Origin of the sequence: Salinarimonas chemoclinalis (assembly GCF_041514305.1) — a bacterium.
Taxonomy (GTDB): Bacteria; Pseudomonadota; Alphaproteobacteria; order Rhizobiales; family Beijerinckiaceae; genus Salinarimonas; species Salinarimonas chemoclinalis.
On sequence record NZ_JBGMWH010000001.1, the window covers coordinates 277934 to 333220 of the forward strand.

Below are 55287 nucleotides of genomic sequence, written 5' to 3' on the forward strand. Positions count from 1 at the left end.
CTTGGCGACCTCGTCGGGCGTGCCGAGGCGGCGCATCGGGATCTGCTCGACGATCTTCTCCGTGCCGGGTGACAGGATGGCGGTGTCGATCTCGCCCGGCGAGATTGCGTTGACGCGTACCCCGAGCGGACCGAAATCGCTCGCGAGTTCGCGGGTCAGCGCCGCGAGGCCGGCCTTCGAGGTGGCGTAGGCGGCGCCGGCGAAGGGGTGGACGTTGGCGCCGGCGATCGACGTGACGTTGACGATCGAGCCGCGGGCGCGCTCGAGCTCGGCGCGCAGGCCCTGCGCCAGCAGCACCGTGGCGAACAGGTTCACCTGGAACACGTGCGCCCAGGTCTCGAAGGGCGTGGCGAGCGCGCTCAGCCGCGACCCGCCGGGGCCCTTGGGCGAGATGCCGGCGTTGTTGACGAGCGCGTGGAGAACGGCGCCCTCCAGCTCGAGCCGGCTGCGCACGTCGGTGATGGCGCGCATCGTGTCCTCGGCGCTGGAGAGGTCGACCTGGAGGTGGTCCTCCGGCCCCATCTCCCAGGGGCAGTTCTCGGGGAAGGCGTGACGCGAAGCGGTGATGACGCGCCATCCGGCGGCGGAGAAGCGCTTCACCGTCGCATGGCCGATGCCGCGGCTCGCTCCGGTCAGGAGCATGATGCGGCGGGGAGCGTTGGGAATGCGGGGTTCTTGCACGGGAGCCTCGTCCGAAAGGGGCGAGCGGGAAGCTAGCACGGAAGCGCGCGGCTGCCACGTCCGCATATGGTGTGATAGATTTGCGATCATAGCATGAATTAAAAATATATATAATACACTCGATGCGTCACGTTAATGATTTAGATGAGTTAGAATCCGTAATGGTAAGGTCGCAGAATTAACCATGCATATCCTATTTGCAGTTGACTAGCTGCAAAATGCTCCGTTATCATCCGCCCAGATGCGAATGGCACCAACGGGATGGATATACCATGACCGGAACGGCAGGAGTGACCTCGCAGGGCGGCGTCGGCCAGGGCAACGGCAGCAGCTGCCAGGACGACTTCGACCGCGCCTTCCGCAACGCCCAGGCGGGCATGTCGGCGAGCATGAACGCCGGGACGGCCGCGAACGGCAACGGCGCCTTCGGCGGCTACGGATCGAGCTGGGGCGGCCTCGATCCCGGCGGCTACGCCGGCAGTGGCATGGGTGGCTTGGGTCGCATGGGTGGCTTGGGTGGCTTGGGCTACGGCCCGGCGCCGGCGGCCGGCGGCTGCGCTCGCACCGGCGGCTCGAGCTGCGGCTGCAACGGCAACGTCTCCTCCTTCATGGGTACGACCTCCGGCGGCGCGCCGTTGTCGAGCTTCGACTTCATGTCGGGCTCCGGCACGGCGACCATGGGCGGCATGGGTGGGATGGGCACCGGCATGGGTGCGGGCTCTCCCGACACGCTGGGCGGCTACGGCGGCTTCGGCGGCGTGCCGCGCCTGTTCAACGGTTATCCCCCGGTGCCGAGCCTGTCCGGAAACGGCATCAGCGCTCAGCCCGGCATGATGAACGGCATGTCGGGCATGGCCGGGATGGGCGGCATGGGCGGCATGCACTCCATGGGTGGCATGGGCGGCATGGGTGCCATGCACGACGGGCACGGCTACTACGCGCTCGACGGGATCGGGATGGTTCATGCCAAGGACCAGCTGCGCGACGGCGCGCACCTCACCGACAACCGCTTCTTCGAGCGCGTCGCCAACGGCCAGTTCGGCGCCTTCAGCGGCGTGTCCCTCGACCAGGCGGCGAACGGCGACCTCGAGGGCCGAGTCTACATTTCCGGGCACCCGGCGGCGTTCCATCAGCTCTACGACGAGGGACGCGCGCAGGGCCTCGCCGGCGAGGCGCTCAACCAGTACATCGCCGAGGAGCTGACCAACGTCAACGACATCGACGACATCGATCAGCGCTACTACGACATCTGGGAGGCGCGCGGCTACCCGCCGCCGACCCGCGACCACGACCTGCACAACACCGGCTCGATCGCCGCGGTGCTGCGCCCGGGCCAGAGCCTCTCGCTCACCGGCGCGCACCAGTACGACACCATCGACGACGAGACCTACAACTTCACCGACGTGCAGACCGACGAGCGCGGCACCTTCGTCGAACTCTACCGCCTGTCGAACAACAACGACAGCGGCAACGGCCACCACGAGGACCTCGTCCTCGCAGCGAAGATCTACCTCGACCAGAACGAGATCGAGCGGCTCGCCAACGGTGCCGATCCGCTCGACATCGCCAACGCGCGCGTCCGGGTGGACGACGACGCCGACGACTACCGGATCTCCACGGGCGCGATTCGGATGATGGCCTACTGGGGCATGCCGATCTACTGAACGAACCGGTGGGCGCGCCCGCGACGCGAGAACTCCGCCGCATCCTGCCGACCCGAGCGGGGGACTGGCGGGGCTCCGCCCGTCGGGCCATCGCCGTGCCTTCAGCCGATCGGGGCGGAGGCCTTCGCGGTCGCGCCGATCTTCGAGGCCGCGATCACCGCCTGCGTGCGGCTCTCGACCCCGAGCTTCTGCAGGATGGCGGAGACGTGCGCCTTCACGGTCGCCTCCGAGACGCCGAGCTCGTAGGCGATCTGCTTGTTGAGGAGCCCCTCCGAGAGCATCATCAGCACGCGCACCTGCTGGGGCGTGAGCGTCGCCATGCGGCGGGCGATCTCGGCGGCCTCGTCGTCGTCGTCCGCGGCGAGGTCGACGTCCGGCGGCGTCCAGCTGTCGCCGGCGAGCACCGCCTGGACGGCCGCGCCGATCGCCGCCGTGTCGAGTGACTTCGGGATGAACCCCGAGGCGCCGAAGCCGACGGCGCGGCGGATGACCACCGGGTCCTCGTTGGCCGACACGATCACGACCGGGATGTCCGGGTGCTGGGCACGCAGGTAGATCAGGCCGGAATAGCCCTGGACGCCGGGCATCGTCAGGTCGAGCAGGACGAGGTCGACGTCGGAGGATTCGGCGAGGGTGGCAGTCAGCTCGTCGAGGCCGCCGGCCTCGATCACCCGCGCGTCCGCGAGGACGCCGGTGACGGCCTGGCGCAGCGCGCCGCGAAAGAGCGGATGGTCGTCCGCGATCACGATCGTCGTGCCAGCCTTCTCCACACGTACCTCCCGAACCCGCCCCGCGGCCCGGCCGAGCCTTGCCGAGCTCGGCCTAGCCTAGCCTGGAGCGACGGAAAGCGGAATTCCGCAGCCGGCGCAAGAGGGGGCGAACACGCAGGCGCGGTGAGATCGCGCCCGAATGCACGCCGCTCAGCCCCGCGCAGCCGGCGCCTCCCCCACCCGGCGCGGCGCGTCGGGATCGCGGCGCAGGGCGCGGGCGAGCGGCACGTCGCACAGCGGCATCGCCACGCCGTCCCAGTCCGCGCGCCCCGCGAAGAGGCCGCGGGCGACGAAGTGCGGATCGCACGCGGCTTCCTCCAGCGTGCGCACGACCGTCGCGCAGCAATCGAGCGGCTCCAGCGTCGCGCGCCAATGCGCGCCGTCGCGGGCCCGCACGATCGCGGCGACCGCCGCCTTCGTCGCGGCGGGGTCGCGGGCGTCGTCGCGCAGCTCCGGCGCGAGGCCGAGCCCCTCGCAGGCGCGCGCCCAGAACTTGTCCTCGAGCGCGCCGAGCGCGAGGTAGCCGCCGTCGGCGGTGGCGTAGAGGCCGTAGCGCGGGCTCGCACCGGTGAGGAGGCCCCCGTGCGGTCCGGGCGCGCGCCCGGTCGCCGCCAGCTGCGCCCGCGCCAGCCAAGCGAAGGTCGCCATCGCGTCCGTCATCGCGACGTCGAGGAAGGCGCCCTCGCCGCCGAGGTCGCGCAGGCGCAGCGCCAGCAGGATGTCGATCACCGCCGGCAGCGCGCCCCCCGCGATGTCGGCGACGAGCGCGGCCGGCGTCGCCGGGTGGTCCGGCGCGCCCGGCGCGAGCGAGAGGAGGCCGCCGAGCGCCTGGTAGTTGATGTCGTGCCCCGCCTCGAGCGCCCGCGGCCCCTCCTGCCCGTAGCCGGTGATGGCGCAGACGATCAGGCGCGGATTCAGCGCGCGCAGCGCCTCGCGGCCGAGCCCGAGGCGCTCCATCACGCCGGGGCGCATCTGCTCCACGAGCACGTCCGCCTCCCGCACGAGGACCTCGAGCCGGGAGCGGTCCGCGGGGTCCTTGAGGTCGAGCGGGAGGATCTCCTTGCCCGCGTTGAGCATGGCGAAGGGAACGGAGCGGCCCGCCACGAAAGGGGCGAAGCCGCGCATGTCCTCGCCGCCCGGCCGCTCGATCTTGATCACCCGCGCGCCGGCCTCCGCGAGCATCAGGGTCGCGAGCGGCCCGGGCAGGAGGGTCGAGAGATCGAGGACGGTGACGCCCTCGAGCGGCAGGCGGCGTGCGGCCATGCGATCGGCTCCTCCCGGGCCTTCAGAACAGGTCGTGGGGCAGGATGCCCGTCTCGATCAGCCAGAGGAACCCCGTCAGCGTCACGACGGAGGCGATCGTGCCCACGAGCACGCAGGCGGAGGCCCGCTCGACGCCCACGCCGTACTGCGTCGAGATGACGAAGATGTTGAGCGCCGGCGGCAGCGCCGCCATCACGATCGCGGCGAAGACCCAGGCCGGCGAGAAGTCGCCGACGATCGAGAGCAGCACCCATACGATCAGCGGGTGGACGACGAGCTTGACGAAGACGAGGATGGGCACCTCGACGGGGATCCTCCGCACGCGCCCGCCCGGCCGCGCCGGAGTGGTGCCGGTGTCGGCCTTCGGGCTGGTGGCGGGCGTCTCGGCGGGCGCCGCCGGCGCGGGCCTGAGCGCCACCGTCACCCCGAGCAGGAACAGGGCGCAGGGCGCCGCCGCGTTCGAGAGCCACAGCGTCATCTTGTCTATGGCGGTGGGCGGCGTCCAGGCGAAGTAGCTCGCGCCGACGCCGATGACCGTGGCGACGTTGAACGGATGCGTCGCGATGCGGAAGGCGACCTCGCCGGCGGTGGCGAGCATGCTCTTCTTCTCGACGCCGGCCACCGCCATCAGGAAGGGCACGAGCGAGAACAGGAGCAGCGAATCGAACACGAAGATCAGCACGACCGGCGGGCTCGCCGCCGGCCCGAGCGCGGCGAGCACGAGCGGCGGACCCATGTAGCCGATGTTCGAGTAGGAGCCCGCGACCCCCTGCATCACCGATTGCGGCATGTCGCGGGTGACGATCATGCCCACCGCGAAGGCGATCGAGAAGGCGACGTAGGTCGACAGCGTCGTGACCGCGATGAAGGGCCAGTTCGCCAGCTCCGAGATCGGCTCGCCGGCGATCAGGCGGAAGAACAGGCACGGCAACGAGACGTAGATCAGGAAGAACTGCATCCACGAAAGCCCGCTCGCCGGGCGCGGCACGAAGCGTCCGCAGGCCCAGCCGAGCGCGATCAGGCCGAAGAAGGGGGCGAGGAGGTCGAGGAGCCCGACGAGGTCGGACATGGGCGATTCCGGGGACTTGGCGCGGGCGGGGCGGAACGCCGGCTTCTCTCGCAGGGAAACGGCGTCCGGGCAACCGCGAAGGTCGCATGGCAGCCGCCCATCGGCTAATGGCCGCGCGCCCGCCCGCGGGTTATGTCGTGGGCTCTCGAGTCGAGGGAGACCCCGCATGAAGAGCCCCCGCCGCTTCTACCAGCCGCTCGCGCTCGGCGCGCCGGAGCCCTGGCGCGAGCCGCCCGTACGGCTCGAGCGGATGATCCACTTCGTGCCGCCGCACGTGGAGAAGGTCCGCGCCAAGGTGCCGGAGCTGGTCTCCAAGGTCGACGTGATCCTCGGCAACCTCGAGGACGCGATCCCCGCGGACGCCAAGGAGGCGGCGCGCGCGGGCTTCATCGCCATGGCCCGCGACACCGATTTCGGCGACACCGGGCTGTGGACGCGCGTGAATGGGCTCAACTCTCCCTGGTTCCTCGACGATCTCGTCGAGATCGTCGCGGCGGTGGGCGACAGGCTCGACGTGATCATGGTGCCCAAGGTCGAGGGGCCGTGGGACATCCACTACGTCGACCAGCTCCTCGCGCAGCTCGAGGCGCGCCACGGCGTGCGGCGGCCGATCCTCGTCCACGCGATCCTGGAGACGGCGGAGGGCGTGAAGAACGTCGACGCCATCGCCGCCGCCTCGCCGCGCATGCACGGCATGAGCCTCGGCCCCGCCGACCTCGCCGCCTCGCGCGGCATGAAGACGACGCGCGTCGGCGGCGGCCATCCCGACTACCGGGTCCTCTCCGATCCGGACGGCGACGCGCCCCGCGCCTCCGCGCAGCAGGACCTGTGGCACTACACCATCGCGCGGATGGTCGACGCCTGCGTGTCCTGCGGGCTCAAGGCCTTCTACGGCCCCTTCGGCGACTTCTCCGACCCGGACGCCTGCGAGGCGCAGTTCCGCAACGCGTATCTCCTGGGCTGCGCCGGGGCCTGGTCGCTGCATCCGAGCCAGATCGCCATCGCCGCGCGCGTCTTCGCGCCGGAGGTCGACGAGGTGCTGTTCGCGAGGAAGATCCTCGACGCCATGCCCGACGGGACCGGCGCGGTGATGATCGACGGCAAGATGCAGGACGACGCCACCTGGAAGCAGGCGAAGGTCATCGTCGACCTCGCGACGATCGTGGCGCGCAAGGACCCGGAGCGCGGCGCCGCCTACGGGCTGTGAGGCGACGCATGCCCATTTGAAAGCCCGGCGCGCGCGGCCTATCTTCCTCGTCGGAGGTGAAGATCACCAATGACGCTGCGTGTCGCCAAGTTCGCCATCGGCCAGGTCGTGCGCCACCGGATCTATCCGTTCCGGGGCATCGTCTTCGACGTGGACCCGGTCTTCGCCAACACCGAGGAATGGTGGCTCGCCATCCCCGCCGAGGTGCGCCCGCGCAAGGACCAGCCGTTCTACCACCTGCTCGCCGAGAACGCGCAGACCGAGTATGTCGCCTACGTCTCGGAGCAGAACCTCGTGCCGGACACCTCCGAGGAGCCCCTGCGCCACCCGATGATCCCCAACATGTTCGACCGGGGTGCGGATGGGAGCTACCGGGCTAAGACGGTGGCGGCGAATTGAGCCGCTGACGTCGCCTCGCGAACGCAAGACGCCGGGCGCGGGGCCCGGCGTCCCGTGTTCTCACGGCCGTGAACCGGTTGCGACGCTCACTGCGGCGCGGCCGTGTCTCCGCTCTCCTGCTCGAGGCGCTGGCGCAGCTCCTCGGAGCGGCGCTGGAGCTCTTCCTGCAGGCGGCGCTGCTGAGCCTCGAGTTCGGCCGGGTCGACCGGGTCGCCGTCCCAGCCCGCGGTGAAGCCGTCGAGCGGGACCTGGAAGGTCACGACCTGCGCGTTCTGGTTCTGGACCGAGATGTTGAGGTTCGCCCCCGCCTTCATCTGGTCGACCATCTGCTGGGTGACCTGGGCCTCGGCGAAGCAGCCGTTGGGGAAGCAGACCGCGTAGGCGCCGTTCGTCGCCGCGTTCTGGTCGGCGGCGAAGCGGATGCCGGGCTGCAGCAGCAGGCCGAGCGGCATCAGGAAGCGGGCGACGAGCTGGTCCTCCTGCCCCTCCGGCGCGTCGATGTCGTAGATCGCGACCGCGAGCACGGGCTGGCCCTGGTCGGAGATGAAGTCGCGCGTGGTGTAGCAGATCTGGGCGCCGGACCCCTGGTCCTCGCCGCACAGCTTGGTCCAGCCCGTCTGCGAGGGCTCGGGCACCACCGGCACGACGTTGGGCTGGCCCGGCTGCGGGGCGGGAGCGGTCTGGGCCGAGGCCGCGAGCGGCGCGAGCGCGCCGGCCGCCACGGCGAGGGCGATCACGGAGCCGAGGCCCCGCTTGCGCGCGATTCGTGCCGGAAACGACATCCTGAAGTCCTCTTTCACGTCCGGAGGAAGGGTCTGGCGGGCGGACGAGGCGCTCGCCCCGCCCGGGCGCGCCGCTCATCGTCGTGCATTGAGGCGAGGGCGTGGCGCGGCCCGCGTCCTTGTAGCGGCTCGCGCCGGCATATTCCAGTCGTTAACGCCGTTCTCGTCTATGCTAGCGTGAAGGCGCCGAATCGCGCCCGCCCGAAGCCGCGACGGAGGAACACGTCTCGTGCCCACACGCCCGCACCCCCTTCGCCGGCCGAGAGCGCCCTCGCCCGCGTCCGCGCTCGCGTCCCGCCTGCGCCGTGCCGCGCTCGCCGCCGGGCTCGTCGCGGCGCTCGCCGCCGCGCCCGCGGGAGCCCGGGACGCCGAGCATTCCGCAGAGGAACTCGCCCCGCGCCACGGGATCGCCATGCACGGCGAGCCGGAGCTCGGCCCCGACTTCACGCACTTCCCCTACGCCGCGCCGGACGCCCCGACGGGTGGGCGCGTGGCGATGGCCCTGCAGGGCACGTTCGACGGGCTCAACCCCACGATCGTGCTCGGCGTGGCGCCGGACCTCGCCCAGAAGTTCGTCTGGGAGAGCCTGATGCAGCGCTCGCTCGACGAGCCGTTCACGCTCTACGGCCTCGTCGCGCGTTCCGTCGTGATGCCCGAGGACCGCTCCTTCGCCGAATTCGCGCTCGACCCGCGCGCCACCTTCTCCGACGGCGAGCCGCTGACGGCCGACGACGTGAGGGTCTCCTTCGAACTGCTGCGCGAGAAGGGCAAGCCGTACTTCCGCGGCAATTTCGGCAAGGTCGCCGTCGTCGAGGTGATCGACGACCACACGATCCGCTTCGACTTCGGCGACAGCGGCGACCGGGAGCTGCCGCTCCTCGTCGCGATGATGCCGATCTTCGCCACCCACACGATCGATCCCGAGACGTTCGACCAGACCTCGCTCGTGCCGCCGATCGGCTCGGGACCCTACGCCTTCGCGCAGGTCGCGCCGGGCGAGCGGATCGTGCTGCGCCGGCGCGACGACTACTGGGGCGCGGAGCTGCCCGTGATGCGCGGCATGAACAGGCCCGACGAGATCCGCTACGAGTTCTTCCGCGACGCCAACACGATGTTCGAGGGCTTCAAGACCGGCGTCTACGACCTGCGCGTCGAGGGCGACGCCACCCGCTGGGCCACCGGCTACGACTTCCCGGCGATTCGCGACGGGCGCATCGTCAAGGAGGAGGTGCCCCAGCGCACGCCCCAGGGCATGAACGGCTTCGTCTTCAACACGCGCGAGGACCTCTTCGCAGACCGGCGCGTGCGGCAGGCCCTCGGGCACCTATACGACGTCGAGTGGGTGAACCGGAACCTGCTCTTCGGCCTGTTCCAGCGCGCCGGCTCCTATTTCGACGGCTCGGACCTCTCCGCCCGCGGGCGCCCGGCGAGCGAGGCGGAGCGCGCGCTGCTCGCGCCCTACGCCGACGCGGTCCTGCCCGAGGTCATGGACGGCACCTGGCAGCCGCCGGCGAGCGACGGCTCGGGCCGCGACCGCGGCCAGATCCGCGAGGCCATGCGGCTCCTCGCCGAGGCCGGCTGGCGGCTCGACGGCGGCGTCATGCGCAACGTCGAGACGGGCGCGCCGATGACCTTCGAGTTCCTCGCGGTCAACCGCCAGCAGGAGCGGCTCGCGCTCAACTTCGCCGACGCGCTCAAGCGCGTGGGCATCGACATGGCGATCCGGCTCGTGGACGACGCGCAATATTGGCGCCGCCTCGCGGATTTCGACTACGACATGATCCAGTGGACCTGGCCCGCCTCGCTCTCGCCGGGCAACGAGCAGGTCAACCGCTGGACGAGCGCCGCCGCCGAGCGCTCGGGCTCGCTCAACTTCGCCGGCGCCCGCGAGCCGGGTATCGACGCCATGATCGCCGCGATGCTCGCCGCCACCGAGCGCGACGACTTCGTCGACGCCGTGCGGGCGCTCGACCGGCTGCTGATCTCGGGCACCTACGTCGTGCCGCTCCACATCCAGGCGAACACCTGGCTCGCCTACGACGCGGGCCTCGAGCGGCCCGACCCGGCGCCGCTGCGCGGCCTGCCGATCGAGGTCTGGCGCCGCAGCGGAGGCTGAGCGCGGATGCGTAGCGGGGGAGGAAGCATGGCTGCGACGGCGATCCACGGTGCGCGGGAGGCGAGCGTCGCCCACGACGACACGGCGACCGCGCCGCCCCCGGGCGGGCTCGGCGCGCTCTTCGCGGAGCGCGCGGCGCAGACGCCGGGCGCGCTCGCCTTCGTCGACCAGGCGGGGCGCGAGGCCTGGTGCGGGCGCCCGCGCATCGCCTGGAGCTACGGCGCGGCGCAGCCGATGATCGAGCGCCTCGCCGCCTTCTTCGCGGGGCTCGGCCTCGCGCCGGAGGCGCCGGTGGCGGTGTGCCTGCCCGCCGGCTCCGAGACGCTGCTGACGCTGCTCGCGCTGGAGCGCGCGGGCCTGACGACCTGTCTCCTGCCGCTCGCCTGGCCCCGCGACGACCTCGCCCGCGCGGTGGAGGCCACCGGCGCCGTCGCCGTCGTGACGCAGAGCGTGGTCGGGGCGCTCAAGCCCGCCGAGACCTTCCGCGACATCGCGATGGGCTATTACGGCCTGCGCTTCGTCACGGCCTTCGGGCCTCAGCCGCCCGACGGCGTGCTCGACCTCGACCGGGTGATGATCGACGAGCGCCCGATTCTCGCCGGCGGCGGCGAGGGTGCGGGCGAGAAGGCGGCGGGGGCGAGGGAGGCGCCCGCGCCGCGCGAGCCCGGGATCGTCACCCTCGCCCGACGGGAAGAGGAGATCGAGGCCGCCTTCCGGCCGGCTTCCTCCTGGATCGCGGCGGCCCGTGCCTTCCTCGATGTGGCGCAGTACCAGCCCGGCGAGCGCATCGTACACCTCGTCGCCCCCGACGACCTGATGGGCCTCGCCACCGGCTTCCTCGCCGCGCTGCTGACGGGGGCGCCGCTCGAGCTGCACGGGCTCTTCGACGGCCCCGCTCTCGCGGCGAGCCTCGCCCGTGGGGAGCCGACGCGTCTCGTCGCGCCGGGCTGGATGGAGAGCGCGCTGGCCGCCACCGCGCTGCCGCCGAGCGTGCGGGGCCTCGTCCTCCTGCACGCGGCGCCCACGCGCTTCCGGGCGCGCGCCGCCGCCGCCGGGCCGATCGTCGACGTGCTCGCGCTGGAGCCGTGGGCGCTCCTGACCCGCGCGCGGGCCCGCGGCGGCCAGGTCGCGCTACGGCTCGACGCCCGTTCGGGCGCGGATACAGACCCGCTCGTGCGCCGCAGCGAGGAGGGCCGCCTCTCGGTGCGCGGCGCCTCCACGCGGGCGCGGCGCGTCGTGCGCGGACAGGTCGAGGCCGAGGTGCCGGAGTGGCGCGAAACGCCTTGGCGCGCGGATGTTTTCGCCGGCATCGTCATCGGCGTGTCCTGAGCGCGCGCCCGCCTCCCGACGGCGGCGCCGCCCACGCATGCGGCACGCCGCAGCGCACAATTTCAGCGCCCCACGGGAGCTTTCGGGGTGGAACGGCGGTGCGAAATGTGCGTTGATGAGGCGGCTCCGGATGACGGGGTCGCGAGACCGGCGAAGGCGATGACCCCTCTCCAACGCATCCTGATCGTCGACGACGGGGACCGCGACGCGGACGCGGCGCTCTCCGCGGAACTGGCGGAGCTCGGCTACGCCTCCGTCACCGCCTCGCTCGACGCGGCGGACGAGGTGCTCGCCGTGATCCCGACGCCCTCCGCCATCGTCCTGCAGATCCCCCGCGGCGCGGGTGCCGCCGCCCGCGCCCGCTTCCAGAGCCTGGCCGATCGGCTCTCCGCGCGCCGCGGCGAGGCCGGGCCGCCGGTCATCGTCGTGGACGCGGCGAGCCTGTCCGGGTCCGGCGCCTTCGCCCGCATCCTCGAGAGCCAGGTCGGCGTCGGCGCCTTCGCGGGCCCCGCTCGCTGAAGATCGGGGGCGCGTCGCCCGGCACCGGCACCGGCCCCCACCACCGCGCCCCACCACCGCCCCCACGCCCGTCCTCGAGGTTCGCGATCGGTCGCCTCGCGTCGGCGTGCGCCCCCTCCCAGAGCAAGAGGGCACCCCCGTGCCTTGCGCGCCCCGCCCCCCGGTGCTCGACTGGAGCCCGGAGACGGCGCGGCGATGAACCTGACGTTCCTCGAGACCTTCGTCTGGGTGGCGCATCTGCGCAGCTTCACGCTCGCGGCCGAGCGGATGCACGCCACGCAGGCGGCGGTGTCGGCGCGTATCGCGTCGCTGGAGCGCGAGCTCGGCGTCAAGCTCTTCGTGCGCGAGCCCCGCGACGTGCGGCTCACGCCCGAGGGCGAGCGGGCGCTCGCCCACGCCGAGCGCATGCTGCGCTGCTCGAAGGAGTTCTACCGCGACGTCGCGTCCGGCGACGGCCTGCGCGGCACGGCGCGGATCGGGGTCATCGACACGATCTCGCACACCTGGCTGATCGACTTCATCCGCCGCTCGCGGGCGACGTACCCGCGCATCGACCTCGAGCTCGTCGCCGACACGAGCCTTCGCCTCATCGACATGCTCGTGGCCGGCGAGATCGACCTGGGACTCATCATGGGGCCGGTCGGCGGACCGGAGATGATCGACATCGACCTGTGCACCTACGCCTCCGCCTGGGTGGCCTCGCCGACGCTCGGCCTCGACGGGCGGCCCCTCGACGTCGGCGACCTCGTCCGGCACGCGATCGTGTCCTTCCCGCGCTGCTCGCAGCCGCACCAGGCGATGATGCGCTACTTCAGCCGCTTCACGGAGGACGAGACGACCTTCTACTCGACGAACTCGCTCGCCACCATCATCCGCATGACGGTCGACGGCATCGGCGTCGCGGCGATTCCGCCGACCGTGGTGCGCCGTGAGCTGGAGCGCGGAGAGCTCGTGCGGCTCGACGTGCGCCAGCCCTTCCCGCCGCTCGGCTTCCAGGCGACCTATCGGGACGGGCCCGCCTCGCACCTGCCGGCCGCGCTCGCCGACCTCGCCCGCGAGGTCGCGCGCGAGTTCTGCGGCGGGCAGGACCCCGCACTGGCCTGGTGAGTAGCGGTTGCATAAGGAAATCCGATCGCGACGACAGAAATTTGTCTTTTGACAGACCGCGGACCCCCTCGCGAAGATGTTCTCGCAAGAATTTCAGGGGAGGTCTCGGATGAAGGTCGCCGTCGTACAGATGAATTCGCAGGGAGACAAGGGGGCGAACCTCGATGCCGCCCGACGTCTCGTGGACGAGGCCGCGCAGGACGGGCCGGATCTCGTGGTCCTGCCCGAATACTGGGCCTGTCTCGGCGACGGGCCGGCCGAGTTCCACGCCAGCGCCGAGCGCTTCCCGGGCGGCGAGGCCTATTCCACCATGGCCGAGCTCGCCCGCACGCACGGCGTGACGCTGCACGGCGGCAGCATCGTCGAGACCGACGGCGAGCGCTACTACAACACCAGCCTCGTCTTCGACCCGCAGGGCCGCGAGATCGCGCGCTACCGCAAGATCCACCTGTTCGACGTCGACGTGCCCGGCGGCGTGCGCCATCGCGAGAGCGAGACGATCTCGCCCGGGCGGGAGATCGTCACCTATTCCTGCGGCGGCCTCACGATCGGCTGCTCGATCTGCTACGACCTGCGTTTCCCCGAGCTGTTCCGCGCCCTGCGCGACCGCGGCGCCGACCTCATCGTCCTGCCAGCGGCCTTCACGCTGATGACCGGCAAGGACCATTGGGAGGTGCTGCTGCGGGCGCGCGCCATCGAGACGCAGACGCACGTGCTCGCCAGCGGCCAGGTCGGCGCCCACGCCGGCGGCCGCAAGGCCTGCTACGGCCACAGCATGATCATCGATCCCTGGGGCCACGTCGTCGCGCAGGTGGGCGACCACCCGGGCCACGCCGTCGCGCGCGTCGACGCCGAGTACCAGGCGCGCGTGCGCCAGAACGTCCCCGTCGCCACCCACCACGTGCTGTGAGTCCGTCCGTGTTCGAGATCAGAGACCTTCCCCGCCAGATCGAGCCACGGCTCGTGCGCCTGCTCGAGCAGGTGGAGACCGCCACCGTCGGGCACTTCCTGCACAGCCAGTTCGCCGACGCGGCGCTGCGCGGCGTGCTGCCGGAGACCCGCGTCGCCGGGACGGCGGTGACGCTGCGCATCCCCGGGGCGGATTCGACGCTGCTGCATCATGCCCTCGCCCTGGTCCGCCCGGGCGACTTCCTCGTCATCGACCGCGCCGGCGACACCCGCCACGCCTGCTGGGGCGGTGTCGTGACCAACGCGGCGAAGCTCGCGGGCGTCGTGGGCGCGGTGATCGACGGGCCGGCGACGGACTTCAACGAGATCCGCCGCTGCGAGATGCCGATCTGGTGCCGCGGGCCCTCGCCGATCACGACGAAGCTGCTCGGCCTCGAGGGCGCGATGAACGTGCCCGTCAGCGTCGGCGGCTGCGCCGTGGAGCCGGGGGACGCCGTGCTCGCCGACGAGAGCGGCGTGCTCTTCCTCGAGCCCGGCCAGGTCCAGGCCGTGGCCGAGCGGGCGATCGGGATGCAGGAGCGCGAACTCGGGCTCCTCGACCGCCTGCGCGCCGGCGAGAAGCTGCCGGAGATCTCCGGCGCGACGGCCAAGGTGATGGCCGCGCGCTGATCCACCCCGCCGCGGCCGAGCACAACGGGAACGCGGGCCGCGGTCCCAGCACCCAACGGGAGGACCGGACGATGAAGACCAACACCCTCGTGCTCGCCCTCGTGGCGACCACCGCCCTCGTCGCCGCCGGCGCGGCGCAGGCGGAGACCTGGCGCATGGCCCACAAGATGCCGGCCGACTCGATCGAGGGCCGCATCTTCCAGGCGGTGGCCGACCGCATCGGGGAGAAGACCGACGGCGAGATCACCGTCGAGGTCTACCCCAACGAGCAGCTCGGCAAGGACGACGCCATCCTCGAGCAGCTCCAGCTCGGCACCGTCCACATCTACCCGGAAGGCTCCGCCTACCTGCAGAAGTGGGTGCCGGAGATGAAGTTCGTCAGCGCGCCCTTCCTCTTCGAGGACCGCGAGCACTGGTCGCGCTTCATGGCGAGCGATCTCGTCGATGGCTGGCACGCGACGATCGAGGAGGAGGCGGGCATCGCCGTCATCGGCGATTCGACGAAGATGGTGCGCGGTCCCTACCGGGTGATGGTCTCGACGATGCCCGTCGAGAGCCTCGACGACGTCGCGGGCCTGAAGCTGCGGCTCCATCCCGACGAGCTGGCCGCCGCCGCCTGGCGGCACCTCGGCGCGGAGGTGCGCACGCTCGCCTGGACCGAGGTCTACGAGTCGCTCGGCCGCGGCATCGTCGAGGCGGTGAACAGCCCCGTCGCCCTCGTCGAGCCGATGCGCTTCTACGAGGTCGCGCCCCACATCACCCGCCACGACGAGTACCCGCAGGGTCTCGCCTTCATGGCGAACGCCGACGCCTGGAACGGGCTCGACGAGGAGACCCGCGCGCAGATCCTCGCGGCCTACGACGAGGTCGCGGACGAGTTCGCCGCCGAGACCGACCGCGTCGCCGAGGAATCGCTCGAGCGGATGGCCGCCGAGGACGTCTCGTATTCCGTCGTCGACACGGGGCCGTTCGTCGCGCGCATGGCCGAGCTCTACCGGCGGATGGACGCCGAGGGCGCGCTGCCGCAGGGCTTCCTCGAGGCCGTCGACGCCTCCCGCGCCGCGAACTGAGCCATGTGGCGGCTCCTCGACCGGGGCCTCTCGGCCGCCGACAGGATCTTCCTGGCGGCGGCCAACGGGCTGCTCCTCGCCATGCTGGCGATCAACCTCGCCAACATCCTCTCGCGCCTCGTTCTCGACAAGGGCATCATCTGGGTGTTTCCCTGGACGGGCGTGCTCTTCGTCTGGATGATCTTCCTCGGCTTCTTCTGCATCTATCGCCGGGGGCAGGACGTCGCGGTCGACGTCCTGGTGCGGCGGCTCCCCGGCCGGGGACGCGCGCTCGTGCGCGTGCTCGTGGACCTCCTGGCACTCGCGCTCCTCGCCACGATCCTCGCGCAGGCGCCGACGCTCATCCCGCGCCAGGTGGGCGTCATCGATCTCGTCGGCATCCAGCGCTACTGGCTGTCCGTGCCGCTGTTCGTGTCGTGCTTCCTGATCGCCTGCCAGTTCCTGCTCGACCTGCGCGAGGCCGTGCGTGCGCTCGCGGACCCGGAGCGCGCGGCGCGCGAAGCGCGGGCCGCCTCCGACACCACGACGCCCGAGCCGCGGGAGGCCCGCCCATGACCGCCGCCGCGCTCTTCGCGGGCTTCCTCGCGCTCATCGCGCTGCGCACGCCGATCACCATGGCGATCGGCATCGCCGTCGTCGGCGCGCTGATGGCGGCGGGGTTCTCCAGCACGCTCTGGATCGTGCCGATGAAGGTGCTGGAGGGGGCGGGGAACGCCTCGCTGCTGGCGATCCCCTTCTTCGTGCTCACCGGCAACCTGATGAACGCGATCGGGATCACCGAGCGCATCTTCAACCTGGCGAACGCGCTCGTCGGCCATTTCCGCGCCGGCCTCGCGCAGGTGAACGTGCTCGCCTCGGTGCTGCTCGCGGGCGGCACCGGCGCGGCGGTCGCCGACATCGCCGGGCTCGGCGCCGTCGAGATCAAGGCGATGCGCGAGCGCGGCTACAAGCCCGCCTTCGCCGCCGCGATCACCACGGTCTCGGCCATCGTGGCGCCCTTCATCCCGCCCTCCGTGCCGCTCGTCGTCTACGCCTTCCTGTCGAACACGTCGGTCGCGCGCATGTTTCTCGCCGGCATCGTGCCGGGGCTCCTCGTCGCCGTGGCGCTGATGATCTTCAACCGCATCCTCGCGACCCGCATCGACTTCCCGCAGCAGGAGAAGGCGAGCGCGGGCGAGGTCTGGCGCCAGACCCTGTCGGGCGCCTCCGCGCTGATCGCGCCCGCGATCATCATGGGCGGCATCCTCACGGGGACGACCACCGCATCGGAAGCGGGCGTGCTGGCCTCGGGCTACGTCATCCTGCTCGGCGCGATCTTCCGCACGCTGACCTGGCAGGCGCTGACGAAGGCGCTCACCGAGACGGTGCTGATCACGGCGATGATCATGATCATCATCGGTTTCGCCGGATCCATGGGTTGGCTGCTCGCCATCGAGCAGATCCCGCAGGACCTGGCGCGCGGTATCCCCGACCGGGTCTCCTCGATCGGGATGTTCCTGCTCGTCGTCTCGGTGACCGTGCTCGTACTCGGCTGCTTCATCGACGGGATCACGATCAAGCTCTTGCTCGTGCCGATCCTGCTGCCCCTCGTCGACGCCTACGGCATCGACCGGGTGCATTTCGGCATCGTGCTGCAGATGTCGCTGATCCTCGGCATCGCGACTCCGCCGCTCGGGATCGGGCTCTACGTCACCTCGCGGATCGCGCAGACGCCGATCGAGGACATCGTGCGGGCGGTGCTGCCGTTCTTCATCCCGCTGCTGATCGTGCTGGCCTGCCTCGCCGCCTTCCCGCAGCTGAGCCTGTTCCTGCCCGACTTCTTGATGGGGCCGCAATGACACGCGCGCGCCTCAGCGAGCGGCGAGGAGGCCGCGCAGCGCCTCGACGAGGATCGGCCCGGCACGCCCGGTCTCGAGCGGCCTGACGGAGAGCGCCAGGATCTCGAAGACGAGGGGCGGCGCGATCGGCACGGCCGCGACGCCGACATGCGTCGCGGCCTCCGCCGTGAACTCGTCCACGATGGACACCCGCCCCAGCGTGCGCACCAGGTTCGGCACGGCGATGAGCGAGCTCGCGGTGATCCGTTCGCGCCGTCCCGCGCCCTCCGCCGGTGCGAGATGCGCGACGAGCCGCCCGATCGGCCGGTCGAGCGGCATGCCGATGAGCCGCGGCTCGGCGGCGATCTCCTCCTGCGACACGGCCGCGCGACCCGCCCAGGCATGGCCGGCGGGGACGAGCGCCACGAGCCGCCCCTCGCCGAGGCGCGTCGCGTGCAGGTCCGGCGCATCCACCGCGCCCGCGACGATGCCGATGTCGGCGCGGCCGGCACGCAGGGCGGCGAGCTGCTGGATCGCGCCGCCGACGTCCACGTCGATCTCGAGCTCCGGCATCCGCCGCGCCACCTCGGCGATCGCGCGGGGCAGGTGGAGCTGCGCGAGCAGCCCCACGCTGGTGATCGAGTAGCGTCGGCCCTGCCCCGTGCGCACCTCCGCGATGGCGCGCTCCAGCCGGTCGAGGCCGTCCCCCAGGAAGCGACTCTCGGCGTAGATCCCTTCCGCCTCCGCCGTGGGGTAGATGCGCCCGCGCTCCAGCACGAAGAGCGGCAGGCCGACGGCGCGCTCGAAGTCGCGCAGGAGCCGGCTCACCGTCGGCTGCGACAGCCGGAGCAGCCGCGCGGCGGCGCTCACCGAACCCTGCTCGTAGACGGCGCAGAAGACCTGCAGACGTTGAACGGTGACGAAGCGCATGGGGAAACCTCGCGCTCATCCATAGAAAGTCGCTATGCGAGGTGCAAATCTTTTCTGTTTCCGAAACGGACGCCGGCTTCTTTACTGCCCTTCGAGCTGCGGCGATCGGCCGCCCGAGGGGACTGCGCGGGATGCAGGCTGGCATCGTCATCGGCTTTCTCGTGGTCGGCCTCCTGTCCGGGGCGGCGATCGCCTACGCCATCGGCGCGGCGGCGGTGCTGACCTTCGTCATCGCGGACAACACGCGCTTCCTCGCGGTCCTCCCGCAGCGGCTGTTCTCGCAGCTCGACGTCTTCGCCTTCCTGGCGATGCCGCTCTTCATCCTCGCCGGCGACCTGATGAACCGCGGCGGCCTCGCCAAGGCGCTCATCGACGTCTCGATGGCGCTGGTCGGGCGGCTGAAGGGCGGGCTCGGGCACGTCAACGTGCTCACCAGCGTGTTCTTCGCCGGCGTCTCCGGCTCCGCCGTGTCGGACGCCGCCGCGCTCGGCAACGCGCTGGTGCCCGAGATGACGCGGCGCGGCTACAAGCTCGACTACGCCGCCGCGATCACCGGAGCGTCCTCGATCATCGGGCCGATCATCCCGCCGAGCACGATCCTGATCTTCTACGGCGCCCTGATGGAGACCTCCGTCGCCGCGCTGTTCGCGGCCGGCATCGTGCCGGGGCTGCTGCTCGCCGCCGTGCTCATGGCGATGAACGCCTTCTACGCCTGGCGTGACGACCATCCCGGCGGCGCCGGCGTCGAGGTCCCCCGGCTGCTGCCCGCCTTCGCCAAGGCGCTCCCCGCGTTGACGCTCCCCGTGATCATCCTCGGCGGTACCCTGTTCGGGGTCATGACGCCCGCCGAGGCCGCCGCCGTCGCCGTCGTCGCGGCGCTCGCCGTCGGCGTCGCCTACGGCGATCTCGACGCGGCACGGGTGCTGGCGAGCCTGAAGCGCACAGGCGTGCTTCTGGGCGCGCTCTTCATCATCCTGTGCGCGATCTCGACCTTCAGCTACCTCGCCGCGCTCCAGCAATGGCCGCAGGCGATCGCGGCGGCGGTGGCGGGCTTCGGCCTCTCGCCGCTCGGCTACCTGATGCTCGTCAACGTCGTCTTCCTCGTCGCCGGCATGGCGATGGACGTGAAGGCGGCGGTCGCGCTCTTCGCGCCGATCTTCGTGCCGCCGGCGCTCGCGATGGGCGTGGACCCGGTGCATCTCGGCATCGTCATCTGCTTCAACATCACGACGGGCCTGCTGTCGCCGCCGCTCGGCGGCGTGCTGCTCATTCTCGCGACCACCGTGAAGATGAACTACTGGCGCCTCATCCGGGCGACGCTGCCCTTCCTCGCGGCGGAGCTCGGCATCCTCGCGCTGCTCACCTTCTTCCCCGCGATCACGCTGGCCCTGCCGCGTGCGCTCGGCCTCGCCTGAGGCCGGCCCGACCGACCAACGAGAACAACCACAGGAGAGCGGACATGACCCGGACAGCCTTCACCCCAGCGCTACTCGCGGCGGCCCTCCTCGTCGGGACGGCCCTCGTGCCGGACGCGGCGCGGGCGGCCGAGATCAAGATCGCCATGAACGGCGTCGACGATCCCGTCACCAACGCCGAGGCCGCCTTCGCGCGCGGCTTCGCGCAGGCGCTCGAGGGAAGCGATTTCACGGCGACGGTCTTCGCCTCCGACACGCTCGGCAGCGAGCAGGAGCGCTTCGACCAGATCGCGCAGGGGCTCGTCGAGGTGAACCTCGCGACCGTGTCCACCGCTTTCGGCATGAGCCCGATCCTGCGCGGCGTGCTCCTGCCGTTCATGTTCGAGTCGAACGACGAATTCGACGCGATCATCGCGCAGACCGACCTGCTCGACCGGATGAACGCGCCGCTCCTGCCCAACGGCGTGCGGCTGGCGGGCTTCAACTACATCGGCATGCCGATCGGCATCCACAACACCGAGGTCGCGATCACCCGGATGGCGGACCTCGAGGGCATCCGCTTCCGCGCGCTCAACGCCGAGCAGCTCGAGTACATCGAGGCGCTCGGCGCGAACGGGACGATCGTCGCCTGGTCGGAGGTGGCGAACGCGATCCAGACCGGCATCGCCGACGGCTACCTCAACCCCCCGAACTCGGCCATCCGCACCGGCCACACCGAGTTCCTGAAGCACTTCACCCAGGCGAACATCTCCCCCTCCACCCGCGCGGTGCTGATCTCCGAGGACTGGTACGCCTCCCTCTCGGACGACGAGCAGGCCACGATCGACGCCGCGATCGCGGCGGGGATCGAGGCGAACCGGGCCTGGATCGCGGAGTGGTCCGGGATCGTCACCGAGCGCCACCTGGAGGCGGGCGTCACCCTCTCCGAGCTCGCGCCGGGCGAGCGCGACGAGATGGCCGAGGCGACGCGCCCGACCTGGGACTCGATCATGACGACCGAGGACCTCCAGGCCTATCTCGACGCGCTGGCGCAGGTGCGCGGCCAGTGACGCCGCGCGGGATCGGAGCCGTGTCATGACGAGGACGCTGGGCAGGGCGGTCATCGCCGCGAGCGACGGGCTCGACCGCATGGCGCGGGCGCTGACCGTGACCTTCCTGTGCGTCCTCGTCGTCGCGGTGATGATCCAGGTCGTGGCGCGCTACGTCTTCGCCTCGCCGCCGGCGTGGACGGAGGAGCTGGCGCGCTACGCCATGATCTGGGCGGGGCTGATGGGCGCGACGATGTCGTTCAAGCGCCGCTTCGACCCCGCCATGTTCCAGAACCCGCGCCCGAGGCTCGCCGCGCTCGCCGTGGGCGCTGCCGTGATGCAGTCGCTCGTCGTGCTCGTCTACCTGCTGCCGATCCTCTGGCACAGCGTCTACGGACCCGGGATGAATTTCGAGCGCGGCTTCCTCCTGCGCCACGCGCGCATGACCGCGAGCACGCTCGACGTGCCGACGCTCTTCGTCGCCATCGCCGTGCCGTTGATGGTGGTCGTCATCCTCGTCCACCTCGCGGCGCGCTGGTGCGGCGACCCGGCGGGCTCGGGCGAGTCCGCGCACGACGCGGACGGCTGAGCCGGCATACGATTCCGATCGAGACGCATTCGAGGAGGCACCCGCATGCGGGCCGACATCCTGTTTCGCAACGCCGAGATCATCGACGGTACCGGCGCCCCGCGCCGCACGGGAGACGTCGCCGTCGTCGACGACCGGGTGGTCGCCCTGGGCGACCTCTCCCGCTGGGACGCGAACCGGGTCGAGGACTGTGCGGGGCTCGCGCTGGCGCCGGGCTTCATCGATCCGCACACGCACCACGACGAGGTCGTGCTAAGCGACCCGGACATGGCCTGCATGGTCAGCCAGGGCGTGACGACGATCATCAACGGTAATTGCGGCTTCTCGATCGCGCCGCTCACCCATCCCGGGCCGCTCCCGGCGCCGCTCGGCATGATCCTCGACGAGGCCGCGCCACGCTTCTCGAGCTACGCCGCCTACAGGGCGCGCCTCGACGCGGCGCCGCCCGCGGTGAACACCGCCTGCCTGATCGGCCACGGCACCTTGCGCATCAACGAGGTCGCCGATCTCGGCCGGGCGGCGGACGCGCGCGAGATCGCCGCCATGCGTGCGGCGCTCGACCGGGCGCTGGGGCAGGGCGGCATCGGCCTCTCGACCGGGCCGTTCTACCCGCCCGCGCGGGCCGCGCCGACCTCCGAACTCGTCTCCATGGCCGAGGTGGCGCGGGCCCACGGCAAGCTCTACGTCACGCACATGCGCGACGAGGGCGACCGGGTGATCGAGGCGCTCCAGGAGACGCTCGAGATCGGCCGCGAGGCCTGCTGCGGCGTGCACGTCTCGCACCACAAGTGCGCCGGGCTCGCCAACCACGGCCTTTCGCAGACGACGCTGCGGATCATCGACGAGGCCCGCGCACGCCAGGACGTCGGGCTCGACACCACGCCGTGGATCGCCTCCTCGACCATGCTGAATTCCGGCCGCCACCGGCAGGCGACGCGGGTCATCGTCGCCGAATCGAAGCCGCATCCGCAATGCGCGGGACGCGACCTCGCCGACGTCGCCGCGGAGTGGGGCGTCGATCTCGACGCCGCCGTGGAACGGCTTCTGCCGGCGACCGGCATCTTCTTCATCATGGACGAGGGCGACGTCCAGCGCATCCTCGCCTACGAGCACACGATCGTCTGCTCGGACGGGATCGCCAAGGGCTCGCACCCGCACCCGCGCACCTGGGGGACCTTTCCCCGCGTGCTCGGGCGCTACGTGCGCGAGCATCCGCTGTTCACGCTGGAGGAGGCCGTGCGGCGCATGACCTCCATGCCGGCGGACCGCTTCGGTCTCGCCGGGCGCGGTCGCATCGCCGAAGGCGCCTTCGCCGACCTCGTCCTGTTCGACCCCGACCTGATCCGGGAGGGCGCCACCTACGAGACACCGACGCGTCCGGCGGAGGGTATCCGCAGCGTCCTCGTCAACGGCCGAGAGGTCTGGCGCGAGGGCGCGGGGACCGGCGCGCGGCCGGGCCGCACCCTCGACCGGGCGGCGGGCTGAGCCGCAGGGGCGGGGTCAGGTCGCCTTCGGCGTGGGCAGGATCACGAGCTCGCTCACGTCGACGCTGTCGGGCTGCGAGAGCGCGTAGACCACGCCGCGCGCGATGTCGTCCGGGCGCAGCGCGTCGGGCTTCTCCTCGTCGAAGAAGGGCGTGTCGACCATGCCCGGCTCGATCAGCGTGACGCGCACGCCGGTGCCCGCGAGCTCCTCGCGCAGGTTGTAGCCGATCGCGGTGACGGCCCACTTGCTCGCCCCGTACATCGAGCCGGCGAGCGTTCGGCGGCCGGCGATGGAGCCGGTGATCAGCACGTGTCCGCGCGCCGCCTTCACGTGGGAGAGCGTCGCGCGCAGCGTGTGGGCGACGCCCAGGATGTTGACCTCGACGATGCGCCGCCAGCTCTCCGGAGGCGCCCCGGAGAACCCGCCGGGCTCGCCGCCGACGCCGGCGTTGGCGAAGACCGCGTCGAGCCGCCCGAAGCGCTCGACGACGGTCGCGGCCATCCGCTCCTGGTCCGCGTAGTCGGAGACGTCGCAGGGGATCGTCGTCGCGCGCTCCGCGCCGAGTTCCTCGGCGAGCGTGGCGAGCTTGTCCGTCGAGCGCGCGGCGAGCGCAACGCGCCAGCCGGCCTCGACGGCCCGCCGCGCGGTCGCGGCGCCGATGCCGGTGGAGGCGCCGGTGACGACGAGGACGCGGTCGGTGGGGGTGGTGTGGGGCATGGGGCCTCTCGGTTCTCGAGGATCACGCGGCGTGGCGGCGGCGATCCGATCGGACCCAACGCGCGACACAGGGCGTGCGATGCGCCCTCGCCTTCACGAACCCTCGACCGCCCGCGCGTCCCCGTTCTCCGGCGCCCGCTCCCACCCGAACACGCTGCGCCCGCCGTATTCGTGCGAGCGCGCCCGCTCCTGCGCCATGAACGCGTCCACCGACGGGCCGCCCGCGGTCGCCTTGAGCCGGCGGGCCTGGGCGTCGAGGCGGCGCAGGGCCGCGAGGGAGTCCGCCTCGCCGAGGCGGGCCTTGCGCACGGCGGCCTTCATCACGGCGATGGTGCGGTCGTAGACGGCGGTGGGGACCGGAAAGGGGTTGCGGTCCTTGCCGCCGTGGGCGAGCGAGAAGCGCGCCGGGTCGCTGAAGCGGCAAGGCGCGCCGTGGACCACCTCCGCCACCATCGCGAGCGAGAGCACGGTGCGTGCGCCGACGCCCGGCGTCAGCAGCAGGTCGGGGAAGTCGACCGGCCCGCGCTCGGCGGCGGCGGCGAGCGCCCCGTGCAGGCGGCGCGCCACCACGTTCTCGGCCCGCACCTCCTCGTGCGCGGGCATCGCGAGATGCGGCAGCATCGGCTGGGCCGGCTCCTCCCTCTCGGGCTCCTTCGCCGCCGGCCCGCGCCCGGCCGCCGCGTCGAGCCGCGCGATCTCGCCGACGATCCCGTCCGGCCCCACGTCCGCGAGCAGGTCGAGCTGGCGGGCGCGGGAGGCGGCGGCCCGGCGGTCCGCGAGGTTGACGATGGTGCCCTGGCCGGGCCCATCCACCGCCGCGTGCGGGCTGTCGACGAAGCTCGAGAGCCCTTCCGACAGCCAATGGTAGCGCCGTGCCTGCCGCCGCTCCCCGTTCATGCCCTGCTGGATCACCGCCCAGCGCCCGTCGTCGGTGACGACGAAGCCGTGGAGGTAGAGCGCGAAGCCGTCCTGCACGGCGGCCGAATCGACCTTGGCGACGAGCCGGCTCGCCCGCGCCAGCGCGGCGCCGTCGAGGCCGGTGCGCTCGCCCACCGCGACGAGCTCCGCCGGGGTCGCACGAGACTTCCGCCCGCGCCCGCCGCAGACGTGTATCCCGAGTTCGCCGGCGCGGGGGCCGAGCCCGCGCTCGAGCGCGCCGAGCACGCTCGTCGTCACGCCCGACGAGTGCCAGTCCATCCCGATCACGGCGCCGAAGCTCTGGAACCAGAACGGATGCGCGAGGCGCCGGAGGAACTCGTCGCGCCCGTATTCGAGCACGATCGCCTCCGCCATGACGGCGGCGAGCGCCGTCATCCGCTCCCGCAGCCAGTGGGGAACGCGGCCGCCGTGGAGCGGGAGATCGGCGCTGCCGGAGCGTTTCGTCATGAGAACGGATCGTGCACGAATCTCGCCTCGAAGCAAGCGCGGAGTCGCTCGTGCACCCATGCGGAGGCGGCAGTGACGTGATGCTCTGGAAGTACCGCGAGCATGGCTGTAGCAGGGAGGTCGCCGCAGGACGCCCCGGGGGAATCGGATGGCCGCACGCTTCGTCGCAACCGCGAGTGCCGTCGCCCTCGCGCTCCTCGCCGGGTTCGCGGCCGCCGCAGAGCCGGCCGCGCGCCTCGACCCGCGCGAGGTGCGCATCGAGCAGGTGCGCTGCACGATCGGCACGCCGCCGGACGACCCCGCGGCCTGCTTCCTCGCCTGGCTGCCCATGTCCTGGGGCGCGGTGGACGAGGCCGGGCGCCTGCCGGAGGACGCGCCGCGGGTCGGCGTCCACCTGACCGTGCTGAGCAACCCGACGCGCGGCGGCGAGCCGAACCCCGTCGTCGTCCTCGCGGGAGGGCCGGGGCAGGCGGCCTCGGACATGATCGAGACCTGGGGCCCGGCGCTGGAGCAGCGCCGCAGCCGCAGCGTCGTCCTCGTGGATCAGCGCGGCACCGGCCGTTCGGTCCCGAGCCTCGCCTGCCCGGACATCCCGGCGACGCTGCTCGACGGCAACCGCTTCGACAATCCGGGTTTCGCGCCGGCGGGTACGCTCGTCGACGAGCTGCGGGCCTGCCGCGCCGCCCTCGTCGCCGACGGCGTCGCGCTCGACGCCTTCGACACGCGCGCCGCCGCCCTCGATCTCGCCGCCATCCGGCGCGCGCTCGGCTTCTCCCGCTGGAACCTCGTCGGCACGTCCTACGGCGCGAAGCTCGCGCTGGAGACGATGCGCGTCGATGTCGACGGCATCCGCGCCGTCGTCCTCAACTCGCCGCTGCCCGTCACGCCCGACCGCGACGGGGCGCTCGTCGCGGTGCGCCCGCAGCTGATCGAGCAGCTGATCGTCGATTGCGCGGCCGACGGCTACTGCGCCGAGACCTACGGCGACCTCGGCGAGCGCCTGCGGCGCATCGAGGCGCGGCTCGCGGAGGCGCCGCTCCAGGCGACCTTCCCCGACCCGGAGACGCGCGCGCCCACGCGCGTCGAGATCGGCTGGCCCGACGTCGTCTCCATGATCGCCGGAAAGATGGCCTTCATCCCCCCGTCGCGGACGCTGCCGCGGTCGATCGCGGCCCTCGACGGGCTCCTGCGCGGGCGCATCGCACTGACCGACGCGCAGCTCGCCGAGATCTTCGGCGTCGGCGGCCCGCCGCCTTTCGACGGCATGGCGGCGGGGCTGCACCTGTCGGTGCGCTGCCGCGAGGACGTGCCGTTCTTCGACGAAGGCCGGATGATGGAGGCCGTCGGGGACGGGTTCTGGTTCGCGGGGGGCGTGCCGAACGCGGTCTATGCCGAGATCTGCCCGGTGTGGGACGTGCCGGCCGCGTCGGAGCCGGCAGCGCCCGTCGAGAGCGCGATCCCGACCCTCGTCCTCACGGGAGACGCCGACCCGCTGACGCCCACGCGCTGGGCGCGGGAGATCGTCGGCACGCTCCCGAACGCGCAGCTCGTGAGCTTCCGAGGCCAGGCGCACGACCTCCTCGCCTCGCTCGCCTGCGCCCGCCTCCTCGCGGCGAACTTCCTCGACGCGCCGGACGCGCCCGTCGACGCCGGCTGCCTGGAGCCGATCCGGCCGTTCTTCGAGTGAGCGAATGCGGCCGGCGAGCTCGGTCCGTCCGGCAGCCGCGTCGTCAGTCCCGCTCCTCCAGGTCCTCGATCAGCCGCCGCATCTCGGCGATCTCGCGCTCCTGCGCGGCGATGATCTCGTCGGCGAGTTCGCGCACCCGCGGGTCCGAGAGCCGCGCGCGCTCGGAGGTGAGGATCGCGATCGAGTGGTGGGGGATCATGGCGCGCATCCAGTCCCGATCTCCGACGGTCGCCTGGCTGCGCACGAGCCACAGCGACAGCGCGAACACGACGATCGAGCCCGCGAAGATGGCGAGGTTCGTGGTGCGGCTCGAATACATGCTCAGCATGTACGAGAGCATGATCACGGCCATGGTCGCGCCCATGAGGAGCGCCATCCAGAATCGGGTATGCGACCAGAAGACGTGCTCCCAGGCGTAGGTGTTGAGATACATCAGGCCGTACATCACGACGGTGGAGGTCGCGATCATCGCGGCGAAACGCCAGTAGGACATGCGTGGTGACTCCCTTCGGCCGCCGGCGCCCGGCAGCGGGTGCGTCGGCGGCGTTCTCCCGGAGGAATGGCCGTTTCGCCCGCACCCTCGGGATCGGCGCGATCGGCGTCGCGGAACTGCCACTCCCTCACGAGGACCCGAAGACGAACATGTCGTATCGAGCCTCGTCGAAGCTCTTCCCTCTCTACCCATCCCCGTCCGTTCGGCCCCCGCGCTCGGATGACCGATTGGCTTCGTCGGCGTCGTCGTTATGCTGCGTACGCGTAGACGATGGGAACCGCAAGGAATGCTCCCGATGAGAGACGCGATCCGGTTCACCAGGAACGGCCAGGTCCACGAGGTCCGCGACGTCCACCCGCGCACCACGCTGCTCGACCGGCTGCGCCTCGCCGAGCGGCGCACGGGCACGAAGGAGGGGTGCGCGGAGGGGGATTGCGGGGCCTGCACCGTGGCGCTCGGGCGGCTCGTCGACGGGCGCGTCGTCTACCGGCCGGTGAACGCCTGCATCCTGCTCGTCGGCCAATGCGACGGCGCGGACGTGGTCACCGTGGAGGACATCGCCGTCGACGGAGCGCTGCACCCGGTCCAGGAGGCGATGGTGACCCATCACGGGTCGCAGTGCGGCTTCTGCACGCCGGGCATCGTGACGAGCCTGTTCACACTCTACGAGGAGGGGGAGCGGCCGGTGTCGCGCGCGGCGGTGAACGACGCGCTCGCGGGGAACCTGTGCCGTTGCACGGGCTACCGCCCCATCGTCGACGCCGCGCTCGACGCCTGCGCGCAGCCGCGCGACCGGCGGTTCGAGGCGCATCGGGAGGCGGCGGCCGTCGCCCTCGCCGGGCTGGAGCGGGACGGCGGGGACCTCTTCGTCGGCGACGAGAGCCGGTTCTTCGCCGCCCCGGCCTCGGAGGAGAGCCTCGCCGCGCTGCTCGCCCTCCACCCGGACGCGACGATCCTCGCCGGCGCCACCGACGTGGGGCTGTGGATCACCAAGGCGCTGATGGAGATCGAGAAGATCGTCTGGCTCGGGCGCATCGCCTCCTTGCGCGAGATGCGCTCCACGCCGGAGACGCTGACGCTCGGCGCCATGGTCTCCCACGCCGACGCGCACGAAGCGCTCGCCGCGATCGACCCGGATCTCGGCGAACTGATGCGCCGCTTCGGCTCCGCGCAGGTGCGCGCGTCGGGCACGGTGGGCGGCAACATCGCCAACGGCTCGCCCATCGGGGACCTGCCGCCGGCGCTGATCGCGCTGGGCGCGACGCTCGAGCTCGCGGGCGCGACGGGCACGCGCACGCTGCCGCTCGAGGACTTCTTCCGCGCCTACCGCGAGCAGGATCGCGCGCCCGGCGAGTACGTGCGCGCGGTCACGGTCGAGAAGCCGCGCAGGCACGACGTCTTCCGCTGCTACAAGGTGACGAAGCGCGTCGACGAGGACATCTCGGCGGTGATGGGCGCCTTCCGCATCCATCTGGAGGGCCGGCGGATCGTGCGCGCCCGCATCGCCTTCGGCGGCATGGCGGCGACGCCCAGGCGTGCGCCGCATGCTGAGGCCGCGCTCGCCGGGCTCGACCTCGACGACGAGCTCGCCTGGGCGCCCGCCCTCGACGCGCTGGCGCGGGACTACCGGCCGATGTCCGATCACCGCGCCTCGGCGGAGTACCGGGCGCTGGTGGCCCGGAACCTGCTCTTCAAGGCGCTGGCGGAGAGCGCCGGGGACGAGGACCTGCGCATCGCCCCGCGTTCCTCCGGCCGCGCCGCCGCAGAATGACCGCGCGCCCCGTCGAGAGTTCCCGAGCATGAACATCCGCCACGATCCCGACGACGCCACCCCCGACGGCGGGGAGCCGCTGCGCCACGTGCGCAGGCCCCTGCCGCACGATTCCGCGCGCCGCCACGTCCAGGGCACGGCCGACTACGTCGACGACGTGCGCGAGCCGCAGGGCACGCTGCACGTCGCCATCGGCCTGTCGCCGAAGGCACGCGGCGCGATCCGCGCGCTCGACCTCTCCGCCGTGCGCGCCCATCCCGGCGTCGTGCGCGTGCTCACGGCGGCCGACGTCCCGGGAAAGAACGACGTCTCCCCCGCCGCGGGCGACGACCCGATGTTCGCCACCGACCGCGTCGCCTTCCACGGTCAGGCGCTGTTCGCCGTGCTCGCCGAGACCCGCGACGCCGCCCGCCGCGCCGCCGCGAAGGCCATGGTCGAGATCGACGAGGAGCGCCCGAGCGTCACGATCGAGGACGCGCTCGCCCGCGCGGAGACCGTGCTGCCGGACTACGGCTTCGGCCGTGGCGAGGTGGAGCCGGCGCTCGCCGCCGCGCCGCATCGGCTCGAAGGGTCGATCCGCATCGGCGGCCAGGAGCATTTCTACCTCGAGGGACAGGCGGCGCTGGCCACCCCCGGCGAGGAGGGCGACATCCACGTCCTCTCCTCGACCCAGCACCCCACCGAGGTGCAGCACGTGATCGCCCGCGTGCTCGGCATCCCGGACGCCTTCGTCACCTGCGAGGTGCGCCGCATGGGCGGCGGCTTCGGCGGCAAGGAGAGCCAGGCGACGCAATGGGCCGCCATCGCGGCGCTCGGCGCGCACGTGACGAAGCGCCCCTGCAAGGTGCGGCTCGACCGCGACGACGATTTCGCGCTCACCGGCAAGCGCCACGACTTCCGCAGCGATTTCCGCGTGGGCTTCGACGGCGAGGGCGCGATCGCGGGCTTCGCGGTGACGCACAACGCGCGCTGCGGGTATTCGGCGGACCTGTCCCAGGGCGTCGTCGACCGCACGATGTTCCACTCCGACAACTCGTACTACCTGCCTGCCGTGCGCATCGACACCCGCCGGCTCCTCACCAACACCGTCTCCAACACCGCCTTCCGCGGCTTCGGCGGCCCGCAGGGCATGCTGATGATCGAGCACGTCATGGACCGCATCGCCTGGGCCACGGGCCGCGATCCGCTCGACGTGCGCTACGCCAACCTCTACCGCCCGGGCCGCGACGTCACGCCCTACGGGCAGACCGTGGAGGAGACGGACACGCTGCGCGCGCTCGTCGAGACGCTGGAGCGCACGAGCGAATACCGCACGCGGCGCGCGGGGATCGCTGCGTTCAACGCCCGCTCGAAGGTGCTCAAGAAGGGCATCGCCCTCACCCCCGTGAAGTTCGGCATCTCCTTCACGCTGATGCACCTGAACCAGGCCGGCGCGCTCGTCCACGTCTACCAGGACGGCTCGGTCCACCTGAACCACGGCGGCACCGAGATGGGGCAGGGGCTCTACCAGAAGATCGCGCAGGTCGTGGCGGAGGAGTTCGGCATCGCCATCGAGCGCGTGCGCATCACAGCGACCTCGACCGGCAAGGTGCCCAACACCGCGCCCACGGCGGCCTCCTCGGGCACCGACCTCAACGGCATGGCGGCGAAGATCGCGGCGGGCGCCATCAAGGCGCGCATGGCGGCCCGCGCCGCCGAGCGCTTCGGCGTATCGGCCGACGAGGTGGCCTTCCGCGACGACCGCGTCTTCGCCGGCAACGAGAGCCTCGCCTTCGGCGATCTCGCGCGCGACTGCGTGCTCCACCGCGTCCACCTCTCGGAGGCGGGCTTCTACAGGACGCCGACCATCTCCTGGGATCGGGCCAAGGCGCAGGGCCGGCCGTTCCTCTACTTCGCCTTCGGGGCGGCCTGCTCGGAGGTGCGCGTCGACACGCTCACCGGCGAATACGAGGTGACGCGCGTCGACATCCTCCACGACGTCGGCAGGTCCATCAACCCGGCGATCGACATCGGCCAGATCGAGGGCGGCTTCGTTCAGGGCATGGGCTGGCTCACCACCGAGGAGCTCGTCTACGACACGGGCACCGGGCGGCTGCGCACCCACGCGCCCTCCACCTACAAGATCCCGGTCGCCTCGGACGTTCCGGAGGACTTCCGCGTGGCGCTCTTCCCCAACGCCAATCGGCAGGAGACGATCTACCGCTCGAAGGCCGTGGGCGAGCCGCCGGTCATGCTGGCGAACAGCGTCTTCTGCGCGCTCGCCGACGCGGTGCACGCGCTGGCTCCGGGCGAGCCCGTCCCGCTCGACGCGCCGGCGACGCCGGAGGCGGTGCTGCGGGCCTGCGAAGCCTTGCGCGGCAACCCGCTGCCGCCGCGCGACGTGGGGTGAGACCGCGTGACGAGCGCCTACGCCCGCCTCGCCGACCTCGTCGCCGCCCACGGCGCGGCGGCGCTGGTGCGCGTCGCCGCCGTGCAGGGCTCCGCCCCACGCGAGGCCGGCGCCGCGATGGCGGTACGTCCCGACGGGGCCTTCCACGGCACGATCGGCGGCGGCGAGCTCGAATGGCGGGCGCTGGCGCAGGCCCGCGCCGCGCTGGCGGCCGGACGGGGTCCGCTCCGGCGGCTCGACATGGCGCTCGGGCCGGATCTCGGCCAGTGCTGCGGCGGGCGTGCGGTGGTGACGATCGAGACGTTCGATGCGCGGGATCTCGAGGAGGTGCGGATGATGGCGCAGGCGGTTGTGGAGGGGCTGGCGCTCACCGCTCGGCTGACGGCGGACGGTCGAGTGGCGCGGACGCCAGCGACACGCGCGACGGAGTTCCCCTCTCCCTCGTGGAGAGGGGTTAGGGGTGTGGGGCTTCGTGCAGGTCTCGACCGCCGTCGGGAAGAGGATGCGGCCGACGCAGCGCTGCACGCACCTCGAGACAGTTCTGCACGCTCCACACCCCCGGCCCCTCTCCGAGAGAACCTGCTCTTGGGAGAGGGGAGGGCCGCCATCGGCCGCGCGTCCTTTCGAGAGACGGATGGTTCTTGGCTCGAATCCACCGGCCCCCGCCCGACGACGCTGCTGCTGTTTGGCGCCGGCCACGTCGGCCGCGCGCTGGTGCTTGCGCTGGCGCCTCTGCCGTTCCGCGTCCGCTGGATCGACGGGCGCACCGACGCGTTTCCCGCCCACGTTCCCGCGAACGCGAGCGCGCTCCATACCGACGAGCCCGGCCGGGAGATCGCCGATGCCGCGCACGGCGCCTTCGTTCTGGTGATGACGCATTCCCACCCGCTCGACCTGGCGCTCACGGCCGCGGCGCTGGGGCGCGACGACCTTCCGTTCGTGGGGCTCATCGGCTCCGCCACGAAGCGCGCGCGTTTCGAGAAACGCTTCCGCGAGATCGGCCTGTCCGAGGCCCGAATCGCCGCGCTCGCCTGCCCGATCGGGCTCCCCGGCATCCGCGGCAAGGAGCCCGCCATCATCGCCGCCGCCACCGCGGCCCAGCTCCTCCAGGCCCGGGAGCGCGCGCTCCAGGCCTCCCCCACCGGACCCGACGCATGACGACCACCGACGCCGACCGCCGCTTCCTCGCCCGCGCCGTGGCGCTCTCTCGCGCGCACATGGAGAGCGGCGCCGGGGGACCCTTCGGCGCGGTGATCGTCCGCGACGGGGAGATCCTGGCGGAGGGCTGGAACGAGGTCACCTCGTCGAACGACCCGACCGCCCACGCCGAGGTCGTCGCCATCCGCCGCGCCTGCACGGCGGTTGGCGACTTTTCGCTCCGCGGCGCGACGCTCTACACGAGCTGCGAGCCCTGCCCGATGTGCCTCGCCTCGGCCTTCTGGGCGCGGGTCGCGCGCATCGTCTACGCCAACACCCGCACGGAGGCGGCGGCGATCGGCTTCGACGACGCCTTCATCTACGACGAGATCCCCAAGGACCCCGCCGCCCGAGCGCTGCCGGCGGAGCACCTGCCGCTCGACGAGGCGAAGGCCGTGTTCCGGGCGTGGATGGAGAAGGCGGACAAGGTGGCCTACTGACAGCCCGTCCGCTCAGGCGGCGAGCCAGCGTGCCAGCGCCGCGTTCACGGCCTCGGGCGTCTCCAGCGTCGGCAGGTGGCCGGCACCCGGCACGATCTCGAGGGTCGAGCCGGCGACGAGTTCGTGCATCAGGGTGTGGCGCTTGACCGGGCAGAGCCGGTCGTCCTCGCCGCAGAGCACCAGGGTCGGGCCGCGACGGGCGCGCAGCGTCTCCTCCTGGCCGTCCCGGCTCGCGAGCGCGCGGGACTGGCGCACGAAGACCTCCGGCCCGAGGTCGCCCGCCATGGCGCGCATGACCTCGAGGACGTCCTCGCGCGCGCTCTCGCGGTGGAGCAGCACCGGCTCGACGTCGCGCCGCAGCACGGCGTCGAGCCCACCGGCTTCCACCTCGGCGATCTGACGCGCGCGCATGGCGCGCACGCCCTCCGAATCGGCCCGCGGGTCGGTATCGAGGAGCGCGAGCCGGCGCACCCGCTCGGGCGCCTGCCGGGCCATCTCCATGGCGACGATCCCGCCCATCGAGAGCCCGGCCAGCGCGAAGCTCGGCGGCGCGTCGGCCAGCACCGCCGCGGCGAGCGCCGCGATCGTGTCGGCGCCGGAGACGTCCGGCACGATCACGGTGCGCCCCGCCGACAGCGCCGCGAGCTGCGGCGCGAACAGCCGGGCGTCGCACATCAGGCCGGGGACGAGGAGGAGGGGCTCGGCCACGCGTCTCACTTCCGGGTCACTCCCACGCGCCGATCATCTGCTCGTGCTTGCGCTCCTCCGTGCGCACCGCCGGGTCGGCGGAGTGCTCGGCGAGGAACTTCTCCGCTTCGAGCGCGGCCATGCAGCCGAGCCCCGCGGCGGTGACCGCCTGGCGGTAGACGTCGTCGGCGACGTCGCCGGCCGCGAAGACGCCGGGGATCGCGGTCCTCGTCGTGCCGGGCTCGACGACGAGATAGCCGCCCTGCTTCGTCGGCAGCTGGCCGGCGAAAAGCTCGGTCGCCGGCTTGTGGCCGATGGCGATGAAGACGCCGTCCGCGCGCAGCTCGTCGACGGCGCTGGTGGTCGTATCCTTCAGCCGCACGTGCGTGACCGCCCGCGGCGTGCCGCCACCGCAGATCTCCTCGACGGCCGCGTTCCAGCGCACGGCGATCTTCGGGTGGGCGAACAGGCGGTCCTGCAGGATCTTCTCGGCGCGCAGACTGTCGCGGCGGTGGACGAGGGTGACCTTGGACGCGAGGTTGGCGAGGTAGAGCGCCTCCTCGACCGCCGTGTTGCCGCCGCCGACGACCACGACCTCCTTGCCGCGGAAGAAGAAGCCGTCGCAGGTGGCGCAGGCGGAGACGCCCGCGCCCTGGAAGGCCTCCTCCGAGGGCAGGCCGAGCCACTTCGCCTGCGCGCCGGTGGCGATCACGAGCGCGTCGGCGAGCCAGACGTCGCCCGAATCGCATTCGAGCCGGAAGGGGCGGGCGGAGAGGTCCACCTTCGAGACGTAGTCGGAGACCATGCGTGTGCCGACGTGCTCGGCCTGGGCGCGCATCTGGTCCATCAGCCACGGGCCCTGGACGACGTCGGCGAAGCCGGGATAGTTCTCGACGTCGGTCGTGATGGTGAGCTGCCCGCCCGGCTGCAGGCCGGAGATCAGGACCGGCTCCAGCATGGCGCGCGCGGCGTAGATGGCGGCGGTGTAGCCGGCGGGGCCGGAGCCGATGATGACGAGCTTCGCGTGCGTCTGCGCCATGGTCCCAATTCTCCTCATTCCGTCTCGACGCCCGGGAGCGCCGTGCGCGGCAGGCCCAGCGCGTCGCGATGGGCCAGATAGGCCCGTGCGAGCGCACGCGCCACCACCGGCGTCGCGTCCAGCGGCTCGGCCGGCGTGCCCTCGAGACGCCCGCGCAGCGGCCGTGCGACACCTCGCGCCTCGAGGCCGCGCATCAGCGCATCGAGCTTTCGATGCCCGCCCGAGGGCGAGAACACAAGCACCGGAACGCCCGCCGCCGCCGCTTCCCCCAGCATGTTGGTGGAATCGGCCGTGACGACGATCGCGTCCGCGAGCGCCAGGAGGGCGATATAGGGGTTCTCGCCCGGGTTCGCGACGCTGCCGTCGAAGAAGAAGCCGCCGGTCTCGTCGGCGAGGCGGGCGAGACCGGCGCGGAGAGCCGGCGGCGTGCGGCGCGAGGCGGTGATCATCAGCCGCGCCCCGTCCTCGCGGGCGAGGCCGGCGAGGTCGGCGAGGAAGCGGGCCTGGTCGGCCTGCGTGAAGCGGTGGTGGCGGCTGTCGCCGCCCGCGAGCACCGCGACGCGCGGACCCGGCAGCCGGGCGAGCCGCGGGTCGGGCGCGGCGCGGGCCGCGGCGAGGCGTGCGGGCGAGACCCGATGGGGCGCGGTGAGGGTGACGAGGACGGTCGCGCCGCGCAGCCGGTCGTGCTCGGCGACCCAGACGAAATCGGCGGCTTTCGCCCCCGTGCGCGGGTCCTTGAGGAAGGCGGTGAAGACGCGGCCGCCGCTCGCGCGCTTCAACGCCGTCAGGTAGGGCACCGCGCGCCGGCCGGACGCGACGACGAGGTCCGGCCAGGGCTCCGGCAGCGGTCCGCCGGGGCGCCCCGGCCGCTCGCGCGGGTCGATCGGGCCGCGGGGCGCGAGCCAGGCGAAGAGGGCGCGCGGGGCGACGCGGCGGATCTCGGGCACGAGCCCCAGCGCCTCGGCGACGCCCAGGCACTGCATCTCGTCGCCGGCCTTGCCGTCGGTGAGGACGACGGCACGGGTCGGCGCGGGGCGGGGCGCGAGGTCCCGGTGAGGGATACGGCTCGTCGGCACGGGGACAACGCTCGCCTTCTCCGCCACGCCGCTTGTGCGGGAGCCATGGGCGGTCTACCTACGACATGGCGCGATGGCCAGCGGAGCTCTTCTTACGTGCGCGGACGCCTCGATTCCATAGATCTCGCGATCCTGCGCGAATTGCAGGCGGACGGCAGCATCACCAACGTGGAGCTCGCCCGCCGCGTCGGCCTGTCGGCGCCGCCCTGCCTGCGCCGGGTACGCGCGCTCGAGGAAGCCGGCGTGATCAGGGGCTATCGTGCGCTCGTCGATCCCAAGCTGCTCGGCATCGAGGTCGTGTGCTTCGCCATGGTGCAGCTGCAGAGCCAGAAGCAGTCCGACCTCGTCGCCTTCCAGGCGCACGTGAAGGACTGGCCCTCTGTGCGCGAGTGCTGGACGTTGTCGGGGGACATCGACTTCATCCTGAAGTGCGTGGCCCCCAACCTCTCGGCCTTCCAGGCCTTCGTCGGCGCGCTGACCGAGCTGCCGAACGTGCGCAACGTGCGCACCGCGCTCACGCTCGACCAGGTCAAGGACGAGCCTATCGTCCCGCTCGACGAGATCGATCCCGCCGACGCGTGAGGCACTTCGCGTGCGCGCCGCCTCGCGGGCGGCCCGGGCGCCGGCGGGGAAGGCCCCGCGTCAGCGCGGGGCCAGGATCATGATCATCTGCCGGCCTTCGAGCTGCGGCTCGACCTCGACCTTGGCGAACTCCTGCGTCTCGGCCTTCACGCGCTCGAGCAGCTTGAGGCCGAGATCCTGGTGCGCCATCTCGCGGCCGCGGAAGCGCAGGGTGATCTTCACCTTGTCGCCCTCTTCGAAGAAGCGCCGGACGTTCTTCATCTTCGTCTCGTAATCGTGCTTGTCGATCGCGGGACGAAGCTTCACTTCCTTGACCTCGACGGTCTTCTGCTTCTTGCGCGCCTCGGAGGCCTTCTTCTGCTGGTCGAACCGGAACTTGCCGTAGTCGAGCAGCTTGCAGACCGGCGGCTCCGAGTTGGGCGCGATCTCGACGAGGTCGAGGCCCGCTTCCTCGGCGACGCGCAGCGCGTCGAAGAACGACAGGACCCCGCGGTTCTGCCCCTCCTGGTCGATGAGCTGAACCTCGCGGACGCCGCGAATGTCACGATTGGCGCGCGGACCCTCCTTCTGGGGCACCGGCATGGCTCTCATGGGTCGGCGAATGGCTGATGTCTCCTCGTTTGCGGGATGCGCAGGAAGGCCGCGCCGCGATCGCGGCCGGCCGTCGGGCGCATGTGCCCGGTTCAAGGTGATCGCACGGTCGATCGATCACGGTATCGAGCATGTTTGCGCAATCGCGCCATAAGTCAAGGTGCAGACCGCCGCCGGCACGGGGCGATCGGCGGGCGATCGGCGGGCGATCGCCGTCCGGGCGGCTCATGCGGCGAGCGCGAACAGCCCGACGAGCGCCGCGAGCCCGGCTCCGACGGCCACGATGACGAGGGAGCGCCGCCGGTCCTGGCGCGAGCGCGCCCCCGAGCCGTAGTCGAAGCGCTCGTAGACGACGTTGCGCATCGGCAGGCCGACGTCGAGCAGCGTGTCCGAGACGCCCGTCACCATCGGCCCGGGTCCGCACATGAAGGCGACGGTGCGCGCGGGATCCAGGCCGCGCAGGAGGGCTGCGAGCCGCTCCCGATCGAGCCGGCCCACGGCCCCGTCCCAGCCGTCGGCGCTCGTCTCGCTGACGAGCACGACCTCGAGGTCGAGCAGGGAGGCGTAGCCGCGGATCTCGTCGAGGCGGGCGAAGTTCTCCGGCCGCCCCGCGGCGTAGGCGATGCGGATCGGGCGCGGGTCGCGCCGGGCGGCGAGGTCGCGCAGGAGCCCCATGATCGGCCCGATACCGGCGCCGCCGGCGATCAGCACCACCGCGTCGCACGGGTGCGCGTCGAGCGTGAAGACGCCGTAGGGCCCGTCGATGCCGATCGCCGTGCCGGGCGCGAGCGCGCCGACCCGGCTCGTGAAATCCCCCGCCTCCTTGACGAGGAGGCTCAGCCCGGGGCGCAGCGGGCTGTCGGCGATGGAGAAGGGATGGTCGAGGAGCGGGAACCGGCGCGTGCCCTCCGTCATCCAGACGAACTGGCCGGCGCGGTAGGAGAAGGGCGGGCTGCCGGGGGCCGGCTGGATGTCGAGCTCCCACATCCGGTCGGCCTCGCGCGTCACCGAGGCGAGCCGCCAGGGCCGCCGGTGCAGCGCCGCCCAGCGCCAGCCGTAGAGCACGCCGATCACCGCGATCGCGCCGAGCGCCACTGCCCACCAGAACAGGTTGACCGGTCCCGCCGCGCCGAATCGGCCGGCGGTGATCGCGTGGTGCAGCCCGCCGCCCACGGCGACGAGGGCGAGCACGAGATGGCTGCCGCGCCAGCTCTCGTAGCGCCAGGGAAGCCGCTCGCGCAGCGCCCCGCCGACGACGAGGAGCGCGAGCGCCGCGAGCGCCACGACGCCGCTGCGATAGTGCGGCGCCGTCAGGTAGGCGACGAGCCGCTCGCGCCCGAGCGCGGGATCGGCGAGCCAGGTCGGCAGCACGTAGAGGAGCGGGTGCGCGACGAGCGCGAGGAGGATCCACCAGGCGATCAGCTTGTGGAAGGCCATGATCCGGTCGATGCCGAGCCGTCCGGACACCGCGTCGAATCGCCCGGAGGTGACGAGCTGCACCGCCATCGCGGCCAGCGCCACGAGGCCGAGCCCGGTCGCGACCGTCTCCCACCCGCCGAGGGGGGCCGCGTCGCCGATCGTCGCGAGCGCGAGCGCGGGCGCGACGGCGCAGAAGGCGAGGTAGAGCGCCGCCAGGGCGGGGCCGGGCAGACGGGCGGATCGGTGGGCCGATCCGCCCGCGGGCGCCTCCCCGGCGTCGAAGTCGCGCGGTCTCCCGGCGGCGTCCTGCGTGTCCATCGCGCTCTCGGCTCGTGTACGCCGGCTTCTCGGAAGCCGGCAAGTGTAAGCCGGCTCTCGAAAACCGGCTCGATGAAAGGTGCCGTCAGTCCACCCTGGAGGCTTGCCAAGGTCAAGACGTTGCCGCACCCTGTCGCGGGTTCGGGTCGACTTCACTGCGCGACGACGGGAGATGTGCCATGCTGACCGCCTGGGTGGGGAACGGACGTCTCGCCATGCTCGCCCTCCTGGCCATGCTCGCCCTCCTGGCCCTGCTCGTCGCGCCTTTGCAGGCGCAGGCGCAGGAAAGCGCGGGCTCGAGCGAGCTCGACCGGCTCGCCGCCATCGTCGAGCGCTGGCTCGCCTCCCCGCACGGGGACTACCACTCGGGCTCGTTCACGCACTGGAACGCCGAGGGCGAGGTGCCGGTGGCCTGCGCCGCCTGCCACTCCCAGCCCGGCTTCGTCGACTTCCTCGGCGCCGACGGCAGCGCGGCCGGTGCCGTCGACGCGCCGGCCGCGATCAACGCCCCGATCGGCTGCGCCTCGTGCCACACGCAAGCCGCGCACGCGCTCGATGCCGTGACGTTCCCCTCCGGCGTGGTCGTCGATTCGCTCGACGCGTCGGCGGCGTGCACGGTCTGCCACCAGGGCCGCCAGTCCGGCGACGCCGTCGCCGCCGCGACCGCGGGGCTCGAATGGGACACGGTCTCCGGCGATCTGCGCTTCCTCAACATCCACTACGGCGTCGCGGCGGCGACCATGCACGGCTCGGACGTGCGCGGCGGCTTCCAGTATCCCGGCTTCTCCTACGCCCAGACCTTCGAGCACGTGCCGAGCGCCGCGACCTGCGTCGCCTGCCACCAGCCGCACACGACGCAGGTCGCCACCGACTCGTGCTTCGCCTGCCACCAGGGCGTCGACGACATCCGGGCGATCCGCATGCGCCACGCGGACTTCGACGGCAACGGCGATCGCTCGGGCGGCATCCTCTCCGAGATCCAGGGCCTCCACGCCATGCTCTACACGGCGATCCGCACCTACGCGGCCGACGTCGCCGGCGCGCCGATCGTCTACGCGGACAGCTTCCCCTATTTCTTCGCCGATGCGGACGGGGACGGGGCGATCGCGCCGGAGGACGCCATTCCGCCCAACCGCTACGCGAGCTGGACGCCGCGCCTGCTGGCGGCGGCCTACAATTATCAGGCGGTGAAGAAGGACCCCGGCGGCTGGGTGCACAATCCCGCCTACCAGATCCAGCTCCTGCACGACAGCCTTCTCAGCCTGTCGGACAGCGTGCCGGTGGACACTGCCGGCCTGCGGCGGCCGTGAGGTCGCTCAGCCGCCTCGGCGCGCCAGCAGCGTCGCGTAGACGTCGAGCGTGTCGGCGACCATGCGGTCGAGGGAGAAGTGCCGCTCGACATGGAGTCGCGCACGCAGCGCCATCGCCTCCCGGGCGCTGGCGCCGAGCGTGAGCGCCTCGGCGATCGCATCGGCGAGCGCCTCCGCGTCCCCGGCGGCGACGCGCCAGCCGGTGCGCTGGGAGGGCTCGACCTGCGGCGGGGCGAGCACGGTCTCGGGCACGGCGCCGAGGTCCGAGACCACGACCGGCGTGCCCATCGCCTGCGCCTCCACGGCCGAGCGGCCGAAGGCCTCCGGTTCCGTCGAGGGCACCGTCACCACGGACGCGCCGAGGAAGGCGGCGGGCATGTCCGTGCAGTGGCCCACCCGCCGCACCAGGTCCGCGACGCCGCGCGCGGCGACGAGCCCGTCGAGCTCGCGCACGTAGCCCTCGCGCCCCTGCGGATCGCCGGCGAGGACGAAGACGACGTCCGACAGCCCCCAACTCTTCAGCCGCGCCGCAGCCTCGATGAGGACGCTCTGCCCCTTCCAGCCGGTGAGGCGGGCGGCGAGCAGAACGACGCGCTGGTGGGGCGCGACGCCCCACTCCGCCCGCAGCGCCTCGATCCGTTCCGGCGCCACGGCGGAGGGGGCGTAGGCGGAGAGATCCGTGCCGCGGTGGATCACCCGCAGCCGCGGCTCGGCCTCCGGGTAGAGGCCGGCGATCAGCCCAGCGGTGTAGTGCGAGTTGGCGATGACGATGTCGCCGCGCGCCATGATGCGGTTGTAGCGATGCTTCAGGCCCGTGCGGCTCTGGTAGGAGCCGTGATAGGTCGTCACGAAGGGGAGCGACAGCGCCCGCGCCGCGCCGAGCGCCGACCAGGCCGGCGCCCGCGAGCGGGCGTGGATCAGCGCGACGCCCTCGTCGAGGGAGAGCCGCGCGAGCCGGCGCACGTTGCGCAGCATCGAGAGCGGGTTCTTCGTCGCCGCCGGAAAGGGCACCCAGATGCCCCCCTTCGCCTGGAGCTCGCCGACGAGCCGCCCGCCCTCGGTGGCGACGAGGGCGCGCGCGCCCACCGCCGCGAGCCCGGCCGCGACGTCGACCGCCGTGCGCTCGGCGCCGCCGGCCTCCAGTTCGGGAATGATCTGCAGGATCGTGCGCCCGGCGAGCGGATGGGCGGCGGGATCGAAGGCGACGTCGCGCGCGGCGCTCATGCGGCGCCTCGCGCGCCGGGCGCCCCGCGTGCTAAGGCACGGGTCGGAGGCTGGCGGGGCCGTGGCGAACGCGATGACATGGGGCGGGCCTCGAGCATGGCGCGGCGCGGCTGCGGCCCGCGCGCGGATCTACGCAGTAACGCCTGAAACAGCGTTGAGGTTTGGTAAAACCATGGCGGAAATGATCGAGATCGGCACCGGCTCGGCGGCGCGGCGCATCGCGGTGGAGGCGCGCGCCGCGACGAGCCGGCCGGATTCGCCCCCCGTCGTCTGGCTCGGCGGCTTCCGCAGCGACATGCGCGGCGGCAAGGCCGAGCGGCTCGACGCCTTCTGCGAACGCGCCGGCGGCGCGTGCGTGCGCTTCGACTACATGGGCCACGGCGAATCGGGCGGGCGCTTCGAGGACGGCACGATCTCCACGTGGCTGGAGGACGCGCTCGGCGTCGTCGACCGCTTCGTCGACCGCCCGCCGGTGCTGGTGGGGTCCTCCATGGGCGGCTGGATCGCGCTCCTCGTCGCCCGCGCCCTCGCCGGCACGCCCAAGGCGCCCGCCGGCATGGTGCTGATCGCGCCGGCGGCGGACTTCACCGAGCGCCTGATGTGGGCGCATTTTCCGCGAGCGGTGCGCGACACGATCCTGCGCGAGGGCGTGTTCCACGCCCCGTCCGAGTACGGCGACCCGACGCCGATCACCCGGGCGCTCATCGAGGACGGCCGCCGGCATCTCCTGATGGACGGGCCGATCGCCACCGGCTGCCCCGTCCACATCCTCCAGGGCATGAAGGACCCCGACGTTCCCTGGCGCCATGCGGTGGAGACCATGGAGGCGATGGCCTCCGATTCGGTGACGATGACGCTGATCGGGGACGGCGACCACCGCCTCTCGCGGGAGGAGGACCTGGATCGGCTGGAGGCGGCGGTGGCGCGGATGGTGGAGGGGGCGGCTACGAGCTGAGCGCGGTCGCGACCACTGTCACCCCGGGTCCGCTTCGCGACCCGGGGTGACGGCCCGTGCTCACAGCCTCCGATACATGACCAGCGCGTCCACCTCCCCCATCGTCGGGTGCGCGAAGGCGCCCGGCAGCCTCCCGACGACGTCGAAGCCGAGACTCTCCCAGAGCCGCACCGCGCGGACGTTGGTCGAGACGACGAAGTTGAACTGCATCGCGCGAAAGCCGCGGCGGCGGGCCTCCTCCAGCGAATGCGCCGCCATCGCCCGCGCCACGCCGCGGCCGCTCGCCTCCGCCGCGGTGACGTAGCCGCAATTGGCGACGTGCGCCCCGCCGCCGCGCTGGTTCGCGCGCATGTAGTAGGTCCCGAACATCTCGCCGTCGCCCTCGGCGACGAAGGTCGCGTGCGCCGGCGCCAGCCAGTAGGCGAGCGCGTCCGCGCGGCTCATGTCGCGCTCGAGCGTGTAGGTGTCTCCGGCGCGGATCATCGGCTCGAGGACGCGCCAGAGCGCGTCGGCGTCCGCTTCGGGATGGGCGGGGCGGATGCGCATGGATGTCCCCGATCGGCTCACCGCACCCACCGGTCCGCCGCCCGCTCGTCCTCGGCCTTGGAGGCGACCCAGCCGCCGGCCTCCGCCTCGCCCGCCGGGTGCTCGCGCTTCCAGAAGGGTGCCTTGGTCTTGAGCCAGTCCATCATGAAGTCGGCCGCCTCGAAGGCGGCGCGGCGGTGCGGGGAGGCGGCGACCACCAGCACGATCTCGTCGCCGGGGCGGATCACGCCGTAGCGGTGGATGGCGACGAGCCCCTGGAGCGGGAAGCGCCGCGCGGCCTCGCCCGCGACCCGCGCGATCTCGGCCTGCGCCATGCCGGGATAGTGCTCGAGCTCGAGCGCGGCGAGACGCCCGCCCTCGTCGCGGCACAGCCCGGTGAAGGTCACGACCGCGCCGACGTCGGTGCGCCCGCGCACCAGCGCGGCGGCCTCCGCGGCGGCCTCGAAGGGCTCGGCCTGGATGCGGACGATCGGCACGATCGGCGGGGGCGGCGGGGCGCTCTCGTCCACGGCCTCAGCCTCCGGTCATCGGCGGGAAGAAGGCGATCTCGCCCGCCCCGGTGATCACGGCGTCGCGGTGGACGTGGAGCTGGTCCATGGCCGCGCGGATCACGGTCTCGTTCTCGAAGGCGTAGGCGTATTCCTCGCCGCGGCCCTTCAGCCAGGCGACGAGGTCGGCGATCGTCGTCACGTCGGCGGGCGGCTCGACGACCTCCTCGGTCTTGCCGATGCGCTCGCGCACCCAGGCGAAATAGAGGACCTTCACCGCCATCGACCCGCTCCCGCGCTTCCTGTTCCGCTCTCAATCCTCGACGAGATAGCGCAATCCCGCGCGCATGTAGTCCCAGCCCGTCCAGAGCGTCAGCAGCGCCGCCGCCCACAGCAGGACGAGGCCCGTGACCGTCGTCCAGGCGAAGACCTGGTCGCCCGCCGGCCCGGCGACGAGGAAGCCGAGCGCCACGAGTTGGAGAGTCGTCTTGTACTTCGCCACCCGCGACACCGGTACCGAGACCTTCAGCTCGGCGAGGAACTCGCGCAGGCCCGAGACCAGGATCTCGCGCAGGAGGATGACGATCGCCGCCCAGATGTTCCAGCCCGCGATCGTCTCGTGGGCGACGAGCATCATGAGCACCGCCGCCACGAGCAGCTTGTCGGCGATCGGGTCGAGCATGCGCCCCAGCGCCGATTGCTGGTTCCAGGCGCGGGCGAGCCAGCCATCGAAATAGTCGGTGATCGCGGCGGCGACGAAGATGCCGAGCGCCCACCAGCGCGCCCAGCTCTCGTTGGGCCAGAACAGCAGGACCACCACGGCCGGCACGGCGAGGCAGCGCCCGTAGGTGAGGAGGTTGGGCAGGGAGAGCGCTGTCGATCGTTTCATGCCGGATCCGGTCGCTTGCGGGCAGAGAGCACGCCGCGCGGGGAGACGTCAATCCACCGCGGCGCGCGGGAGACGGGCATGACACGCGGGCGCGACACGCTATTGTCGGCGCCCCGGAGGACGCACCCGACCGCCATGACAGACACCACAGCCCTCGTCGCCCGCCTCTGCGACGCCTGCCCGACCTGCTCGGCGAAGATCGCCAAGGCGCGCCTTTCCGAGCTCGTCGACGCCGCACGCGCCGACGCGGCGACCGCGCCGCTCGCCCCCCACCTGGAGAGCGGTCCGCTGCGCAACCTCGTCGGCCTGATCTTCGAGCACTCGCCCTTCCTCACGCGCCTCGCCTCGCGGCCGGAGCGACTCGCCCGGCTCGCGCTCGCCGCGCCGGAGGAGAGCCACGCGCGCATCGTCGCCGAGCAGCGCGGCCGCTTCCGCGCGGTCGCCGCCGGGGAGGCGCGCCGGGAGGACGTGGCGAAGGCGCTGCGGCGGGCGCGGGCCGAGCACGCGCTCCTCGTCGCGCTCGCCGATATCGGCGGCGTCTGGGACGTCGACCGGGTCGTCGCCGCGCTCTCGGACTTCGCCGACGCCTCGGTGGCGGGCGCGGCGGACACGCTCCTCGTCGAGGCCGCCGCCGCCGGCAAGCTGACGCTGCCCGATCCGGACGAGCCCGGTCGCGGCACGGGCGCGGTGATCCTCGCGCTCGGCAAGCACGGCGGGCGCGAGCTGAACTATTCCAGCGACATCGACCTCGTCGTCTTCTTCGATCCCGCCTGCGAGGCGATGAAGGACCCGATGGAGGCGCCGCCCTTCTACGCGCGCTTCGCCCAGAACCTCGCCAAGATGCTGCAGGAGCGCACCGGCGAGGGCTACGTCCACCGGGTCGACTACCGCCTGCGCCCGGACCCCGGCTCGACCCCCGTGGCGGTGGCGCTGCCCTCGGCCTATTCCTACTACGAGAGCGTCGGCCAGAACTGGGAGCGTGCGGCCCTGATCAAGGCGCGGCCGGTCGCCGGGGACGTCGCCCTCGGCGCGGGCTTCCTCGAGGAGCTCGCGCCCTTCGTCTGGCGCAAGTACTTCGACTTCGCGGCGATCGCCGACGTCCACGCCATGAAGCGCCAGATCCACGCCGTGCGCGGCCACGCGGAGATCGCGGTGGCGGGACACGACATCAAGCTCGGGCGCGGCGGCATTCGCGAGATCGAATTCTTCGTGCAGACGCAGCAACTCGTCTTCGGCGGACGCCGGCCTTCGCTGAGGGGGCGGCGCACGCTGGAGATGCTCGCCGAACTCCAGGCGGAGGGCTGGATCACGGCGGAAGCCCGCGACGAGCTCGCCGCCGCCTACCGCTTCCTGCGCGGCATCGAGCATCGGCTCCAGATGGTCGCAGACGAGCAGACGCAGCGCCTGCCCGCCGACGAAGCGACGCTCAAGGGCTTCGCGCGCTTCTGCGGCTACAAGAGCGCCAAGGCCTTCGGCAAGGCGCTGACCGACGTCGCGCGCACGGTGCAGAAGCACTACGCGCTCCTGTTCGAGGAGGGGCCGGAGCTCGCCTCCGAGGCCGGCAGCCTCGTCTTCACCGGCGCGGAGATCGACCCGGAGACGCTCGGCACGCTGCGCAAGATGGGCTTCCGCGACCCGGAGAAGGCGGCGGAGACGGTGCGCGGCTGGCATTTCGGGCGACGCGCCGCGATCACCTCGGCCCGCGCCCGCGAGGTGCTGACCGAGCTGACGCCGGCCTTGCTCGCCGGGCTCGGCGGCACGGCGGATCCGGACGGTGCGCTGGAACGGCTCGACGCCGTGTTCGGCCGCATGAAGGCCGCCGTCGAGCTGATGACGATCCTCCTCAACCACGATCGCCTGCTCACGCTGTTCGCCGACCTGCTCGGCACGGCGCCGCGCCTCGCCGACACCGTGGCGAAGAGCCCCCACGTGCTGGATGCGATCATCGATCCCGCCTTCGGCGACCCGATCGTCGACGAGGGCGAGATGCTCGTGCAGGTCCGCGACGCGCTCGGCAACCCCGCCTCCTTCGAGGACTTCCTCGACCGGACCCGCGACGTCACCCGCCAGGCGACGTTCGTTACCGGGGCGCGGATGCTGTCGGGCGTGTTCTCGCCCGAGCGCGCCGGCCAGGCCTACGCCGCCATCGCCCAGGCGGTGGTGCAGACCTCCTACGAGGCGGTGGAGCGCGAGTTCGTGGCCGACTACGGCCGCGTGCCCGGGGGGCGCATCGCCATCCTCGGCCTCGGCCGGCTCGGCACGCGGGAGATGACGGCGACGTCGGACCTCGATCTCGTCGTCCTCTACGACTACGACCACGAGAACCGCGAGAGCGACGGGCGCAAGGCGGTGGACGCCACGGTCTACTACACCCGCCTGACCCAGCGGCTCGTCTCGGCGCTGACCGCGCCGACCCGACGCGGGGCGCTCTACGAGGTGGACCTGCGGCTTCGGCCCTCCGGGCGCTCCGGGCCGGTCGCGACGCAGTTCCGCGGCTTCCTCGCCTACCAGCGCGAGGACGCGGAATTGTGGGAGCACATGGCGCTGACCCGCGCGCGGGTGGTGGCCGGCGACGGCGGCCTCGCCGCGGACGCGACCCGCGCGATCGCCGACGTGGTGGGGCTGGCGCGCGACCCGGCGATGGTCGCCCGGGAGGTGCTCGCCATGCGCCGGCTCGTCGCCCGCGAGAAGGGCGAGGGCGACGCCTGGGACATGAAGCTCGCCGCCGGCGGCCTCACCGATCTCGACTTCCTCGCCCAGGCCTTCGTGCTGGCGAACGCGCACGCGCGCCCGGGCCTCGTCGGCCTGTCGCCGGGCCTCGCGCTGGCGCATGCCGGGGACGCGGGCTTCCTGACGGGCGAGGAGGCGGACGTGCTCCTCGCCGCGCAGGCGCTGCTGACGCGGGTCTTCCACTGGCAGCGTCTCACGGTGGAGGGGCGTTTCGACCCGAAGAGCGCGCCGCCCGCGATCCTGCGGCGGCTGGCGGCGGAGGCCGGCGTCCCCGATCCGGCGCGCCTCGCGGCGGAACTCGGGGAGACCCGCAAGCGGGTGCGGGAGATCTTCGAGCGGCGGCTGGAAGCCATGTCCGCCGGCGCTCTTCGGCAATAGGACGATTTTCGGCTACGGAACTCTTCCCCGGATGGAGACTTGCCGTTCCGAATTCTGGAACGACCCACCGGGGTACAGCCGTGACCATGCGCAAATCTGGCCGACGCGCCGGCGATACGCCGCGCGAGAGCGGCTCCGTGCGACTCGCCGTGCGACTCGCCGGCATCGCCCTCCTCGCCGCCGGCCTTGCGCCGGCTCTCGCGCCGAGCGCCGTCGAGGCGACCGGAGCGCTCGATTTCTTCCGGGCGGACGCCCGCGCTCCCGCTACGCAGCAGGTGAACGCGCCGCCGCCGCCGCGCGACGCCTTCGCGCGGCGGCATCGGGTGCTGCCCTCCGTGCCGCAGCCCGCGACGACCGAGGCCGCGGTGACCTCGCGGCGCCCCGCGCAGGTCGCGGCCGGCGCCGCCGGCCGCACGATGTGCGTGCGCATGTGCGACGGCTACGCCTTCCCCGTCGGCGATCTCGCGTCGCAGCGCGACCTGCCGCTGCACGACCTCGCCTGCAACGCCGGTTGCCCCGGCGCGCCGACGAAGCTCTTCGTGCTCGCGCCGGGCGAGGACGATCTCGACCATGCCCGCGCCGCCGACGGCATGCGCTACGTCGACGTGCCGATGGCGGGCGCCTATCGCACCTCGACCGACGACACCTGCTCGTGCCAGGGGCCGAACCGGCGCGTCGCCGAGCGGCTCGATATCCGCCTCGACATGACCCTGCGCCGCGGCGACATCGTCATGACCAACCAGGGACCGCTCGTCTTCCGCGGCCGCGACGGGCGGCCCGCGGGCCTCGCCGACTTCCGCCCCTTCCGCGAGGCGCAGATGACGGCGAGCCTGCGCGAGAAGGCCGACGAGCGCCTCGGCATCAGCGCGCGCCGGGCCGTTGAGGAGGCGTTCGCCGAAGAGAACGGTCTGCGGCGCGACGTGGCGGAGCTGGAAACGGCGGAGCTGGAGACGGCGGTGGTCGAGACGCGGTGAGCCCGGCGCGCGGCCGTCGCGGCCGTGTCCCTCGGGCGATTGCGGAGCCTTGATCTAGATCACGTTGCCTGACGTCATGATGTGTCAGCCTTTCCTGACAACGATCGTCGGGAGGCTCCCCCATGCGCATCATGCTGATCCACCCCAACTACCATTCCGGCGGCGCCGAGATCGCCGGGAACTGGCCCCCCGCCTGGGTGGCCTACCTGGCCGGATCGCTGAAGAACGCGGGCTTCACCGACGTCGTCTTCGTCGATGCGATGACGAACCACCTCTCCGACGAGGAGATCCGCGCCGAGATCGAGAAGGCGAACCCCGACATGGTCGGGACGACCGCCATCACGCCCTCGATCTACAAGGCGGAGCGGGTGCTCGAGATCGCCAAGGAGGTGAATCCCGAGATCGTCACCGTCATCGGCGGCGTGCACGCGACCTTCATGTACAAGCAGGTGCTCTCCGAGGCGCCCTGGATCGACGTGGTGGTGCGCGGCGAGGGCGAGGAGATCATCGTCGATCTCTGCACGGCCGTGCTCAACGGCCGCTGGCCGGCCGACCGCAACGCCATCCGCGGCCTCGCCTTCCGCGAGGGCGACACGATCGTCGCGAGCCCGGCGGCGCCGACGGTGAAGAACGTCGACGCGATCTCGCCGGACTGGTCGCTGCTCGAGTGGGAGAAGTACATCTACATCCCGCTCGGCGTGCGCGTCGCGATCCCGAACATGGCGCGCGGCTGCCCGTTCACCTGCACCTTCTGCAGCCAGTGGAAATTCTGGCGCGATTACCGGGTGCGCGACCCGAAGAAGGTGGTGGACGAGATCGAGGCGCTGGTGCGCGACCATCAGGTGGGCTTCTTCATTCTCGCCGACGAGGAGCCGACCATCAACAAGAAGAAGTTCATGGCCTTCTGCCAGGAGCTGATCGACCGCGGGCTGCCCGACAGGATCAAGTGGGGCATCAACACCCGCGTCACCGACATCCTGCGCGACATCGACGACCTGAAGTTCTACCGCGCGGCCGGCCTCGTCCACGTCTCGCTCGGCACGGAGGCGGCGGCGCAGATGAAGCTCGACCGCTTCAACAAGGAGACCACGATCGAGGACAACAAGCGCGCCATCCGCGCGCTGCGCGACGCCGACATCTTCGTGGAGGCGCAGTTCATCGTCGGGCTCGAGAACGAGACCGCCGAGACGCTGGAGGAGACCTACCAGATGGCGCGGGACTGGGACCCGGACCTCGCCAACTGGTCGATGTACACGCCCTGGCCCTATACGCCGCTCTTCCAGGAGCTGGGCGACAAGGTCGAGATCTACGACTTCGACAAGTACAACTTCGTCACGCCGATCATCAAGCCGGACGCGATGGAGCGCGGCGAGCTGCTCGACCGGGTGATGAACAACTACCGGCGCTTCTACATGAAGAAGGCGCTGTTCGACTACCCGTGGAAGGGCAAGGGCTTCCGACGGCGCTACCTGCTCGGCTGCCTGAAGGCCTTCCTGAAGGCCGGCTTCGCGAGGACGTTCTACGATCTCGGCAAGGTGAACTACTGGGGGCCGCAGTCGAAGGGCAAGGTGGACTTCCACTTCGACGAGACCCGCACCATCGCCCCCGCCCAGGCGGACGAGTGGCAGGCGGCGGCGGACCGCGCCAAGGCGCATCGCCAGGCCAAGCAGAGCGCGGCGCTGCGCGAGCGCGCGGCTGTCGCGAAGGCCGCGCGGGCGGACGTGCGCGAGACGCCGGCGGGCGTTCTCCCCGATCGCCGCGAGGGTGCGGTCATGGCCTGCGGCGGCGGCAAGCAGCAGATGGAAGAGGACGCCTGAGCGATGAGCGCGCCCTCGGCCGCACCCCTCGCCTCCCACGGTGACGCGGATGCGTCGACCGCTCCGGTGACGGCGCGGATCGGGCCCAACGCCATCATCCAGATGCGCGAGGTGCTGCTCGAGGCGCTCGGCCGCCGGGAGACCGGGCGCATCCTCGTCCAGGCGGGGCTCGAGCCCTACGTCTTCGCGGTCCCCGAGGCGATGGTCGACGAGCGCGAGGTGGTGGCGCTCCACGCCGTGCTGCGCGCGGCCGTCGGCGAGGCGCGGGCGGCCGACCTCGGCTTCGAGGCCGGGCTGCGCACCGGCCGCTACCTGCTCGCGCACCGCATTCCCGCGCCGGCCCGGTGGGTCCTCGCCCGCCTCCCGGCGCGGCTCGCGAGCCGGCTCCTCCTGAAGGCGGTGGCGCGTCATTCCTGGACCTTCGCGGGGTCCGGCGCCTTTTCCGTCCTGGCCACCGCGCCCGCGCGGGTACGGATCGGCGGCTGCCCGCTCGTCTCGGGTGCGCGCCTCGCGCTGCCGGGCTGCGCCTTCTACGCAGGCACGTTCGAGGCGCTCTGGCGCGCCCTCGTCCATCCGCGCGCCCGCTGCCGACAGACCGCCTGCGAGGGCCGCGGCGACGACGCCTGCCTGTTCGAAATCAGCTGGTAGGCGGCGTGCGCGCGGCCTCGCGGCCCGCCGCCTCGCGGTCGCGCCGGATCTCGCGGCGCACCGACACGAGCTGCCAGACGCCGAAGGCGATGGGCAGGAGGAGCCAAAGGCCCGCCTTCCCGAGCGTGAATATCTCCGCAGCGTTCATGTCGACCCGCCTCCTTCGCCGGGGTCTACGCACGGCACGGCGCACCCGACCTGCGACACGACGACCGCGATCGGCGAGGGCGTTGCATTCGGCGAAGTCGCGTCAGCCGGCCTGTAAGCCGGGTTCTGTCCACGCGGGTCTCCCCGCGATGGGCGGCCATTCATCTGGGATGGCCGTCGCCGGCCACCTCCTGCAACCAACCCGGGCGACGAGGCCGGAGACGGCCCTGGGACGCGGCTGCGCCCCGTGTCGCCCCTATTCGGTCTTGCTCCCGGTGGGGTTTGCCGTGCCGGGCGCCGTTGCCGGTCCCGCGGTGCGCTCTTACCGCACCCTTTCACCCTGACCGCGGTGAGGGCCGGAGCCCGCCGCGGCGGTCTGCTTTCTGTGGCACTGTCCCTGGGGTCGCCCCCGCCGGACGTTATCCGGCACCGTTTCTCCGTGGAGCCCGGACTTTCCTCCCCGCGCGAGGCGCGGAGCGGCCGCCCGGCCGACTGACGCGGGCTCCATGTGGGCGCGCCGCCCCACCCGCGTCAAGCGTCGCCGCGATCGGACGCACCGTCGTGCACGATCCGCGAAGTGCGCGGGAACGGACGTGCCGTCCCCGCGTTCTGGTTTCGAATTCCGTCCGCCCGGGCGTCCCGGGCTCCGAGGGAGGAGACCCACTCATGAAACGCTTCGCTACGATATTCGCCGCCGGCGCGCTCGCCTTCTCCGTCGGCGCCTGCACGACCCCGGGCGAGCGCGCGGTCGGCGGTGCCCTGATCGGCGGCGCGGGCGGTGCGGCCGTCGGCAGCGCGGTCGCCGGACCGGGCAATCGCGGCGGAGGCGCCCTCATCGGCGGCGCGCTCGGTGCCGGCGCCGGCGCGATCATCGGCGCGGGCACCGCGCCCGCCCCGTCGGGCTGCCCGCGCGGCTACTATCTCGCCAGCGACGGTTACTGCTACCCGTCCTGAGGGCGGTCGCCTCGTCCGTCCGACGTCGAAGGCCCGGGATACCCTCCCGGGCCTTCCTCTTTTGCGCTAGCGTCGGCGGCGATTCGGGAAGGCCGGTGGCGATGAGCGTGTGGGGGAAGCTCGGCGGGTTGGGGATCGGCTTCCTGATCGGCGGGCCGATCGGCGCGCTGATCGGGGCCGTGCTCGGCCACGTGCTCGTCGATCGCGAGGGCGCGCTCTTCGGCCCCACACCCAAGGACGTCGTCTTCACGACGGGCCTCGTCGCGCTCGCCGCCAAGATGGCGAAGGCCGACGGCGTGGTGATGCGCTCCGAGCGCGAGGCTTTCCGCCGGATCGTCGAGGTCGACGAGGCGGATCGCGCCCGCGTCGAGGCGCTGTTCGACCTGGCGAGCCGCACCGCCGACGGCTACGACTCCTACGCGCTCCAGATGCGCGAACTCCTCGCCGACGAGCCGGCGCTGCTCGAGGACGTGCTCGACGGCCTCTTCCTGATCGCCGCCGCCGACGGCGCGGTGCACGAGCGCGAGTTCGCCTTCCTCGGCGATGTCGCCCGCATCTTCGGCTTCGACGCCGCGCGCTTCGAGCGCGTAGCCGCCCGGCATCTCGCCCTCGAGGACGACCCCTACGCCGTGCTCGGCGCGACCCGCGAGATGGACGACGCGGCGCTCAAGGCGCAGTGGCGACGCCTCGTCGCCGAGATCCACCCCGATCGCGCCGTCGCCCGCGGCCTGCCCCCCGAAGCCATCGCCATCGCCACGCGGCGCCTGGCTGCGGTGAACGCGGCGTGGGATCGGATCGCGCGGGAGCGGGGGATCGGGTGAATACCGATGCCGGAACGACGCACATGACCCATCCCGCCCCCGAATCCCCGCACGCCCACAAGGTCTTCCCGTCGCCCAACCACGGCGAGCGCAAGGACGGGCGGCGGCCGGACATGCTGATCCTGCACTACACCGGCATGCCCGATGCCGGTCAGGCGCTGCAATGGCTGTGCAACCCGGTCTCCGAGGTGTCCTGCCACTACTTCGTCTTCGAGGACGGCCGCACGCTCCAGCTCGTGCCGGAGGGGCGGCGGGCGTGGCACGCGGGGGTCTCGAGCTGGGCCGGCGAGACCGATCTCAACTCCGCCTCGCTCGGCATCGAGATCGCGCATCCGGGCCACGACGCGGCGGGCCGGCTCGCGCCTTATCCGGAGGCGCAGATGGCCGCGGTGATCGCGCTGTGCCGCGATCTCGTCGCCCGCTGGGGCATCCGTCGCGAGAGGGTGCTCGCCCATTCGGACGTCGCCCCCGCGCGCAAGCGCGACCCGGGCGAGACCTTCCCCTGGGCTCGGCTGGCGGCGGAGGGCGTCGGACACTGGGTCGCCCCGACGCCGATCCGCGACGGTCGCTTCTTCCAGCGCGGGGAGGAGGGCCCGCCGATCGAGGCGCTCCAGGCCATGCTCGCCCTCTACGGCTGGGGCGTGCCGATCGACGGCGTCTTCGGCGAGACGACCGAACAGGTGGTGAGCGCCTTCCAGCGCCACTTCCGCCCCGAGCGCGTCGACGGGGTGGCGGACTCCTCGACGATCACGACGCTGCGCGACCTGCTCGCCGCCCGGTGAGGCCGACGCAGGCGCGCACCTCCCCCGTGGACGACCATCCGGGTTGCCGCAACGTTCGCGCGTAAACCACGATTGGCGCTTTCCTGTGGCCGCCCGGTCGGCTAAAGAAGCCGCGCAGACGGCCCGGGGGGCTCAAACTAGTCGGGTGTTTCATGGCGGACGAGACCACCGCCGGCATTCTCGCCGGGAAGCGCGGATTGATCATGGGCGTGGCGAACAACCGCTCCATCGCGTGGGGCATCGCCAAGGCCGCGCATCAGCAGGGTGCGAAGCTCGCCTTCACGTATCAGGGCGACGCGCTCAAGAAGCGGGTGGCGCCCCTCGCGGCGGAGCTCGACGCCGCGCTCGTCGGGCATTGCGACGTCACCGACGCGGCGACGATCGACGCCGTGTTCGAGGAGACCGGCAGGGCGCTCGGCACGATCGACTTCGTCGTCCACGCCATCGCCTTCTCGGACAAGGACGAGCTGACCGGCCGCTACGTCGACACGAGCGAGGCGAACTTCACGCGCTCGCTGGCGATCTCCTGCTATTCCTTCACGGCCATCGCCCAGCGCGCCGAGAAGCTGATGCCCAACGGCGGGGCGCTGCTCACGCTGACCTACTACGGCGCCGAGAAGTGGATGCCGCACTACAACGTCATGGGTGTCGCCAAGGCCGCGCTCGAGGCGTCCGTGCGCTACATGGCGGCCGATCTCGGGCCGCAGAACATCCGCGTCAACGCGCTCTCGGCCGGGCCGATCAAGACGCTGGCGGGCTCCGCCATCGGCGACTTCCGTTACATCTTGAAGTGGAACGCCTACAACTCTCCGCTCCGCCGCAACACCACCATCGAGGAGGTCGGCGAGACGGCGGCCTTCCTCCTGTCGGACATGTCGCGCGGTATCACCGGCGAGACGATCCACGTCGATTCCGGCTACCACATCGTCGGGATGAAGAACCCCGACGCGCCGGACATCGCACTCGACAAGGACTGAGCCGCGCCGGACGCCGGCAGGTCGACCGAGACGAGGGGAGGCACGCGCCGTGGCGGGACCCGTCCTCTACTACGTCCGCCACGGCGAGACGGACTGGAACGCGCAGGGCCGCCTCCAGGGCGGGCAGGACACCGAGCTGAACCCGCGCGGGCGCGTCCAGGCCGAGGCGGCCGGGCGGATCCTGCGCGGGCTGGTGCGTGGCGATCCGGGCCGGCTCGACTTCGTCGCCTCCCCCATGCGCCGCACGCGCGACACGATGGAGATCCTGCGCGGCACGCTCGGCCTGCCGCGCGAGGAATACCGGCTCGACCCGCGGCTCGTCGAGATATCCTTCGGCGCCTGGGAAGGCCTCACTTGGCCCGAACTGCGCGACCACGATCCAGCGGGCGCCACCGCCCGCGAGGCGGACAAGTGGGGCTACGTCCCGCCCGGCGGCGAGAGCTACGCGATGCTGGCCGCGCGCCTCGCCCCCGTCGCCCAGGGCATCGCCCGCGACACGGTGATGGTCGCCCACGGCGGCGTCGCCCGCGCGCTCCTCACGCTGATCGCCGGCGCCCCGCCCGAGCGCGCACCGCACTACGACATCTGGCAGGGTCGCGTGCTGGTGGTGCAGGACGGGCATTGGCGCTGGGTTTGAGCGGCGCGCCCCGCTCCGCCCGGCGCCCCGCGCCGGCCCGCCATGCGCCGATCCCACCTTGATTCCCGCGCCCGCGGCTGCGACATGGAAGCCGTGCCGCGCCGGCGCCGACACGCACCAGAGATTGCCCCATGACCGCTCCCCTCTCCCTGTCCAAGGACAAGATCCGCATCCTGTTGCTCGAGAACGTCAACGACAGCGCCGTCGCGCTGCTCGAGGCGGCGGGCTACGTCTCGATCACGCGCCTGAAGACGGCGCTCGACGGGGAGGCGCTGAAGGAGGCGGTCAAGGGCGTGCACATCCTCGGCATCCGCTCGCGCACCAGGCTGACCGAGGAGGTCTTCGCGGCGGCGGACCGGCTCGTCGCGGTGGGCTGCTTCTCGGTGGGCACGAACCAGGT

54 protein-coding genes and 1 other RNA gene (2 of these 55 only partly in view) are annotated in these 55287 nt (G+C 72.2%); 34 read left to right on the forward strand and 21 right to left on the reverse strand.

Annotated elements, in window-relative coordinates:
* A protein-coding gene (locus AB9M23_RS01325; protein ID WP_372422601.1) for an SDR family NAD(P)-dependent oxidoreductase crosses the window boundary here: on the reverse strand, window positions 1–642 show its 5' portion. The gene continues 81 nt to the left of window position 1, outside the view; the window shows 642 of its 723 coding nt (coding positions 1–642); the start codon lies at window positions 640–642; the stop codon falls past the left edge of the window.
* 311 nt (window positions 643–953) lie between these two features.
* Here AB9M23_RS01325 and AB9M23_RS01330 point away from each other — a divergent pair, with 311 nt between their 5' ends.
* Window positions 954–2345, forward strand: coding sequence for a hypothetical protein (locus tag AB9M23_RS01330; RefSeq protein ID WP_372421852.1), 1392 nt, complete (start codon window positions 954–956; stop codon window positions 2343–2345).
* 101 nt (window positions 2346–2446) lie between these two features.
* Here AB9M23_RS01330 and AB9M23_RS01335 read toward each other — a convergent pair whose 3' ends face one another.
* From AB9M23_RS01335 to AB9M23_RS01345, 3 genes are all read right to left on the reverse strand, one after another.
* A complete protein-coding gene (locus AB9M23_RS01335; protein WP_372421853.1) occupies window positions 2447–3115 on the reverse strand; it encodes a response regulator in 669 nt (222 codons plus the stop codon).
* A gap of 150 nt (window positions 3116–3265) precedes the next feature.
* Window positions 3266–4378, reverse strand: coding sequence for a CaiB/BaiF CoA transferase family protein (locus tag AB9M23_RS01340; protein ID WP_372421855.1), 1113 nt, complete (start codon window positions 4376–4378; stop codon window positions 3266–3268).
* Between the two features lie 22 nt (window positions 4379–4400).
* Window positions 4401–5447, reverse strand: coding sequence for an AEC family transporter (locus AB9M23_RS01345; protein ID WP_372421856.1), 1047 nt, complete (start codon window positions 5445–5447; stop codon window positions 4401–4403).
* A 166-nt stretch (window positions 5448–5613) separates the two neighbouring features.
* Between AB9M23_RS01345 and AB9M23_RS01350 the strand changes: the two genes are divergently transcribed.
* Window positions 5614–6654, forward strand: coding sequence for an HpcH/HpaI aldolase/citrate lyase family protein (locus AB9M23_RS01350; RefSeq protein ID WP_372421857.1), 1041 nt, complete (start codon window positions 5614–5616; stop codon window positions 6652–6654).
* A 69-nt stretch (window positions 6655–6723) separates the two neighbouring features.
* Window positions 6724–7053: a heat shock protein HspQ gene (gene hspQ, locus AB9M23_RS01355; RefSeq protein ID WP_372421859.1), complete on the forward strand. Its 330-nt coding sequence runs from the start codon at window positions 6724–6726 to the stop codon at window positions 7051–7053.
* 86 nt (window positions 7054–7139) lie between these two features.
* On the opposite strand, the gene AB9M23_RS01360 is transcribed toward hspQ, so the two are convergent.
* Window positions 7140–7835 carry an invasion associated locus B family protein gene (locus AB9M23_RS01360; RefSeq protein ID WP_372421861.1) on the reverse strand — a complete coding sequence of 232 codons (696 nt, stop codon included), beginning with the start codon at window positions 7833–7835 and terminating at the stop codon, window positions 7140–7142.
* Between the two features lie 229 nt (window positions 7836–8064).
* On the opposite strand from AB9M23_RS01360, the gene AB9M23_RS01365 reads away from it, so the two are divergent.
* From AB9M23_RS01365 to AB9M23_RS01405, 9 genes are all read left to right on the forward strand, one after another.
* Window positions 8065–9951 carry an extracellular solute-binding protein gene (locus AB9M23_RS01365; RefSeq protein ID WP_372421863.1) on the forward strand — a complete coding sequence of 629 codons (1887 nt, stop codon included), beginning with the start codon at window positions 8065–8067 and terminating at the stop codon, window positions 9949–9951.
* A 27-nt stretch (window positions 9952–9978) separates the two neighbouring features.
* Window positions 9979–11280 carry an AMP-binding protein gene (locus AB9M23_RS01370; protein WP_372421865.1) on the forward strand — a complete coding sequence of 434 codons (1302 nt, stop codon included), beginning with the start codon at window positions 9979–9981 and terminating at the stop codon, window positions 11278–11280.
* Between the two features lie 159 nt (window positions 11281–11439).
* Window positions 11440–11799 (forward strand): hypothetical protein, encoded by a 360-nt coding sequence (locus tag AB9M23_RS01375; protein ID WP_372421866.1) that lies wholly within the window; start codon window positions 11440–11442, stop codon window positions 11797–11799.
* 195 nt (window positions 11800–11994) lie between these two features.
* Window positions 11995–12906 (forward strand): LysR family transcriptional regulator, encoded by a 912-nt coding sequence (locus AB9M23_RS01380; RefSeq protein WP_372421868.1) that lies wholly within the window; start codon window positions 11995–11997, stop codon window positions 12904–12906.
* A 109-nt stretch (window positions 12907–13015) separates the two neighbouring features.
* Window positions 13016–13816 carry a carbon-nitrogen hydrolase family protein gene (locus AB9M23_RS01385; RefSeq protein ID WP_372421870.1) on the forward strand — a complete coding sequence of 267 codons (801 nt, stop codon included), beginning with the start codon at window positions 13016–13018 and terminating at the stop codon, window positions 13814–13816.
* Between the two features lie 8 nt (window positions 13817–13824).
* On the forward strand, window positions 13825–14484 hold the full coding sequence (locus AB9M23_RS01390) for an RraA family protein (RefSeq protein WP_372421872.1): 660 nt from the start codon (window positions 13825–13827) through the stop codon (window positions 14482–14484).
* Between the two features lie 71 nt (window positions 14485–14555).
* On the forward strand, window positions 14556–15554 hold the full coding sequence (locus AB9M23_RS01395; protein WP_372421873.1) for a TRAP transporter substrate-binding protein: 999 nt from the start codon (window positions 14556–14558) through the stop codon (window positions 15552–15554).
* 3 nt (window positions 15555–15557) lie between these two features.
* A complete protein-coding gene (locus AB9M23_RS01400; protein ID WP_372421875.1) occupies window positions 15558–16109 on the forward strand; it encodes a TRAP transporter small permease in 552 nt (183 codons plus the stop codon).
* On the forward strand, window positions 16106–17392 hold the full coding sequence (locus tag AB9M23_RS01405; protein WP_372421876.1) for a TRAP transporter large permease: 1287 nt from the start codon (window positions 16106–16108) through the stop codon (window positions 17390–17392). Before AB9M23_RS01400 ends, AB9M23_RS01405 begins: the two co-directional genes overlap by 4 nt.
* Before the next feature lie 12 nt (window positions 17393–17404).
* Here the strand turns inward: AB9M23_RS01405 and AB9M23_RS01410 are convergent, their stop codons facing one another.
* The gene (locus tag AB9M23_RS01410; RefSeq protein ID WP_372421877.1) at window positions 17405–18301 is read right to left on the reverse strand and encodes a LysR family transcriptional regulator; all 897 of its coding nucleotides are present in this window, start codon (window positions 18299–18301) and stop codon (window positions 17405–17407) included.
* 131 nt (window positions 18302–18432) lie between these two features.
* Here AB9M23_RS01410 and AB9M23_RS01415 point away from each other — a divergent pair, with 131 nt between their 5' ends.
* Genes AB9M23_RS01415 through AB9M23_RS01430 form a run of 4 tightly spaced genes read left to right on the forward strand, consistent with a single transcriptional unit; the run spans window position 18433 to window position 22818 of the window.
* Complete coding sequence (locus tag AB9M23_RS01415) at window positions 18433–19716, forward strand: TRAP transporter large permease (RefSeq protein WP_372421878.1); 1284 nt, start codon at window positions 18433–18435, stop codon at window positions 19714–19716.
* 44 nt (window positions 19717–19760) lie between these two features.
* The gene (locus tag AB9M23_RS01420; RefSeq protein ID WP_372421880.1) at window positions 19761–20765 is read left to right on the forward strand and encodes a TRAP transporter substrate-binding protein; all 1005 of its coding nucleotides are present in this window, start codon (window positions 19761–19763) and stop codon (window positions 20763–20765) included.
* Window positions 20766–20790: 25 nt separating this feature from the next.
* A complete protein-coding gene (locus AB9M23_RS01425; RefSeq protein ID WP_372421882.1) occupies window positions 20791–21333 on the forward strand; it encodes a TRAP transporter small permease in 543 nt (180 codons plus the stop codon).
* Between the two features lie 45 nt (window positions 21334–21378).
* The gene (locus tag AB9M23_RS01430) at window positions 21379–22818 is read left to right on the forward strand and encodes an N-acyl-D-amino-acid deacylase family protein (RefSeq protein WP_372421884.1); all 1440 of its coding nucleotides are present in this window, start codon (window positions 21379–21381) and stop codon (window positions 22816–22818) included.
* 15 nt (window positions 22819–22833) lie between these two features.
* Here the strand turns inward: AB9M23_RS01430 and AB9M23_RS01435 are convergent, their stop codons facing one another.
* Together AB9M23_RS01435 and AB9M23_RS01440 are read right to left on the reverse strand one after the other, a co-directional pair.
* The gene (locus tag AB9M23_RS01435; protein WP_372421886.1) at window positions 22834–23535 is read right to left on the reverse strand and encodes an SDR family oxidoreductase; all 702 of its coding nucleotides are present in this window, start codon (window positions 23533–23535) and stop codon (window positions 22834–22836) included.
* A gap of 93 nt (window positions 23536–23628) precedes the next feature.
* Window positions 23629–24921 (reverse strand): DUF763 domain-containing protein, encoded by a 1293-nt coding sequence (locus AB9M23_RS01440; protein WP_372421887.1) that lies wholly within the window; start codon window positions 24919–24921, stop codon window positions 23629–23631.
* Window positions 24922–25069: 148 nt separating this feature from the next.
* On the opposite strand from AB9M23_RS01440, the gene AB9M23_RS01445 reads away from it, so the two are divergent.
* Complete coding sequence (locus AB9M23_RS01445) at window positions 25070–26608, forward strand: alpha/beta fold hydrolase (protein ID WP_372421888.1); 1539 nt, start codon at window positions 25070–25072, stop codon at window positions 26606–26608.
* A 43-nt stretch (window positions 26609–26651) separates the two neighbouring features.
* Here AB9M23_RS01445 and AB9M23_RS01450 read toward each other — a convergent pair whose 3' ends face one another.
* A complete protein-coding gene (locus tag AB9M23_RS01450) occupies window positions 26652–27101 on the reverse strand; it encodes a DUF305 domain-containing protein (protein ID WP_372421890.1) in 450 nt (149 codons plus the stop codon).
* A gap of 295 nt (window positions 27102–27396) precedes the next feature.
* On the opposite strand from AB9M23_RS01450, the gene xdhA reads away from it, so the two are divergent.
* The 4 genes from xdhA to AB9M23_RS01470 are packed head-to-tail and all read left to right on the forward strand — an operon-like array spanning window position 27397 to window position 32898.
* The gene (gene xdhA, locus AB9M23_RS01455; RefSeq protein WP_372421892.1) at window positions 27397–28872 is read left to right on the forward strand and encodes a xanthine dehydrogenase small subunit; all 1476 of its coding nucleotides are present in this window, start codon (window positions 27397–27399) and stop codon (window positions 28870–28872) included.
* Between the two features lie 28 nt (window positions 28873–28900).
* A complete protein-coding gene (xdhB, locus tag AB9M23_RS01460; RefSeq protein ID WP_372421894.1) occupies window positions 28901–31261 on the forward strand; it encodes a xanthine dehydrogenase molybdopterin binding subunit in 2361 nt (786 codons plus the stop codon).
* Window positions 31262–31267: 6 nt separating this feature from the next.
* The gene (gene xdhC, locus AB9M23_RS01465; protein ID WP_372421896.1) at window positions 31268–32419 is read left to right on the forward strand and encodes a xanthine dehydrogenase accessory protein XdhC; all 1152 of its coding nucleotides are present in this window, start codon (window positions 31268–31270) and stop codon (window positions 32417–32419) included.
* Window positions 32416–32898, forward strand: coding sequence for a nucleoside deaminase (locus tag AB9M23_RS01470; RefSeq protein ID WP_372421898.1), 483 nt, complete (start codon window positions 32416–32418; stop codon window positions 32896–32898). Before xdhC ends, AB9M23_RS01470 begins: the two co-directional genes overlap by 4 nt.
* A gap of 12 nt (window positions 32899–32910) precedes the next feature.
* Here AB9M23_RS01470 and AB9M23_RS01475 read toward each other — a convergent pair whose 3' ends face one another.
* Genes AB9M23_RS01475 through AB9M23_RS01485 form a run of 3 tightly spaced genes read right to left on the reverse strand, consistent with a single transcriptional unit; the run spans window position 32911 to window position 35700 of the window.
* Window positions 32911–33606 carry an alpha/beta fold hydrolase gene (locus AB9M23_RS01475; protein WP_372421900.1) on the reverse strand — a complete coding sequence of 232 codons (696 nt, stop codon included), beginning with the start codon at window positions 33604–33606 and terminating at the stop codon, window positions 32911–32913.
* Between the two features lie 16 nt (window positions 33607–33622).
* Complete coding sequence (trxB, locus tag AB9M23_RS01480) at window positions 33623–34624, reverse strand: thioredoxin-disulfide reductase (protein ID WP_372421901.1); 1002 nt, start codon at window positions 34622–34624, stop codon at window positions 33623–33625.
* Between the two features lie 14 nt (window positions 34625–34638).
* Window positions 34639–35700 (reverse strand): mitochondrial fission ELM1 family protein, encoded by a 1062-nt coding sequence (locus AB9M23_RS01485; RefSeq protein ID WP_372421903.1) that lies wholly within the window; start codon window positions 35698–35700, stop codon window positions 34639–34641.
* 96 nt (window positions 35701–35796) lie between these two features.
* Here AB9M23_RS01485 and AB9M23_RS01490 point away from each other — a divergent pair, with 96 nt between their 5' ends.
* Window positions 35797–36282, forward strand: coding sequence for an Lrp/AsnC family transcriptional regulator (locus AB9M23_RS01490; RefSeq protein ID WP_372421904.1), 486 nt, complete (start codon window positions 35797–35799; stop codon window positions 36280–36282).
* Between the two features lie 60 nt (window positions 36283–36342).
* Here the strand turns inward: AB9M23_RS01490 and infC are convergent, their stop codons facing one another.
* Together infC and AB9M23_RS01500 are read right to left on the reverse strand one after the other, a co-directional pair.
* Window positions 36343–36864, reverse strand: a complete 522-nt coding sequence (infC, locus tag AB9M23_RS01495; protein WP_029032163.1) for a translation initiation factor IF-3 — start codon at window positions 36862–36864, stop codon at window positions 36343–36345.
* Window positions 36865–37098: 234 nt separating this feature from the next.
* Window positions 37099–38610 (reverse strand): ferredoxin reductase family protein, encoded by a 1512-nt coding sequence (locus AB9M23_RS01500; protein WP_372421905.1) that lies wholly within the window; start codon window positions 38608–38610, stop codon window positions 37099–37101.
* 179 nt (window positions 38611–38789) lie between these two features.
* Here AB9M23_RS01500 and AB9M23_RS01505 point away from each other — a divergent pair, with 179 nt between their 5' ends.
* Complete coding sequence (locus AB9M23_RS01505) at window positions 38790–39920, forward strand: polyheme membrane-associated cytochrome C (protein ID WP_372421907.1); 1131 nt, start codon at window positions 38790–38792, stop codon at window positions 39918–39920.
* 6 nt (window positions 39921–39926) lie between these two features.
* Here the strand turns inward: AB9M23_RS01505 and AB9M23_RS01510 are convergent, their stop codons facing one another.
* Window positions 39927–41144, reverse strand: coding sequence for a glycosyltransferase family 4 protein (locus tag AB9M23_RS01510; protein WP_372421909.1), 1218 nt, complete (start codon window positions 41142–41144; stop codon window positions 39927–39929).
* A gap of 172 nt (window positions 41145–41316) precedes the next feature.
* On the opposite strand from AB9M23_RS01510, the gene AB9M23_RS01515 reads away from it, so the two are divergent.
* Entirely contained in the window at window positions 41317–42099 is a 783-nt protein-coding gene (locus AB9M23_RS01515) for an alpha/beta hydrolase (protein ID WP_372421911.1), read from the forward strand.
* A gap of 60 nt (window positions 42100–42159) precedes the next feature.
* Here the strand turns inward: AB9M23_RS01515 and AB9M23_RS01520 are convergent, their stop codons facing one another.
* The 4 genes from AB9M23_RS01520 to pgsA are packed head-to-tail and all read right to left on the reverse strand — an operon-like array spanning window position 42160 to window position 44022.
* Window positions 42160–42645 (reverse strand): GNAT family N-acetyltransferase, encoded by a 486-nt coding sequence (locus AB9M23_RS01520; RefSeq protein ID WP_372421913.1) that lies wholly within the window; start codon window positions 42643–42645, stop codon window positions 42160–42162.
* A gap of 17 nt (window positions 42646–42662) precedes the next feature.
* Window positions 42663–43154: a molybdenum cofactor biosynthesis protein MoaE gene (locus AB9M23_RS01525; protein ID WP_372421914.1), complete on the reverse strand. Its 492-nt coding sequence runs from the start codon at window positions 43152–43154 to the stop codon at window positions 42663–42665.
* 4 nt (window positions 43155–43158) lie between these two features.
* Window positions 43159–43410 (reverse strand): molybdopterin converting factor subunit 1, encoded by a 252-nt coding sequence (gene moaD / locus AB9M23_RS01530; protein ID WP_372422603.1) that lies wholly within the window; start codon window positions 43408–43410, stop codon window positions 43159–43161.
* Window positions 43411–43446: 36 nt separating this feature from the next.
* Window positions 43447–44022: a CDP-diacylglycerol--glycerol-3-phosphate 3-phosphatidyltransferase gene (gene pgsA, locus AB9M23_RS01535; RefSeq protein ID WP_372421916.1), complete on the reverse strand. Its 576-nt coding sequence runs from the start codon at window positions 44020–44022 to the stop codon at window positions 43447–43449.
* Between the two features lie 135 nt (window positions 44023–44157).
* On the opposite strand from pgsA, the gene AB9M23_RS01540 reads away from it, so the two are divergent.
* The 4 genes from AB9M23_RS01540 (at window position 44158) to bchJ (ending at window position 50569) form a co-directional block, all read left to right on the forward strand.
* Complete coding sequence (locus AB9M23_RS01540) at window positions 44158–47130, forward strand: bifunctional [glutamine synthetase] adenylyltransferase/[glutamine synthetase]-adenylyl-L-tyrosine phosphorylase (RefSeq protein ID WP_372421918.1); 2973 nt, start codon at window positions 44158–44160, stop codon at window positions 47128–47130.
* 137 nt (window positions 47131–47267) lie between these two features.
* Entirely contained in the window at window positions 47268–48104 is an 837-nt protein-coding gene (locus AB9M23_RS01545; RefSeq protein ID WP_372421920.1) for a DUF2865 domain-containing protein, read from the forward strand.
* A 122-nt stretch (window positions 48105–48226) separates the two neighbouring features.
* Window positions 48227–49921 carry a magnesium-protoporphyrin IX monomethyl ester anaerobic oxidative cyclase gene (gene bchE / locus AB9M23_RS01550; RefSeq protein WP_372421922.1) on the forward strand — a complete coding sequence of 565 codons (1695 nt, stop codon included), beginning with the start codon at window positions 48227–48229 and terminating at the stop codon, window positions 49919–49921.
* Window positions 49922–49924: 3 nt separating this feature from the next.
* Complete coding sequence (bchJ, locus tag AB9M23_RS01555) at window positions 49925–50569, forward strand: bacteriochlorophyll 4-vinyl reductase (protein ID WP_372421924.1); 645 nt, start codon at window positions 49925–49927, stop codon at window positions 50567–50569.
* Here bchJ and AB9M23_RS01560 read toward each other — a convergent pair.
* The gene (locus AB9M23_RS01560) at window positions 50559–50717 is read right to left on the reverse strand and encodes a hypothetical protein (RefSeq protein ID WP_372421926.1); all 159 of its coding nucleotides are present in this window, start codon (window positions 50715–50717) and stop codon (window positions 50559–50561) included. The genes bchJ and AB9M23_RS01560 overlap by 11 nt on opposite strands.
* Window positions 50718–50815: 98 nt before the next feature.
* An RNA gene (gene rnpB, locus AB9M23_RS01565) (RNase P RNA component class A) lies at window positions 50816–51212 on the reverse strand.
* Window positions 51213–51382: 170 nt separating this feature from the next.
* On the opposite strand from rnpB, the gene AB9M23_RS01570 reads away from it, so the two are divergent.
* The 6 genes from AB9M23_RS01570 to serA form a co-directional block, all read left to right on the forward strand.
* Complete coding sequence (locus tag AB9M23_RS01570; protein ID WP_372421928.1) at window positions 51383–51670, forward strand: YMGG-like glycine zipper-containing protein; 288 nt, start codon at window positions 51383–51385, stop codon at window positions 51668–51670.
* A 95-nt stretch (window positions 51671–51765) separates the two neighbouring features.
* Entirely contained in the window at window positions 51766–52491 is a 726-nt protein-coding gene (locus tag AB9M23_RS01575) for a TerB family tellurite resistance protein (RefSeq protein ID WP_372421930.1), read from the forward strand.
* A gap of 23 nt (window positions 52492–52514) precedes the next feature.
* Window positions 52515–53273, forward strand: coding sequence for an N-acetylmuramoyl-L-alanine amidase (locus AB9M23_RS01580; RefSeq protein ID WP_372421932.1), 759 nt, complete (start codon window positions 52515–52517; stop codon window positions 53271–53273).
* A 152-nt stretch (window positions 53274–53425) separates the two neighbouring features.
* Entirely contained in the window at window positions 53426–54250 is an 825-nt protein-coding gene (fabI, locus tag AB9M23_RS01585) for an enoyl-ACP reductase FabI (protein ID WP_372421934.1), read from the forward strand.
* Between the two features lie 49 nt (window positions 54251–54299).
* Complete coding sequence (locus AB9M23_RS01590) at window positions 54300–54887, forward strand: histidine phosphatase family protein (protein WP_372421936.1); 588 nt, start codon at window positions 54300–54302, stop codon at window positions 54885–54887.
* 131 nt (window positions 54888–55018) lie between these two features.
* Window positions 55019–55287, forward strand: the start of a protein-coding gene (gene serA, locus AB9M23_RS01595; RefSeq protein ID WP_372421938.1) for a phosphoglycerate dehydrogenase. Its footprint extends 979 nt past the window's final position; 269 of the gene's 1248 nt are visible here — the first part of the coding sequence; its start codon is at window positions 55019–55021; its stop codon lies off the right edge, out of view.

Coding starts and splice junctions, on each gene's coding strand:
- AB9M23_RS01330 (WP_372421852.1), top strand. CDS start 954: ATGACCGGAACGGCAGGAGTGACCTCGCAGGGCGGCGTCGGCCAGGGC.
- AB9M23_RS01340 (WP_372421855.1), bottom strand. CDS start 4,378: ATGGCCGCACGCCGCCTGCCGCTCGAGGGCGTCACCGTCCTCGATCTC.
- AB9M23_RS01345 (WP_372421856.1), bottom strand. CDS start 5,447: ATGTCCGACCTCGTCGGGCTCCTCGACCTCCTCGCCCCCTTCTTCGGC.
- AB9M23_RS01350 (WP_372421857.1), top strand. CDS start 5,614: ATGAAGAGCCCCCGCCGCTTCTACCAGCCGCTCGCGCTCGGCGCGCCG.
- hspQ (WP_372421859.1), top strand. CDS start 6,724: ATGACGCTGCGTGTCGCCAAGTTCGCCATCGGCCAGGTCGTGCGCCAC.
- AB9M23_RS01360 (WP_372421861.1), bottom strand. CDS start 7,835: ATGTCGTTTCCGGCACGAATCGCGCGCAAGCGGGGCCTCGGCTCCGTG.
- AB9M23_RS01370 (WP_372421865.1), top strand. CDS start 9,979: ATGGCTGCGACGGCGATCCACGGTGCGCGGGAGGCGAGCGTCGCCCAC.
- AB9M23_RS01375 (WP_372421866.1), top strand. CDS start 11,440: ATGACCCCTCTCCAACGCATCCTGATCGTCGACGACGGGGACCGCGAC.
- AB9M23_RS01380 (WP_372421868.1), top strand. CDS start 11,995: ATGAACCTGACGTTCCTCGAGACCTTCGTCTGGGTGGCGCATCTGCGC.
- AB9M23_RS01385 (WP_372421870.1), top strand. CDS start 13,016: ATGAAGGTCGCCGTCGTACAGATGAATTCGCAGGGAGACAAGGGGGCG.
- AB9M23_RS01395 (WP_372421873.1), top strand. CDS start 14,556: ATGAAGACCAACACCCTCGTGCTCGCCCTCGTGGCGACCACCGCCCTC.
- AB9M23_RS01400 (WP_372421875.1), top strand. CDS start 15,558: ATGTGGCGGCTCCTCGACCGGGGCCTCTCGGCCGCCGACAGGATCTTC.
- AB9M23_RS01405 (WP_372421876.1), top strand. CDS start 16,106: ATGACCGCCGCCGCGCTCTTCGCGGGCTTCCTCGCGCTCATCGCGCTG.
- AB9M23_RS01410 (WP_372421877.1), bottom strand. CDS start 18,301: ATGCGCTTCGTCACCGTTCAACGTCTGCAGGTCTTCTGCGCCGTCTAC.
- AB9M23_RS01415 (WP_372421878.1), top strand. CDS start 18,433: ATGCAGGCTGGCATCGTCATCGGCTTTCTCGTGGTCGGCCTCCTGTCC.
- AB9M23_RS01420 (WP_372421880.1), top strand. CDS start 19,761: ATGACCCGGACAGCCTTCACCCCAGCGCTACTCGCGGCGGCCCTCCTC.
- AB9M23_RS01425 (WP_372421882.1), top strand. CDS start 20,791: ATGACGAGGACGCTGGGCAGGGCGGTCATCGCCGCGAGCGACGGGCTC.
- AB9M23_RS01430 (WP_372421884.1), top strand. CDS start 21,379: ATGCGGGCCGACATCCTGTTTCGCAACGCCGAGATCATCGACGGTACC.
- AB9M23_RS01435 (WP_372421886.1), bottom strand. CDS start 23,535: ATGCCCCACACCACCCCCACCGACCGCGTCCTCGTCGTCACCGGCGCC.
- AB9M23_RS01440 (WP_372421887.1), bottom strand. CDS start 24,921: ATGACGAAACGCTCCGGCAGCGCCGATCTCCCGCTCCACGGCGGCCGC.
- AB9M23_RS01445 (WP_372421888.1), top strand. CDS start 25,070: ATGGCCGCACGCTTCGTCGCAACCGCGAGTGCCGTCGCCCTCGCGCTC.
- AB9M23_RS01450 (WP_372421890.1), bottom strand. CDS start 27,101: ATGTCCTACTGGCGTTTCGCCGCGATGATCGCGACCTCCACCGTCGTG.
- xdhA (WP_372421892.1), top strand. CDS start 27,397: ATGAGAGACGCGATCCGGTTCACCAGGAACGGCCAGGTCCACGAGGTC.
- xdhB (WP_372421894.1), top strand. CDS start 28,901: ATGAACATCCGCCACGATCCCGACGACGCCACCCCCGACGGCGGGGAG.
- AB9M23_RS01470 (WP_372421898.1), top strand. CDS start 32,416: ATGACGACCACCGACGCCGACCGCCGCTTCCTCGCCCGCGCCGTGGCG.
- trxB (WP_372421901.1), bottom strand. CDS start 34,624: ATGGCGCAGACGCACGCGAAGCTCGTCATCATCGGCTCCGGCCCCGCC.
- infC (WP_029032163.1), bottom strand. CDS start 36,864: ATGCCGGTGCCCCAGAAGGAGGGTCCGCGCGCCAATCGTGACATTCGC.
- AB9M23_RS01500 (WP_372421905.1), bottom strand. CDS start 38,610: ATGGACACGCAGGACGCCGCCGGGAGACCGCGCGACTTCGACGCCGGG.
- AB9M23_RS01505 (WP_372421907.1), top strand. CDS start 38,790: ATGCTGACCGCCTGGGTGGGGAACGGACGTCTCGCCATGCTCGCCCTC.
- AB9M23_RS01510 (WP_372421909.1), bottom strand. CDS start 41,144: ATGAGCGCCGCGCGCGACGTCGCCTTCGATCCCGCCGCCCATCCGCTC.
- AB9M23_RS01515 (WP_372421911.1), top strand. CDS start 41,317: ATGGCGGAAATGATCGAGATCGGCACCGGCTCGGCGGCGCGGCGCATC.
- AB9M23_RS01520 (WP_372421913.1), bottom strand. CDS start 42,645: ATGCGCATCCGCCCCGCCCATCCCGAAGCGGACGCCGACGCGCTCTGG.
- pgsA (WP_372421916.1), bottom strand. CDS start 44,022: ATGAAACGATCGACAGCGCTCTCCCTGCCCAACCTCCTCACCTACGGG.
- AB9M23_RS01540 (WP_372421918.1), top strand. CDS start 44,158: ATGACAGACACCACAGCCCTCGTCGCCCGCCTCTGCGACGCCTGCCCG.
- bchE (WP_372421922.1), top strand. CDS start 48,227: ATGCGCATCATGCTGATCCACCCCAACTACCATTCCGGCGGCGCCGAG.
- bchJ (WP_372421924.1), top strand. CDS start 49,925: ATGAGCGCGCCCTCGGCCGCACCCCTCGCCTCCCACGGTGACGCGGAT.
- AB9M23_RS01560 (WP_372421926.1), bottom strand. CDS start 50,717: ATGAACGCTGCGGAGATATTCACGCTCGGGAAGGCGGGCCTTTGGCTC.
- AB9M23_RS01570 (WP_372421928.1), top strand. CDS start 51,383: ATGAAACGCTTCGCTACGATATTCGCCGCCGGCGCGCTCGCCTTCTCC.
- AB9M23_RS01580 (WP_372421932.1), top strand. CDS start 52,515: ATGACCCATCCCGCCCCCGAATCCCCGCACGCCCACAAGGTCTTCCCG.
- fabI (WP_372421934.1), top strand. CDS start 53,426: ATGGCGGACGAGACCACCGCCGGCATTCTCGCCGGGAAGCGCGGATTG.